At 56.9% G+C, this 57,671-nt stretch carries 48 protein-coding genes (1 of these 48 running past the window's edge); 24 read left to right on the plus strand and 24 right to left on the minus strand.

Translation table 11 applies throughout. From position 1 onward, the window contains the following. The coding region (locus DC28_RS16535) for a hypothetical protein (RefSeq protein WP_037547418.1) at window positions 1-198 on the plus strand (198 nt) is incomplete at its 5' end. A 99-nt stretch (window positions 199-297) separates the two neighbouring features. Here the strand turns inward: DC28_RS16535 and DC28_RS07550 are convergent. The 9 genes from DC28_RS07550 to DC28_RS07590 form a co-directional block, all read right to left on the minus strand. Further along, on the minus strand, window positions 298-1,245 hold the full coding sequence (locus DC28_RS07550; protein WP_037547558.1) for a helix-turn-helix transcriptional regulator: 948 nt from the start codon (window positions 1,243-1,245) through the stop codon (window positions 298-300). Then, a complete protein-coding gene (locus DC28_RS15450; protein WP_081942052.1) occupies window positions 1,235-4,138 on the minus strand; it encodes a glycosyltransferase family 2 protein in 2,904 nt (967 codons plus the stop codon). The genes DC28_RS07550 and DC28_RS15450 overlap by 11 nt, the downstream gene beginning before the upstream one ends. Then, on the minus strand, window positions 4,131-5,912 hold the full coding sequence (locus DC28_RS07560) for a diguanylate cyclase domain-containing protein (RefSeq protein ID WP_037547420.1): 1,782 nt from the start codon (window positions 5,910-5,912) through the stop codon (window positions 4,131-4,133). The genes DC28_RS15450 and DC28_RS07560 overlap by 8 nt, the downstream gene beginning before the upstream one ends. Next, on the minus strand, window positions 5,905-8,094 hold the full coding sequence (locus tag DC28_RS07565) for an ATP-binding SpoIIE family protein phosphatase (protein WP_037547422.1): 2,190 nt from the start codon (window positions 8,092-8,094) through the stop codon (window positions 5,905-5,907). The genes DC28_RS07560 and DC28_RS07565 overlap by 8 nt, the downstream gene beginning before the upstream one ends. Then, window positions 8,078-8,428 (minus strand): STAS domain-containing protein, encoded by a 351-nt coding sequence (locus tag DC28_RS07570; RefSeq protein WP_037547423.1) that lies wholly within the window; start codon window positions 8,426-8,428, stop codon window positions 8,078-8,080. Before DC28_RS07570 ends, DC28_RS07565 begins: the two co-directional genes overlap by 17 nt. Before the next feature lie 4 nt (window positions 8,429-8,432). Continuing rightward, window positions 8,433-9,221 (minus strand): glycoside hydrolase family 16 protein, encoded by a 789-nt coding sequence (locus DC28_RS07575; protein WP_037547426.1) that lies wholly within the window; start codon window positions 9,219-9,221, stop codon window positions 8,433-8,435. Between the two features lie 3 nt (window positions 9,222-9,224). Continuing rightward, entirely contained in the window at window positions 9,225-9,980 is a 756-nt protein-coding gene (locus DC28_RS07580) for a hypothetical protein (protein ID WP_156104622.1), read from the minus strand. 83 nt (window positions 9,981-10,063) lie between these two features. Beyond that, window positions 10,064-11,566, minus strand: coding sequence for a galactokinase (locus DC28_RS07585; RefSeq protein ID WP_052078603.1), 1,503 nt, complete (start codon window positions 11,564-11,566; stop codon window positions 10,064-10,066). A gap of 5 nt (window positions 11,567-11,571) precedes the next feature. Next, window positions 11,572-12,642 (minus strand): UDP-glucose--hexose-1-phosphate uridylyltransferase, encoded by a 1,071-nt coding sequence (locus tag DC28_RS07590; RefSeq protein ID WP_037547430.1) that lies wholly within the window; start codon window positions 12,640-12,642, stop codon window positions 11,572-11,574. A 252-nt stretch (window positions 12,643-12,894) separates the two neighbouring features. Here DC28_RS07590 and DC28_RS07595 point away from each other — a divergent pair, with 252 nt between their 5' ends. Continuing rightward, on the plus strand, window positions 12,895-14,019 hold the full coding sequence (locus tag DC28_RS07595; protein WP_162180210.1) for a LacI family DNA-binding transcriptional regulator: 1,125 nt from the start codon (window positions 12,895-12,897) through the stop codon (window positions 14,017-14,019). Between the two features lie 84 nt (window positions 14,020-14,103). Continuing rightward, window positions 14,104-15,387 carry an MATE family efflux transporter gene (locus DC28_RS07600; RefSeq protein ID WP_238565793.1) on the plus strand — a complete coding sequence of 428 codons (1,284 nt, stop codon included), beginning with the start codon at window positions 14,104-14,106 and terminating at the stop codon, window positions 15,385-15,387. Between the two features lie 35 nt (window positions 15,388-15,422). Here DC28_RS07600 and DC28_RS07605 read toward each other — a convergent pair whose 3' ends face one another. The 4 genes from DC28_RS07605 to DC28_RS07620 all read right to left on the minus strand — a co-directional run bounded on the left by DC28_RS07605 (window position 15,423) and on the right by DC28_RS07620 (window position 18,189). Beyond that, complete coding sequence (locus DC28_RS07605) at window positions 15,423-15,854, minus strand: hypothetical protein (RefSeq protein WP_037547433.1); 432 nt, start codon at window positions 15,852-15,854, stop codon at window positions 15,423-15,425. Between the two features lie 252 nt (window positions 15,855-16,106). Further along, window positions 16,107-16,766 (minus strand): TPM domain-containing protein, encoded by a 660-nt coding sequence (locus tag DC28_RS07610; protein WP_037547435.1) that lies wholly within the window; start codon window positions 16,764-16,766, stop codon window positions 16,107-16,109. Continuing rightward, window positions 16,767-17,594 (minus strand): TPM domain-containing protein, encoded by an 828-nt coding sequence (locus DC28_RS07615; RefSeq protein ID WP_037547437.1) that lies wholly within the window; start codon window positions 17,592-17,594, stop codon window positions 16,767-16,769. It lies immediately after the preceding gene. A 10-nt stretch (window positions 17,595-17,604) separates the two neighbouring features. Further along, a complete protein-coding gene (locus DC28_RS07620) occupies window positions 17,605-18,189 on the minus strand; it encodes a LemA family protein (RefSeq protein WP_037547439.1) in 585 nt (194 codons plus the stop codon). A gap of 246 nt (window positions 18,190-18,435) precedes the next feature. Here DC28_RS07620 and DC28_RS07625 point away from each other — a divergent pair, with 246 nt between their 5' ends. Beyond that, window positions 18,436-18,768 (plus strand): hypothetical protein, encoded by a 333-nt coding sequence (locus tag DC28_RS07625; RefSeq protein ID WP_037547441.1) that lies wholly within the window; start codon window positions 18,436-18,438, stop codon window positions 18,766-18,768. A 141-nt stretch (window positions 18,769-18,909) separates the two neighbouring features. Here the strand turns inward: DC28_RS07625 and DC28_RS07630 are convergent, their stop codons facing one another. Both DC28_RS07630 and DC28_RS07635 read right to left on the minus strand, forming a co-directional pair. After that, the gene (locus DC28_RS07630) at window positions 18,910-20,340 is read right to left on the minus strand and encodes an MFS transporter (protein WP_037547443.1); all 1,431 of its coding nucleotides are present in this window, start codon (window positions 20,338-20,340) and stop codon (window positions 18,910-18,912) included. A gap of 116 nt (window positions 20,341-20,456) precedes the next feature. Continuing rightward, window positions 20,457-21,947: a DUF6937 domain-containing protein gene (locus tag DC28_RS07635; protein ID WP_202962964.1), complete on the minus strand. Its 1,491-nt coding sequence runs from the start codon at window positions 21,945-21,947 to the stop codon at window positions 20,457-20,459. A 144-nt stretch (window positions 21,948-22,091) separates the two neighbouring features. On the opposite strand from DC28_RS07635, the gene DC28_RS07640 reads away from it, so the two are divergent. Beyond that, window positions 22,092-22,763: a TetR/AcrR family transcriptional regulator gene (locus DC28_RS07640; RefSeq protein WP_037547445.1), complete on the plus strand. Its 672-nt coding sequence runs from the start codon at window positions 22,092-22,094 to the stop codon at window positions 22,761-22,763. A 101-nt stretch (window positions 22,764-22,864) separates the two neighbouring features. Here DC28_RS07640 and DC28_RS07645 read toward each other — a convergent pair whose 3' ends face one another. The 3 genes from DC28_RS07645 to DC28_RS07655 form a co-directional block, all read right to left on the minus strand. Beyond that, window positions 22,865-24,853, minus strand: coding sequence for a sensor histidine kinase (locus DC28_RS07645; RefSeq protein ID WP_156104623.1), 1,989 nt, complete (start codon window positions 24,851-24,853; stop codon window positions 22,865-22,867). A gap of 164 nt (window positions 24,854-25,017) precedes the next feature. After that, window positions 25,018-27,114 carry a ribonuclease R gene (gene rnr / locus DC28_RS07650; protein ID WP_052078605.1) on the minus strand — a complete coding sequence of 699 codons (2,097 nt, stop codon included), beginning with the start codon at window positions 27,112-27,114 and terminating at the stop codon, window positions 25,018-25,020. Between the two features lie 32 nt (window positions 27,115-27,146). Continuing rightward, window positions 27,147-27,971, minus strand: a complete 825-nt coding sequence (locus tag DC28_RS07655) for a patatin-like phospholipase family protein (protein ID WP_052078606.1) — start codon at window positions 27,969-27,971, stop codon at window positions 27,147-27,149. 133 nt (window positions 27,972-28,104) lie between these two features. Here DC28_RS07655 and DC28_RS07660 point away from each other — a divergent pair, with 133 nt between their 5' ends. The 4 genes from DC28_RS07660 (at window position 28,105) to DC28_RS15455 (ending at window position 34,128) form a co-directional block, all read left to right on the plus strand. After that, window positions 28,105-28,635 carry a hypothetical protein gene (locus DC28_RS07660; protein ID WP_037547448.1) on the plus strand — a complete coding sequence of 177 codons (531 nt, stop codon included), beginning with the start codon at window positions 28,105-28,107 and terminating at the stop codon, window positions 28,633-28,635. 129 nt (window positions 28,636-28,764) lie between these two features. Then, entirely contained in the window at window positions 28,765-29,706 is a 942-nt protein-coding gene (locus DC28_RS07665) for a metallophosphoesterase (protein WP_052078607.1), read from the plus strand. 3 nt (window positions 29,707-29,709) lie between these two features. Beyond that, on the plus strand, window positions 29,710-31,638 hold the full coding sequence (locus DC28_RS07670) for a serine/threonine-protein kinase (protein ID WP_052078608.1): 1,929 nt from the start codon (window positions 29,710-29,712) through the stop codon (window positions 31,636-31,638). Window positions 31,639-31,683: 45 nt separating this feature from the next. Next, a complete protein-coding gene (locus DC28_RS15455; RefSeq protein WP_052078609.1) occupies window positions 31,684-34,128 on the plus strand; it encodes an FHA domain-containing protein in 2,445 nt (814 codons plus the stop codon). A 55-nt stretch (window positions 34,129-34,183) separates the two neighbouring features. On the opposite strand, the gene DC28_RS07680 is transcribed toward DC28_RS15455, so the two are convergent. Beyond that, complete coding sequence (locus DC28_RS07680) at window positions 34,184-35,095, minus strand: LysR family transcriptional regulator (protein ID WP_037547452.1); 912 nt, start codon at window positions 35,093-35,095, stop codon at window positions 34,184-34,186. 103 nt (window positions 35,096-35,198) lie between these two features. On the opposite strand from DC28_RS07680, the gene leuC reads away from it, so the two are divergent. The 5 genes from leuC to DC28_RS07705 are packed head-to-tail and all read left to right on the plus strand — an operon-like array spanning window position 35,199 to window position 39,782. Further along, window positions 35,199-36,623 (plus strand): 3-isopropylmalate dehydratase large subunit, encoded by a 1,425-nt coding sequence (gene leuC / locus DC28_RS07685; RefSeq protein ID WP_037547454.1) that lies wholly within the window; start codon window positions 35,199-35,201, stop codon window positions 36,621-36,623. Window positions 36,624-36,655: 32 nt separating this feature from the next. Then, a complete protein-coding gene (gene leuD, locus DC28_RS07690; RefSeq protein ID WP_037547456.1) occupies window positions 36,656-37,258 on the plus strand; it encodes a 3-isopropylmalate dehydratase small subunit in 603 nt (200 codons plus the stop codon). A gap of 15 nt (window positions 37,259-37,273) precedes the next feature. Continuing rightward, on the plus strand, window positions 37,274-37,852 hold the full coding sequence (locus DC28_RS07695; protein WP_037547458.1) for a cyclic nucleotide-binding domain-containing protein: 579 nt from the start codon (window positions 37,274-37,276) through the stop codon (window positions 37,850-37,852). Window positions 37,853-37,889: 37 nt separating this feature from the next. Further along, entirely contained in the window at window positions 37,890-38,969 is a 1,080-nt protein-coding gene (locus DC28_RS07700) for a ketopantoate reductase family protein (protein ID WP_162180211.1), read from the plus strand. Window positions 38,970-39,026: 57 nt separating this feature from the next. Continuing rightward, complete coding sequence (locus DC28_RS07705; RefSeq protein WP_037547462.1) at window positions 39,027-39,782, plus strand: DUF2087 domain-containing protein; 756 nt, start codon at window positions 39,027-39,029, stop codon at window positions 39,780-39,782. A gap of 20 nt (window positions 39,783-39,802) precedes the next feature. Here the strand turns inward: DC28_RS07705 and DC28_RS07710 are convergent, their stop codons facing one another. Continuing rightward, window positions 39,803-40,999, minus strand: coding sequence for a PP2C family protein-serine/threonine phosphatase (locus DC28_RS07710; RefSeq protein ID WP_037547463.1), 1,197 nt, complete (start codon window positions 40,997-40,999; stop codon window positions 39,803-39,805). Between the two features lie 32 nt (window positions 41,000-41,031). On the opposite strand from DC28_RS07710, the gene DC28_RS07715 reads away from it, so the two are divergent. Both DC28_RS07715 and DC28_RS07720 read left to right on the plus strand, forming a co-directional pair. Continuing rightward, window positions 41,032-42,786 (plus strand): histidine kinase N-terminal 7TM domain-containing protein, encoded by a 1,755-nt coding sequence (locus DC28_RS07715; protein WP_081942055.1) that lies wholly within the window; start codon window positions 41,032-41,034, stop codon window positions 42,784-42,786. After that, window positions 42,783-43,943 (plus strand): glycerate kinase, encoded by a 1,161-nt coding sequence (locus tag DC28_RS07720; protein ID WP_037547467.1) that lies wholly within the window; start codon window positions 42,783-42,785, stop codon window positions 43,941-43,943. The genes DC28_RS07715 and DC28_RS07720 overlap by 4 nt, the downstream gene beginning before the upstream one ends. 129 nt (window positions 43,944-44,072) lie before the next feature. Here DC28_RS07720 and DC28_RS07725 read toward each other — a convergent pair whose 3' ends face one another. Then, window positions 44,073-44,429 carry an MGMT family protein gene (locus DC28_RS07725; RefSeq protein ID WP_037547469.1) on the minus strand — a complete coding sequence of 119 codons (357 nt, stop codon included), beginning with the start codon at window positions 44,427-44,429 and terminating at the stop codon, window positions 44,073-44,075. Between the two features lie 181 nt (window positions 44,430-44,610). Between DC28_RS07725 and DC28_RS07730 the strand changes: the two genes are divergently transcribed. The 8 genes from DC28_RS07730 to DC28_RS07765 all read left to right on the plus strand — a co-directional run bounded on the left by DC28_RS07730 (window position 44,611) and on the right by DC28_RS07765 (window position 54,431). Further along, on the plus strand, window positions 44,611-46,308 hold the full coding sequence (locus tag DC28_RS07730) for a family 20 glycosylhydrolase (RefSeq protein WP_037547471.1): 1,698 nt from the start codon (window positions 44,611-44,613) through the stop codon (window positions 46,306-46,308). A gap of 183 nt (window positions 46,309-46,491) precedes the next feature. Continuing rightward, window positions 46,492-47,583, plus strand: a complete 1,092-nt coding sequence (locus tag DC28_RS07735; RefSeq protein WP_037547473.1) for a sensor histidine kinase — start codon at window positions 46,492-46,494, stop codon at window positions 47,581-47,583. Then, complete coding sequence (locus DC28_RS15460; RefSeq protein ID WP_052078610.1) at window positions 47,580-48,908, plus strand: ATP-binding response regulator; 1,329 nt, start codon at window positions 47,580-47,582, stop codon at window positions 48,906-48,908. The genes DC28_RS07735 and DC28_RS15460 overlap by 4 nt, the downstream gene beginning before the upstream one ends. Next, window positions 48,905-49,534 carry a response regulator gene (locus DC28_RS07745; RefSeq protein WP_037547475.1) on the plus strand — a complete coding sequence of 210 codons (630 nt, stop codon included), beginning with the start codon at window positions 48,905-48,907 and terminating at the stop codon, window positions 49,532-49,534. The genes DC28_RS15460 and DC28_RS07745 overlap by 4 nt, the downstream gene beginning before the upstream one ends. A 155-nt stretch (window positions 49,535-49,689) precedes the next feature. After that, window positions 49,690-50,094 carry a response regulator gene (locus tag DC28_RS07750; RefSeq protein ID WP_037547477.1) on the plus strand — a complete coding sequence of 135 codons (405 nt, stop codon included), beginning with the start codon at window positions 49,690-49,692 and terminating at the stop codon, window positions 50,092-50,094. Further along, the gene (locus DC28_RS07755; protein ID WP_052078611.1) at window positions 50,078-52,420 is read left to right on the plus strand and encodes a HAMP domain-containing methyl-accepting chemotaxis protein; all 2,343 of its coding nucleotides are present in this window, start codon (window positions 50,078-50,080) and stop codon (window positions 52,418-52,420) included. Before DC28_RS07750 ends, DC28_RS07755 begins: the two co-directional genes overlap by 17 nt. Before the next feature lies 1 nt (window position 52,421). Beyond that, window positions 52,422-52,916 (plus strand): chemotaxis protein CheW, encoded by a 495-nt coding sequence (locus tag DC28_RS07760; RefSeq protein WP_037547479.1) that lies wholly within the window; start codon window positions 52,422-52,424, stop codon window positions 52,914-52,916. Window positions 52,917-53,060: 144 nt separating this feature from the next. After that, window positions 53,061-54,431, plus strand: a complete 1,371-nt coding sequence (locus tag DC28_RS07765) for a serine hydrolase (RefSeq protein WP_037547481.1) — start codon at window positions 53,061-53,063, stop codon at window positions 54,429-54,431. Between the two features lie 12 nt (window positions 54,432-54,443). Here DC28_RS07765 and DC28_RS07770 read toward each other — a convergent pair whose 3' ends face one another. The 3 genes from DC28_RS07770 to DC28_RS07780 all read right to left on the minus strand — a co-directional run. After that, on the minus strand, window positions 54,444-55,472 hold the full coding sequence (locus DC28_RS07770) for a mechanosensitive ion channel family protein (RefSeq protein ID WP_037547586.1): 1,029 nt from the start codon (window positions 55,470-55,472) through the stop codon (window positions 54,444-54,446). Between the two features lie 89 nt (window positions 55,473-55,561). Then, window positions 55,562-56,716 carry a RelA/SpoT domain-containing protein gene (locus DC28_RS15465; RefSeq protein WP_052078613.1) on the minus strand — a complete coding sequence of 385 codons (1,155 nt, stop codon included), beginning with the start codon at window positions 56,714-56,716 and terminating at the stop codon, window positions 55,562-55,564. Window positions 56,717-56,881: 165 nt separating this feature from the next. Further along, a protein-coding gene (locus tag DC28_RS07780) for an ABC-F family ATP-binding cassette domain-containing protein (RefSeq protein WP_037547483.1) crosses the window boundary here: on the minus strand, window positions 56,882-57,671 show its end. The gene runs 830 nt beyond the window's last position; 790 of the gene's 1,620 nt are visible here — the last part of the coding sequence; its start codon lies beyond the right edge, outside the window; its stop codon occupies window positions 56,882-56,884.

The following is a 57,671-nucleotide window of genomic DNA, read 5'->3' on the forward strand; positions in this document are numbered from 1 at the left end:
GGTGATACCCGCACCCGGGCCGAACACATGGGCCTGAGCCGGGAGCGGCTGACAGCAATCATCCGGGAGCTGTGGGGGCGGCGGCCGTTTCGGGGTAAGCTGTCTCTCTGGACGGAGGAATTGAGGACCTGGAATATGAAGTGGCGCAACCCCGGGGTGGACTTCGGGACCTACGTGCCGAAGTACATTTCGGCGTGATGAGGTGGGTGTGCGCTGGGGGTTTCTGAGGCACAAAAAAGTTACAGGCTTTTGCGCACTACATAAAAGTTACAGGCTTTTGAGCGCTAAAGGAGGGCATCAGAGAGGGACTTTGTACCTGGCCGCGATATCTTCTGCGGCCCGGCGGATCGTGTCGCGTAAATGATTGGGCTTCAACACCTCCACGAACTGTCCGAAGGACAGGATGTAGGCATAGAGACTGCCGTCCTCGGGCATTCTGGTGGTTACCACCATGCTGCCGTCGGGTTGGATATTCCGGGTTTCCTCAGGATAGTATTCTTCCACCAGGGGAATCATCTCTGGGAGAAACCGTAGATGGAGGTCGACCATGACACCTGTTCCGGACCATAGGGGATTCTCGGCGATGTAGGCCTCCAGGGGCTTTTCCCGGCGCCGGAACTGTTCGGGAAGCACCATCGGATCCTTTATCCGGGATATCCGGAAGAGCCGGAAGTCCTTACGGAGCCGGCAAAATCCGTAGAGGTACCAGGCCCGCCACCGGAAGGCAATGGTCATGGGTTCGATGATCCGCCGGGTAGTCTCCAGTTTGTTACTGGTGTAGCCGAATTCGATGAGGTGCTGGCGGTCCACGGCGTCCTTCACAATGCGAAAAACCTCCCGGGAACGGGGATCTCCCCCGAGCATGGAGAAATCAATGGAGAGTTTTTCCGTGCGCTGGGATAGGATATCCCCGGTTTGCACGGGCACCAGAGACCGCATCTTCTCCAGAGTGTCGCTAACGGTCTTGTCCGACAGGGTGTCGCTCACCCCCTGCAACGCCGTGAGAATGTTAAAAAAATCATCCGTGGTAAGCAGCTGGCGGTCCATTTTATACGAGTTCATAATACCGTAACCCCCGGCTGATCCCTGGAGGGCGTAAATCGGAATGCCCGCAAGGTCGATGGTCTCCAGGTCACGCTGAATGGTTCTGACAGATACACCGTAGCGTTTGGCCAGGGTATTGGCGCTTACCAGTTCATGGTTGAGCAGGTACACGATGATGGATAACAGGCGGTCAATCTTCATGGGGTGTTGTTTCTCCCGGGCCATCAGTTTGGGATTGGAATCCCTTACGTGGAGGCTGTTTCCACCCTTGTTCTTTGAAGATGTAACGGATGAAACTCCAGACACGGTGCATCCCGAACAGTTGTCGGTACCCGAAATTCTCTATAATGGAAGCGCCGAGTACCCTGCGGAAGTCTCGGCCTCGAAAATAGAGTACATTCTTATCGGCTACCAGTAGACTCATCATGGAGATGAAGGTACCCAGTCCAACGGACACCGCGAACAACAAGGCTAGGGTTGGTAGGTTGGCAATACCGAGTAGAACCGCTAAAAATGCAGCCAGATATCCCCCGGTTTCCAGAAAGGGACCAAGAAGCTCAAAAATAAAGAAGTAGGGCAGGGAAATCAAACCCGGTACGCCCTGGGGCCGGCGGAGGAGCATATCCTTATGGATCATTAATACCTCCATGAGTCCCCGGTTCCAGCGGTCGCGCTGAATGAGCAGGGAGGGTAGATGTTCCGGCACCTCTGTCCAGCAGTTAGCGGTGTGGACGTATTGCACACGGTGCTTTATTCCCTTTGAGTACAGGTGTTTGCGCAATCGAACCACTATTTCCATATCTTCTCCGACAGTGTCTAAATGCCGGGGACCAGAGCCGGTCAGGTATCCGCCGATTTCTAAGACTGCTTGGCGCTGGAACGCTCCGAAGGCACCGGAAATTATCAGGAGACCGTTTATCCCTGCCCAACCCATCCTGCCGATAATAAAGGCTCGTAGGTACTCCATGGTTTGGATGAGAGCCAGGGGATTCCTTGGAGGGTGGATTTCCCGAATGGATCCTTTGGAAACCAGACAGCCGTTCACCGGGACAATATTGCCTCCAATAGCCAGGGTTATTTCGTCCGTATCTAGGGTGGAACGCATGAGGTGCAACAGGGATTTCGGTTCCAGGAGAGAATCCGAGTCTATGCATACCACGTAATCTCCCTGAGCCTGAAGAATGCCTGCATTCAGGGAATCTGCCTTGCCGCCGTTGACCTTGTCCACAACCGTAAGATCCTTGGATACCCTGCTTTTGTACACCCCCATGATGGGTGCAGTAAGTATGGGAATTGATCCCTGGGAAGACCGATCATCCCTGGGTTCCAGGTCAAATTCCTGCTGGAGTACCCCGAGTGTTCTGTCCTTTGAACCGTCGTTCACTACAATTACTTCAAAATCTGGGTACTCCAGGTTCAACAAGGATTGTACACTCTGTACAATGGTGGTTTCTTCATTGTAACCCGGAGCTATGATGCTTACCTTGGGCAGGACACCGGGCTTGGCAAAGAAACCAGACTCCTGCCAGTGGTGAACCCGGTTCTTTTTTGATGCGCTAACCATGGAAATCACCAAAAAAACCAAATAGCTACCATTTATGGCGAGACTGTACCCGATAAAGGACCGTTGATAGAACACAAGAAAGGCCTCAATACCCCCGGTAATGGCCCCCAGGGAAACCAGTAGGGCGAACAGAGCCGGTAGTAAACTCAGTGTCCCCAGTGCCAGTAGTGAGAGAAGAATTCTGTCGGACCAACCCAGCCGCTTACGGGAAAGGACCGGTGGTTCGGGATTCCCTGTGATTCCGAGGCTTTCTTTTGCCTTTGGCCTAAGTAGGCGGCGGCAGTCTTGCGCGAAATCGGGGTCTTCGATCATAGCTTGGGTAATTACATCCTTTAGGCTGAGAACATCCTCTTGGGAAGACAGGCTGTTTATCAGCCGAATGACTGCACTACGGCGTTGTCCAGCGATGAGCACCCGAATCAGAAGCGCCAGGTCGGTTTGCTGGTATCCCTGGATTCGTTGGCGTCCATGGAGGAGGATATAGGAGAGTGAGGGCTCAAGAATTCGGGCGATTCCTATCGCCCGGCGAAATCCTACGTGGCTGGCGTCCCTTGAGGTTTCGGGGATGGGCGCTATAGCCTGGCGGAGCCGGACTATAAGCTCAGTAAGCAGGCTTGGATCTCGACGAATATAAGCGGTAAAGGATCCTGCAAGCAGATCGCTAAGCTCTGGAAAACTCAGCCAGCCTTCCAGGGTCTGCCAAGAGGGTCTGCCTTGGCTCCTCAGCAGGGCCTTGACCCCGATACGCCGCACCTCGGCAGAAAATAACGCCTGGTTGGGTGTTTCTGAAAAGATCCAGGGATGAAACTGCCCGCACATGAGTGCCGCATTTCGGTGTACCTCACGCGCCGGGTACAGCAGCAGGGGAATGAGATAACTTCGGGCCTCTTCGGGGGTACAACAGGGTATTCCCACCACCCCTATCCGTTTTGCCAAGGGGGTGGGGGGGATCTGCTGGCGGCGATACCACCGGTAGGCGGTTTGGGGGCAACCTTCTAAGAGTCGGGCCAGCCGGGTCTGCCACCGTTCCGGGGCTTGGGAAAACCGCTGGTGAAGGCGATCAATGTCAATACTCTGCATATCTCCTGAATCAACCAAAACGCTCGTAATCCGTATAAGTAATGACCACGGTCCTTGAGTTTGTTCTACTACCTGTCGAGCTATCCGGACCCGGTCTTGCCGCGGTAGGAGCACTAGGAGGGCAGCGGCTTCCCGTGGTCTTGTGTAGCCTCTGGAGTAAAAGAGTTTTTCTATTCTCTGGGTGAATGTGTCGCCCAGGGTTGAAACAGGCAGCCTGATGTGGTCTCGTATCCGGCTGAGAAATCGATTCCTCCCTTGTTGTGATGGAGAGTATTTGGGCAGGCTACCCAAGTCACGGTTCGCCATAGCCTGAGCGATCTGGGAAAGTATCCTACTCTGTCGAAGGTAGAGCCCCCGGGATGTTGATTTCGAGATGATTAGTCCTACAAAACCGGCAACATTTAGTACTATGAAGGAGGCTGTCAGGATGTATTCCAGGGTACTAAACATGGCTGACGCCTCCGGTCAGGTGGGTAATCAGGCCTGGCAACTCCTCGAGAATCAACGGCTTTCGGAGGATGGAAAAGATTCCCCGGCGGTGAAGCTCTACAACCACATTCTCTGAAAGTTCGTGGCTCATAAGAATAACCGGTATTCCTGAAGTCTCCGGGCGGCTCTCTAGGCTGTCATAGAGGGTTATGATGTCAGTACCCGAATGGTACAGCTCGCTGAGAATTATATCGGGTTTAAAGGTCTCAATTTCAGGAATAATGGTTTCGGCCCGGAACTCGGTACGGCACTGAAACCCCCGGTTAGTTAGATAGGTGGTGAGCATTCGTGCTACTAGGGATTCTGATTCCAGGATTAATACCCGGATGGTAACCTCCGACGCCGCAATATCCGCGGTTTCCAGGTCGCCGGTACTGGTTTTGTCCCCACCCTGGCGGATGGCGGATTCGAGTCTGGCAGCTCCCAGGGTTCGGAGGCTTTGTACCGGATCTCCAGCCCGATGCTGGACCTGAGATGTCTGGATCACCCCGGCTGAACACGTAACTGGCCTGATGAATGCTCCGGATTCCCTAACCTCCCGCCGGATGGTATCCGCCAACCCTGCAGCCTCAGCCACACCGCAATGGGGAACAAGTAGTCCGCAAACCGGTCCGGCAAGGCGAAAGACCATGGCCGTTTCGGGTTTCTCGCTCCGTATAATGTGGGCGAAGGACCGAATAGCAGCATTACCTTCCTCATACCCAAGTTGGGAATTAATAGCTGTGAGATTATCCAGGTGCAACAATATGACTGTACCCTCCTGGGGATGTTCCTCAACAAAGAGGGGAAGGTACTCATTAAAAAATTCCTCATTATACAGCCCTGTTGCCTCGTCCCGGATTCCCTCGTCCTGGAGTAGGATGAGATCCTCCTGTAATTCAAAATTCTGTTGCTGGAGGATCTGTAACTCCTGAATTACCCGGTTGAGGTTTTGGCCCTCTCCCACTGCAACCTCCCTGAGTTTGTCAGGCAGGGTTACAGTTTTGACCGTCAGGGTTTCTCGAATTGTAAGGGGATTCGAATGCCAGATGCTCCCATAGCGCGGGCACACCCGGTTGATGGTCTGGGGCTCATAATCCCCGGCAGGGGATAGCTGGCACAGGGTATCCACCCAGGATGGATCGGAAAACTGCTGGGTGTAGGAAGCCAAGCCCGCCTCCGCCCGGGGAACTTTCTGGTTCCTGAGATCCACATCAAAGGGCAGATCCCTGCCCATAGAACCCATTGCAGGACCTGAGAACAGGGTGCCCGTGGTTATATCCACCAGGGCTATCAATCCCTGGGAATAGCTGCGGGACAGGAGTATGTGGATTAATCTTCGACCCTCGGGAAGTACTATATTCTGGTTGACCCTGCTCAAGTGTCGATATTCTAAAGCCGGTTCATGGAGTAGTACGGAGGTCCGCCAGTGGCAGTACACCTCTGGCTTTTCCGAACCTCCTCTCAGACGGATCAGCTCATTCAGCCCGCCGGCCGCCCCGGGATCTTGTCCTGTCAGAGCTACCTGCCATTGCCTGATTTTCTCTGGAATCTCCAGGTGTTCAAAAAGCCGATCCATAGCCTGGGCGATGTCTGGGATCCCGGGGGTTGGGCCCGGATCTATCACCAGGATGGTGGAGCCGTCTACTACGGCATAGGTATTCACGGGGAGAAAGTCTTCTCTGCTCCATCTTCCAAGCCAAAACACATCATCGGTTATCATCTGAGGGCCGGTTCCTGGTCTCGAATTATTCATGCAATTCCTTTCCCGTAGGGTATCTACGGTTAACCTGGGTGAGTTGCTTTGTCAGTACCAGGCGTTTTTGGGTTGTACCGGATTCCAAAACTGCGAAGGAACTCGCAAGCTCCTGGATTATGAAGCGTCCGTACCCCCGTTCGTGGTAATGTTCCAGAGGATTTTCCGGTACATCCTGCCAATCGTAGCTGTCGCCATGATAATCAATACAAATCCACAGGTTGTAATCGTCCCATGCTAAGATCAGGGGTACCTCCTGGGAATCCGGGGACACCGTTTCGTTGTGGTCGGCAATATTCGTTAACCCCTCATGAGCGGCTAACACAAGTTCTTGAATCGGTTCCTCCTCATCCGGATGGGCTGCTAAAAAAACGGACGCGATGCCTTGGCGGATATCTGCCAAAGCTGGGAGGGTTCGATCCCATTGAAGGATGGTTTGATCTCTACCCCGGCACTTCTGATCCAATTGAATACAGATCACCGTCACATCATCGGTGAATCTTCCGCCGCTGTGCAATAGGGCTTGGTTAGATAGGCCGTGGATTAATTCACGGGGTGTCGGGGGCTGGTGTGTGACGACATCCATACGGCTGTGAAGGTACTCCTGGATTCCTCGGGTATCAAAGGGGACGTCAGCCTCGTCATCAGCTTCGGTCAACCCGTCAGAATAGAATACGAGCAGGTCGCCCGGATTTAGCGGCAGGCTATGATGCCGGTATTCTTGGCTGCCCGAGAAACCGATGGGCATATTTGATCCCTTAATTTGCCAACAGGTAGCCTTCCGGGAATCCCAGTAAATGACGGGGGGGTGACCACAATCTACAAAATCTAGGTGGTGGGGGTCTTGATAGAACCGAGCATAGTTTAGGGTTATGAATTGGTTTATTGCGATTAAATCTGGGGATATGCGGTCATTCAGGGAGTCAATGATCCGCGTAATTCCCGGTAGCATGGAGCTGACGTTCTCCGGGAGTAGGGTAGTACCGCTCCCTCCCTCCTGGTCAGTCTGAATGAGACCGAGGATGACCCGGTACACCTGGGACCGTGTTGCAGCTCCTAACAGGGACGCGGCAACACCCTTGCCCATAACATCTCCGATCATAAGATCCAAGGTTCCTTTCTGACCGGGGATGGCATCATAAAAGTCTCCGTCCACCTCTTTACTCGGGAGGGTCATACCCGCAAGGGTCAGGTTGCCGTACGTGATATCTTCAAAACCCGATAGAAGCGCCTTTTGAATCCGGGCGCTCAGAAGAATCTCCATATCCCGGGCCTCAACCAACTCTGTCTCTCTGGCCTTTTCAGCTGTTATATCCTCTACAATGCCGAGGTAGGTGTGTATGTTACCCTGGGAGTCCCGTCTTGGTAAGGTTCGTATCTGAACCCAACCCGATTCCTGGGTACGGACCTGGAGGTTCAGGGATATGTCTGTCCCGGCAGATTCGCTGCAGGTTTTTATAAAATCTTGCCGGTCATCGGGATGGATCCAACCTACCCAGCTCCAGGGGCTTGGATCGGTTATCTGAGGATGAGTTTTTAGAATTCCGGAGGTATAGGATAGAGGATGGGTAAGATCTCGAGAGAGTATTATATAATCCTGGCCGAGCTGAGAACTTACCAGTTCCGCGTCCTCGGCCGACAGGATTAGTCCAAGATCCTTCCAGAATTCCTGTATATAGCCGAGCACCGTATCCAAGATTACCCCGAATACTGCAGCAACCCCATCCCTATGCCCATAGGAATTTTGCCAGTACCCTAAGATTCCCCCTGTACTACCACCCCGAGTGTGGTGGAGTAAGATCCACTCCCCATCCTCTTCCGGCACCTGCCATCCCAAGCCGTGAGCGAGTTCCTGAAACATTCCTGGGACGGGTGAATCAGTGGAATTGCGTTCTTCTTCTGATGGAGAGCAGATGATCACCTCACCGGAAAGAACAATGCGCGAAAGAAAGTGGTCCGTTCCCTGAAATCCTATCAGGGGTCTACCATTGCCCGGTAGTACGAGGCCCCACTGGGGATTATTCTCTGGATAGGCATAAAGCCCGAGTTGCACACATTGGAGAGCGTTTCCCATCTCCCGTATGAGCTGATCCATGATCTGAAGGGTTTCCCGCTCCGCTTGGCGGCCCATGATGCTACTGAGTTTCGAGATATTCTGCCAAATCCTACCCGGTGATACCATCCAGGGCGCTCCTGCGGTCAGTATAGACCGGTGCCATTTGATTCAGCCGGACGATCTTAAAGAGTGTGGCTACTGCACTGCTTTGTGCGGTTACCGCCATACTTCCCCCAGACTGCTTAACCTGGCGTATGCCCCCGAGAATTTTTCCCAGACCTGAACTGTCAATGAACTGAACCTTTTCCAGATCCAGAAGAAAGGGTTTTCCGGGGTAGGTTTTTAATGCCTCGGTTATCCCGGCTGTGAGGGTTTGTTGAAACTGAAGAGCGACCGAGGCGTCGATCTGGGATAGTTGTGGTTCTAAAACTACAACACCGTTTTGGATTACAATGTTCATACACCTAGTATAGGGGGGTATACCGGATATCTTCAATGATAATCCCTAGGGCCCCGTCATTCTCAGGGGGCTGACCCTGGAAGAACCAAAGATTGGTGTGCAGATGAGGGGTTGCGGGAACGGGGACAGGATTTCCAGTGATGGTTTTTTTCCAAATCCAGGATTCGCTGTCCTGAGTTTCTTCAAGATGTACTGAAAAATCCACCTTACCCGGGTGCCATTGAAACTCTAGGACGAAGGTTCCCCACTGGCGTGGAGGTAATGTTGAGATGGAATTACCTTCCTTGGAGCTTGGCTGGATCGAAACGTGCACCCAGGGAGTTCCTGGGGAGCCAAAGTAGCCCAGTTCAATATCGATTTCTGAATGGTACTGGGATGGGTTTTGGTCATAGGTAAAAAAGCCGAAAATCAACCGACTATCCAGCCCCGGTTCGTCAATCCGGAGGCGGATCCGATAGGAACCATAGCCCACGGGCTCTTGGCTGATTATCTCGGTGGAGAACCATCGGTTCCGGGAGGGGTGTTTTACCGCGGATAGCTGCAACTCATTTCGTTGAGATTGCTGGATACCCTCTATTTCTTGAGGCATTAACAAGGCCACACCGTCCCCATCCATAAAATAATTGGGTCCTGGACCCTCCTTCCCCTGGGATCGTCGAACCGTCCATTGAGTACCTGCAAAGCTGATTGTACGTTCCTGGGTATACGCCGGTTCCACGGTACCTCCAAGAAGACCAACAACTGCCAGAACGAAAGTGATAAGTCTAACCTTCTGGTTCCCCTGTACATCCATGGGTTATGACTCCCCGGTTAGGCTTATCTGGTGTGTTTGGAAGTGTACTCTGCCCTGGCGATACTCCCGAGTGTACTGGTACCCCAGGCGCCACCCGTCCCAAGGCTTGATGCCGAAGCCGCCGAATACCGATACCTTGGTTTGAGGACCCTCCGCTCGGGGCAAAATTGATCCGAAATTTCCTCCGGCTGTTATATCAAGCCAAGAAACGGGAGCGAGTCGTACCCAACCGGCAACAGTGAGGTCTGTGGGCTCCAAGGCTGAGAATCCGGCGTATCCGCGTAGGGTCGCATTCAACCAAGATAATCCCGTAAGGGTGGCCCCACCGCTTACCAGGAGGCTTCTGTTGCCTTGGGGAATAAAGTCCCAGCTCCCGGAAAGGGATGCCATGAGGTAATACGTAGCTTGTTCAAAGAAGAGATCCATGTACAACTGGTTGTGTACAATCCTTTCGGAACTCAAGCCGATTCCCCAACGGGCGGTAGAATAAAATGGTCCGCCCCACACCCACAGAGCCCCCATTTCCACGGTATGGCGGTACCAATTCCCCCGGTCCGCTCTAGCTAGGGATGTGTAGAGCTTCAGGCTGTTCACTGGAATGTATACATATGCCAGATTGTCGCTGAATACTATTCCATCGTCCTTGGGCATTAAGTCCTGGGTTATGCCGAACTGTACCTGCCCGATAACCGGACTGGTTCCCAGAGCTATGCATGCGGTCAGAACCAATACATACATCCGGGATCGATACCTATTCAAAAGTGACCCCCTGTGTGTTCTTCTCGTATCCTTGTTCAAGTATGGGGCATGACTCTGGGATTCGCAACGTCCTGGGTGAAACCTCAGACCTCGTCTAATTCCAGGCTGGGCAGATTCCGGATGGTCAGGGGGTGCACCGCCCCGGGGCCGATCCCCGCCTCCATTCGGATCTGGAAGTCGGGCCACAGATCTCGGGGCACATAGGCCTGGATGGTACCCCCGAAACCCCCGCCGTGCACCCGGCTGACCACCCTGTTCTCCCAGGGCGGCTGGCTTGTAAGGAGTAGCGCCAGGGCGTAGTCCTGGTTTTCCCTCTGGTCTACCACGTTCTGCAGGTACTCGAAGGAGCTATGGCCTGATTCCCGGACCAGGGCCAAAAATGCCTCTATATTCGGTTTCCTAACGTGGGTTGATTCTCCAAGGCCGGTTTCTTGACCCTCCTTGGATGGGGGGGGCGCCATTGGGAATTCCGGTTCTTCCGCGGCTCCCCTTGGAGTAGCGCTTGTTCCTCCTGAAATACCGTCAGCACCCGCTGCGGCGTCCGTGCCTCCGCGAAAAACGGTCCCGGTCCCAGGTCGATTGATCCCCGGGGCATCCCCCGCGAGGCTCTGGAACATCCGGGTAACCCGCTGGTTCTCCTGGAAAAAATGTCCGGCCCGGCAGAGGGCCCTTCCGGGCAGCCGGGTGCGCAGGTCAGGTAGAGCCGTCCAGAAATCCCGGGGATCTATCTGCCCCAGTACCTCCCGCCCCAGGGCCTGAGCCACCAGTTTCATCTCCCGGGGAATGGCAGCGTAGTCGGCTGTCCCGGCGCTGTGGTCGCTTTGGGTGTCAACAATGCAGAGTTGGTACCCCAGGGCGTTAAAATCCACCTCCAGCCCCTGGATGCCCGGATTCTGGGGATCGGCGAAATCCAGCATAGCCAGGCCTCCCAGGCTGCAGGCAAGCTGGTCCATGAGCCCGCTGGGTTTACCGAAAAACCGGTTTTCGGCGAACCTTCCGCACAGCGCCCGCCCCACGGCTCCGAGCTTGCCGGCGTTGTAAAGTCTATCGAGGATGGTAGCCAAGAGTACCTCGATGCAGGCTGAGCTGGATAATCCCGATCCGGGCAGGACGCGGCTGTCCACCGTGGCATAGAATCCCCCCAGATTCAGGTTCTGATTGCTAAACCAGGCAGCAGTACCGCGGATCAGGGCTTCGGTGGTTCCCTCCTCTGCCCTTTGGGGATCAAGATTCCCCAGATCGAGATGGTATTCCCGGTTCAGGGTGGTGCTCGTCAGGATGCAGCGCAGATCACCCGTGCCCAGGGGGGTAACGGCGGCCACGGCGTCCAGGGTTACCGAACCGGCCAGCACCCGGCCGTGGTTGTGGTCGGTATGGTTTCCCCCGATTTCCGTGCGCCCCGGGGTGGAAAAGAGGCGGATCTCCCCCGCGGCGCCGAAGCGGTCCCGGTGGCGGGAAACAAGGTCCGCATACCGCCTGCGCTGCCCGGCCGTCTCATCGTCTGGGTAGAGCCGTTGCAGGCTTTGATCCAGGGTGCCCCGGGTTATGTAGGTTTCCAGGTCCTGGGGGGTTCGGGGAATCGACATGGTGGTTATCCTTTCGGGGTGGAATTGTTAGGGTGATTCGAATGCTCCCGGTAGTGCACCTCCTCCTGGGACCGGAGAATTTCAGCACTCTGCTCCGGGGTTATATCCCGTTGGGGCATCGCCAAAAGCTCATACCCCACCATAAACTTTTTCACATCAGCACTGCGCAGCAAGGGCGGCAGGTAGTGCATATGAAATGTCCAATGGTCCATATTCCCCGAGTTTACCGGGGCCTGATGCAGACCCATGGAGTAGGGGAAGTCGGTTTGAAAGAGGTTGTCATACCGGATACCCAGGCGGCGGATAAGGTCAGCCAGGGCGGTAATCTGGGATTCGGTACATTCCCGGATGTCCCGGATCTGGGTTTTCGGCAGCACCATGGTTTCGTAGGGCCAGACAGCCCAGTAGGGAACCAGGGCTGCAAACTCATCGTTCTGGCAGACAATCCGTTCCCCGGTTTCCAGCTCCCGGGCCAGGTAATCCATGAGCAGATTGCTGCCGTGTTCTCCGCGGTAGGCCCGCTGTCTACTGTCCTCCCTGGCCGGGATGTCCGGCAGGCAATCCTCTGCCCATATCTGGCCGTGGGGATGGGGATTTGAGCATCCCATGGTACTGCCGTGGTTTTCGAAGATTTGAATGTGGCGGATCCACCGGTGGCCTGCCAGTTCCTCGTATTCATCCCGCCAGAGCCCCACAACCCCTTCAACCTCTCCCTGACTCATCCGCGGCAGGGTTAGGTCGTGGCGGGGACTAAAGCAGATAACCTTGCAGATTCCCCGTTCTGCCTGGGCCTGAAACAACCCGGCTTGGATATTACCCAGGGGGGTATCGGCCAGAAGAGCCGAATAGTCGTTTACAAAGCTGTAGGTTTCGGTATACCGGGGATTCTCAGCTCCCCCGGCCCGGGTGTTCCCCGGACATAGGTAACAGCCCGGGTCGTAGGAGGGGCGGTTCTCCGGGACGGCGGATTCCCTGCTTCCCTGCCAGGGGCGTTTGGTCCGGTGGGGGCTGACCTTCACCCATTCTCCGCTTAGGGGGTTAAATCGCCGGTGGGGCTGGCTGTAAAGCTTCTCCATGCAAACTCCTTGTTCATGGGTGATCATAGTGCGCAAACGATTGTAACTTTTCATGCCCTAGACACCATCCCTGGGCCTGGTTCCCGGGATGAGCCGCTATATCTGGTGTAGGTTACAACCTTTTGCGCACTATAAATACGTATGCCAATGTACGCGTGTACATTATAGGGGCCTTTGGGAAATTCTGCAAGCCCGCTGGGACAGCCGGAAAAACCCGGGGACTTTTTTATGCATTTGAGCTACCATAGGCGGATGAAACCGGACCGCGATGCCGTGGCCCGGCGGGCCGGGGTCAGTTCTGCCACGGTGAGCCGGGTGTTCAACAATCCAGATTCTGTAAGTCCCGAACGCAGAAGCCGGGTATTAGCTGCGGCCCGTGCCCTGGGCTACCGGCCGAACAAGTACGCCTCTGCCCTGGCTCGGAGCGGATCCGGGCAGATTCTGTTTTTAGACGGCAATAAGCTTGCCGCCCACGACCGTCCCAACGCGGCGTTTTACGCTTCCATGTACCGTCAGAGTCTCCTGGCGGTTCTCGAGGTCCTTCAGGACAGCCCCTACCATCTGGTCATAGACGGAGAGTGTTCCGGGGTGCAGGGGGCGGAATATGAGGGCATTATCGTGTACGATGCGGATACCCCGGAGCAAATAGAAGCTCTCTCCGCTCCGGGATTGCCCTTGGTGTTCGGCCACCACCTTCGGGGACTGCCCGGGGGGCGTGCCTGGGGGTACGGGGTGGACAATGAGGCGGGAGGATTTCTGGCGGCCCGGAAGCTCTTGGATCTGGGCCATAGGCGGATAGCCTATATCACCGGCGGATTATCGGAGATTAGCAGTCATAGAGACCGGCTCCGGGGCTTTTATTCTGCCATGGAACAAGCGCCCCCGGATGCCACTCCGGGGTTGTTTCCCGGGAACCCGGGCAATCAGGCCCTACCCGATCCTCGGAAGACCCAATGCAGCCTTCTTGAAGTAGAGGTGGGACCCCGGGGAGGAAGACAGGCGGCTAGGGATCTCCGATCCCGTATTCAGCGGGGGCAGATAACCGCCCTGGGGGTGGTTAACGATGTAACCGCTTTCGGACTGGTTCAGGAGTTGCTGACCCTGGGGATCCGGATACCCCGAGATGTATCAGTTATCGCCTTTGATAATCTGCCCATTTTGGATCTGCTGCCCCTGCGGCTGGCGACCTTGGATCTCTGTCTGGCCGAGGTCTACCGTAAGGCCGGCCAGGGGCTGAGGGACCGAATTCGCCGGACTGTCCCGGGAGGTTCCGAACCCGATGGCCCCGGGCGGGGCGCCGCAGATTTGATTCGCCCGGTGTACATTCCCGGGGATAGTCTGGCACCTCCGGCATCCGGGGGTGGGAGAGATGAGTAAGCGATGAGTGGGCATTCGAATCACCCCAAACAAAAACGGCTGGCCTCCCTCACCCAGGACCCCGTTGGACCTACTCTGTTAAAAATGGTGGTCCCCCAGATGGTTGGGGTGTTCGGGCTGGTGGTCTACCATTTGGTGGATACCTACTATGTGGGACAGCTGGGGACCCTGGAGCTGGCAGGGGTGAGTTTTACCTTCCCAGTGGTTATGGTGGCCGGATCTTTGGCCCAGGGGATTGCCCAGGGGGCATCGGCTTGGATCAGCCGGGCTATCGGGGCCCAGAACGGGGAGCGGGTTAAACAGCTAGCTCTCCACGCCCTGGTCCTGGCCTTTGTGCTCAGTTGTGTGGTGAGTATAGCCGGTATTCTGACTATCGACCCGCTGTTCCGCCTTCTGGGGGCGGATGATGAAACCCTGCCCTTTGTCCGCCAATACATGACGATCTGGTATTCCGGGGTCGGGTTCATCCTCATGACCATCGTCGGAAACAATATTATCCGCTCCACTGGAGATACCCGGACTCCGGCTGGGATTATGGTGGCGGCGGCGGTACTGAACGCGGTGCTCGATCCCATCCTTATCTTTGGTCTGGGGCCCGTGCCGGCCCTGGGAGTGGCCGGGGCGTCCCTGGCTACTGTCGCAGCCAGGAGCCTGACCCTCCTGGGTGCTCTGTGGATTATCATTTCCAGGCTCGGGCTTGTGCAGATCCGGCGGGGGATGTGGTTGGGTATCAAAGGCTCCTGGAAGGATATTCTATCCATCGGTGTGCCGGTGAGTGGAACCCGGCTCATTGTTCCCCTGGGGGCGGGGCTAATCACCCGGGTGGTTTCCCAGTTCGGGCCGGCCGCTGTGGCAGGCTACGGGGTTGGTAACCGGATGGAGGTCTTTGCCCTGGCCTTCGGAAATGCCTTGGCCATTGTTATGGGGCCCTTTATCGGGCAGAACCTGGGGGCGGGGAAGAAACAGCGGATAGGCCAGGGCTTTTGGACGGCCCGGTGGTTCTGCCTCGGGGTGGGCTTGGTGAGTTTCGGGGTGCTGCTGGCGGTGCCCGAACCCTTGGCCGCCTTCTTTAACGACGATCCCGGGGTGGTCCGGGCAGCAAGTTTGTATATGCGGCTGGTATCCTGGAGTTACGCCTTCCAGAGCTTCTTCATGGTGACCGCAGCTGGTTTGAACGTTATGGGCAAGCCTGTTGCTGCTGCGGCCCTGGGAATTCTCCAGATGTTCGGTCTCATGGTTCCCTTGGGATTGCTTGGCTCCCACCTCTTTGCCCTGCCTGGGCTCTTCACAGCCATCGGCCTATCCTATTTCCTTACCGGAATCGCCGGCCACTGGCTCATTGCAAGGGTGGTACGGGCTGAGTTCTAACCTCAGCGGGGGTATGGAACCCTCGGGTTCCAATCCTACCACATGCTGCCACCCAGCTGTTCCTGAAATTCTGGATCTGACAATGCGTTCAGGAAGGATCCCATCATCTCCCCTGACTGCTCAATTGCCTTTTGTAGTTCCTCTTGGGAAACTGTGCCATCCATGGATTGGGCCTGACCGAGCTTGAATAACTCGTCAAGCTGGGCAGGGGCAATGCCCGTTTCTTGGGAAAGCTCCCTCAGGGTCTGATTCAAATCCCCGGCAGCCCCGGGGTTGGTCGGGGAGCTCTGGGGTACGCCCCGGGAATCGGGCCAGCCGGCCGCTCCCATGGCCTTCATACCGTCAAAGAATGCCTGGGTATCCAGGATTTTTACGGATTGGGTCGGGGTACCGTCCTGGGAACAGGATACCAATAGGATGATCGTCAAGAGGGTGCATAGATGGATGAACCGGGTTTTAGAGATCATGGTTGCTCCTTGTTTATGGGGAAAATGCGTAATCTAATGATAGAAGGTGAATAGTTCTAATACAATAGTTTTTTTTTCGGTGCTTGTGTTCAAAATGGTTTATAGTGCGCAAAGGATTGTCGCGTTCTCCCGGGCGGCACTACTCCTGGGGCTGGACCCCAGGTAGCTTCACTCTATTCGAGGTGAATATGGACAAGAAAAATCCCCGGAACTCTGGGGGTTCCGGGGAAGATATCCCCAAGGGCTGAAGAACTATTTGATGATCAGGTCATCAAGCTCATTGGTGTCGTCCGGACGCGGGGGACAGTGCTCTGCGAGTACCGACCCGCAGTACTCCAGAGCCTGGATGAGGGCATCGGTGAACCGGCGTTCCTTGATACCCGAGACGATCATCTGGACCGGTTTTTCCCAGGTACCCTGGGGTACCTTGGTATTGATGCCAGAGTCGGCATAGATTTGAACCCGTTTTTCCATGAGGCTTATGTAGATAATAATGCCGGTGCGGTCTCGGGTATTCCCCAGCCCGTTGGTCATAAATTCGGTTAAGGTTGCCTTGGCGATGGCATCATTCTTTTCCGACGTCAGTATCCAGGGGCGCCGGAATGCCGGGATGAGCTCAAATAACCCCGTCAGTAGGGCAAAACTGCCCAGGTACACCAGGGGGAAGGCCCATAGATCCAACAGTCCCAAGCCCCCCCACAGGCGGGTTGGTCCCCAGATCAGGAGAAATACCAGGGAAGCCGCCGTTGCGAGGATGAACACCCCCCGCCATTTTGCGGCTGCATAGCTGTCGCTCTGTTCCACTACCATGGGAACAATCTCGCCGGAAGTAGTATTCTCCATCCGGGCAACGCAGTCCCTGATCCGCTGCTGATCCTGTTCTGTAACTATCTTGCTAACCTGAGATGCCATTTACCAACCTCCTGATGCGCCGCCGCCACCGAATCCGCCGCCGCCGCCGCTGAATCCGCCAAATCCGCCGCCTCCGGAACCGAATCCGCCTCCGGAACCAAAGCCGCCGAAGCCGCTGGAGCGGTGTCTGCGGTTACTTGCCGCCATACCCAGGGCCATCCAGAGCAGACCGCTGTTGCCCCGGTGTCCCCGGTGGCGTGATCCGCCCCGGGCGATTCCGCTGATAATGCTGAATACGGCAAAGAGAATAAAAATTCCGAACTCAAAGGGGAGCCCGATGGAGCTGCCCCGGCTTGCCCGAGTTTCCTCCCCGGGTAAGGTTCCGTCCCCGGTATACTCACCCTGGACGATTCCTGCCATAGCCTGAACCGCATTAAGGAAGCCCTCATCAAAGTTGCCCGATTTGAACGCCGGAGAAATAATGTTATCGATAATCCGGCCTGCCATGAGGTCAGTAAGGCTGCCCTCTAATCCGTATCCTACCTCGATGCGGATCTTTTTATCTGCCTTGCTTACCACGAGGATGGCGCCGTTGTCCTGGTCGGCCGTTCCGATCTGCCAGGCCTCGGCCACCCGGATTCCGAAACCTTCGATGCTCTCTCCCTCCAGAGAGTTAACCGTGAGTACGGCAATCTGGGTGGAATCCGAGCGTTCCAGAGCCTCCAAGGCCTTGGTTATCTCCCGTTCCGTTGAAGAGCTGATCATCCCGGCCTGATCCACCACCCTGCCGGTAAGCTGGGGGATGGGGCCGCCGGTCTGGGCAGACAATCCCAGAACCGGCAATAGCGCCAGGGCGATGACCAGTACTCCTGTACCTAACCGTTTCATGCCTGCCTCCTTAGAACTGTACCGTGGGTGCTACATCGGATCCCGGTGCGGCCTCGAAATACTCTTTCCGTTCCAATTTGAGTAGGATGGAATTTGTCAGGGAATTGGGAAAACTCCGGATGGTGGAGTTGAATTTCTGAACCTGCTCATTGTACCGCTGCCGGGCTACGCTAATCCGGTTTTCCGTTCCCTCTAGTTGATTTTGCAGATCCCGGAAGGATTGATCCGCTTTCAGGTTCGGATAGTTTTCGGTTACCACCATCAACCGCGAGAGCGCTGAGCTCAATTCACCCTGGGCAGCCCGGAAGTTTTCCATGGCCTGGGGATCGTTAAGGGTTTCGGGAGTCAGTTGAATGGAACCCACCCGGCTCCTGGCATCCGTTACGGCTTGCAGGGTTTCTTGTTCGTGATCCGCATATCCGCGTACCGTGGCTACCAGATTCGGAATAAGATCCGCCCTTCGTTGAAGCTGGGCTTCCAAATCGCCCCAGGCACGGAATACCTGTTCCTCCATGGTCTGCATGGTATTGTAGCCGCATCCGGACAGCCCTAATACAACCGCCACCAGAATAAGGCCCCTCACTATTCGTTTCATTCTTCACTCCTTGTATTTCTTATGTAGTGCGCAAAAGGTTGTAACTTTTTACCCCGGTGGCACCATCCCTGGGTTGGTTCCCGAACTGCGCCACCATATATGGCGTAGTTTACAACCTTTTGCGCACTACATATTTCTTCTCTGCCGGGGATGATTGTAACACATCCCCCTGGATAGAAAATATACACTCGGGGATTACAAATATTCAGTTCAATGAATTATAGTAGGTACCAAAAGGAGGAATGCATGAAAAAACGGTTATTTTCTATGGTGATTTTACTCGTCGTAGTACTTTCTTCTGCCTTTGCCTTCAAAGGCTATGTAGATATTACCAACGATACGGGATACACCATCTTCTACATCTACGTCAGCCATCACACCTCGGACAGCTGGGAAGAAGATGTATTGGACGATGATGTACTCATGGACGGCGATACCTTCCGCCTCATACTCCGGGACTATCCGGATTCCGTCTTTGACATCAAGGTGGAGGATGAGGATGGCGATACCTACGTATTCTGGGAGGTCGATATCGCCGAGGAGGATATTACCGTAACCCTGGCCGATCTGGAGATGTAATCCCCGGTCTTTCTCGGGAGGGCGGCCGAACCGGCATCCACGCCGATGTGGCCGCTCCTCCGATCCCTTTCTTCCGACCGATTCGACGCAGTCCGGGTCGGTAGGGAATTCCCTAGTTCTTATCTCCTGCCCAAGGGGTTCTTACACCTCAGCCTGGGCCGGGGCTTCCTGGTTTTTTGCCAATACCGCGTTGATCTTCTTTTCGTCATACCATAGTAACAGCAGCATGCCCCCAAGACAGAACACCAGGGCAAGGACGGCCAGGAGCCGAACCCCCAGTACGCCGGTGAGGGAACCCTCCGGGGCTCCGATCTTTATAAGGGAGGGAAGAAGCAGGGCAGCGACGCTCTGACCCATCTTTTGCATGAAGGTCCGGAACCCGAAGAAAACCCCGGCCTTGTACTCCCCGGTTTCTATGGCGAAGGCCTCCGCCATATCGCTGACCATGGCATTGGGTAAAATACCGAAGGTGGCAATGGATACCGAGGCGAAAATGACCACTAGGAAGCCCTGTACCTGGGCGGGTAGGGGCCAGAGTCCGAGGAAAAAGGCGAAACCGTAGGTAATGCCGAAGATGATGAAGGCAATGATGAGCAGGTTTTTCTTACCCGCCCGTTTGGCCAGGAGATTTACCGGCCCGTAGAAGGCAAAGCTGAGAAGGAACAATACGAGGATCAGGGTGGAGTAAAACTCCTTGGGCAGTTCCAGGAGTACGGTGACAAAGTACACCATTCCGGAGTTGATGAAGGTCAGGGCTACCCAGTAGGCAAAATCGCTCAGGGTAAACCGGAGAAAGTTCTCTATCTTGATGACGGACTTGAGGGAGGTCCAGATCCCCTGGCTGCTGGGGACGGCGTTGCAGTACCGGCGTTCATCGATGAGTAACACGGGCAGAAGCATGCAAATCAAACTAACCACAGCAAAGAGTATGATTACCCCGCGGAAGGCGGCTACCGCCTCGAAGCCGAATCCCTCTAAAACCCCCTGCAAGGCCACAGACTGGCTACCCACCATGAACCCCAGGGCCCAGGTTACGGAGATCCGGGTAGAGAGCCCCAACCGCTCGTCCGATGTATGGCCAAGCTCGCTGAGCCAGGCGAAGTACGGCGTAACGTACATGGTCATGGATAGGTAGAACAACACCACCGTGATAAACACCCACAGGGAGTTAGCCCAAACGTTAGCCCCGGCTCCGGTACCGAAGGGGGGCATGAAAATCAGAATGGACAAGAGGGCGAAGGGCACCGAGGATATGAGCAGGAAAAACCTGCGCCGTCCGATTTTCGCATTGTTCCGGTCTGAGAGAACAGCGATAATCGGATCGGTGACCGCGTCAAATACCCGTCCGAACCAGAAAATGAGTCCGATGATGGTGAGAACCCCCAGAACGAAGCCTTGGACGATCATAACCGGGAAGACAGCCTGTCCGGCCTCCTCGGGGGGGAAATAGAAATACACCAGCAGGTTGCCTGCGGCATAGCTTGCCAATGACCAGCCGAACTGGCCGAGGGCGTAGATCCACTTCTTCCATCCCGGCAGGGTTTCTACCTGGGGCAGCGCTTGACTACTCATGGTTGGTTCTCCTCTTTTCGTATGAATAATATAGTGTGCAAAAGGTTGTAACTTTGCACCCCGGCGACACCACCCATGGGTGGAATCATTGATTGCTCCGCTATATTTGGTGTGGTTTACAACCTTTTGCGCACTAGGTATGAACTATGACTTACTTCTGCCGGACCGGCCGCGGCTCCGGCACGCGCCAGTGCCGCCTGGACAACCCGGTAGGCTCCATTATAGATCCCCTGGGTATGGGCAGCCAGAATGCTCCGGTTCATGAGCTCCAGAGCCCTGCCGTCCTCCAGCATCAGCCCCAGGAACTGGGCAGCATCCTGGGGACGCCGGCATTCCGGAGTGCTGTCTCCCAATTCCGCTCCATGGATGGCTCCCCAAGCCTCGTGCCCCCCGATTCTCCGGATCATGAGCTTGGGAATGGGGTAGAAGGACAGCTCGCTGGGTTTGGTAACCAGGACATCGCAGTGGGGCATGAGGCTGTTGGTGAGGTACACCCCGGAATAGATCTCCGGGCTGTAGTATACCCTGTGGATGCCCGATCCTGGGGGCGTTTCGGAAGAACGGCCCTCCATCAGCTCGGCGGATATGTTCATGTCTGCCAGTCCTGCCGCTACCTGGTCCCGGACTCCCCGGTGATCCCCCACATTGATATGCAGCTCGATCCGCCGCGATCGTACCGCTTCGGCTACCCGGTCGATAAGCTGTAAATAAAAATCCGCCTGGGCTCCGGCCCCGCCCACGGTCATGAGAAGCCGCAGGGGTTCATGGTTCTTCAGCCGCTCCAGCCGTCGAGCTGTGGAGTCTTCCAGGGTGGAGACCAGTTCATTATCGATATAATGGCCGGTATATAGGACATCATCCCCCGGCATGGGATGCAGAAGCTGCCCGGGACGGGGGCCCATACCCCGGAGGCTCCGGTACCCCCAATAGGCATGGGGGGTCTGGACGGTGTGCAGGCTGCCCTGGGCCAGGTGCAGCGCCATAGGCCAGTTATCGGGAACAACATTGACCACCCCGGTCATACCGGCGTGAATCGCTGCCTGGGCGGGCCACACATGGGTAGCCACCACCGGCACATCCTTGGGCAAACCCTCCCACACCGGTGCATAGAGTCGGGCGGTTTCCTGATCGATGGCATTGTAACTGAGTTTTCGAAACGCCTTGCTGTTCAAGGGCTCCCAATACAGCCGGTTGAACAGGGCCGAGCGCTGGGAAAGCCTGCTTCCCAAGGAATACAGACTGTTCAGATGGCCGATAACCTTCCCAGCGGTGGTCTGGGTCTGGGCATGAAGGTCGAACCAGTAGGGCACCAGCCCCTGGGAAGCCGCAGCCGAGGCTATGGCCATAGAAATCCGGAAGTGACCGTAGCCCATCCGGATGGTTCCGATAATGATAGGATGAGGTTTCAAGGTGATTCGACTGTCTCCGGGTTCTGCAGCAATTCCTGTGCATCCCCATAGCTCCCCTAAAACCGGCAGGGGAGTGCAGCGTAACCCCAGGGGACCGTCCTGACCGAATTTCCGGGCAAAGCGCCGCCGGGTATTCCGTGCCCGGCGTGTTACTCGGTGAGAGACAGGGTTTCCGAAAATATGGGTTGGGTTTTCCATGGGATCCTCCTGGCCCGGATGCTCTATTGACGGGTGATATTAATGGAGTTAATATTATTAACGCCATTAATACTTTAGGGCCGGTTTGCTGGGTTGTCAAGCTGATTTGATCGGCCCCTGCCCCAGGGCAGAGGAGGAGCCGCTATGGACCATTGGAAACGAGGCGCCCCGGGAGAGGCTGGGGCATTCAAATCATCCCATCCACCCAAACCCTCTGCAAAGGAACTGAAACGGCTGCGGGTGCGCCGGCATTTTCTGGATGCTGCCAAAACCCTTATCCTAACCGACGGCTTGGACCAGCTCAGTACCAAGCGAATCGGGGAGATGGCCGGCTACTCCTACGCGACGATTTACAACTACTTCGAAAACTACAATGAGCTTGTCTGTGAAGCGGTGGAGGAATTGGCTCTAGAGTGTGGTGAGTTTGTGACTGAAAGCCTCGCGGACTTCCCCCAGGCGGGAGTGAAGGACCGGGTACTGGAGCTGGCCCGGCTCATGGTTCTCTGGAATACCGAAAACGTTAACCGCTACTATCCCTTTCTCTCAACCCAGGTGGATTTTTCGTACTTTTTTGCCCGGGACGGAGAGCATTTTTTTCATCCGGCCTATCGGCTCTTATTGGAGGAGCTATCTCGTCTGGATTTGGAGACTTTGGAAATGTCCCAGGAGGACCTTGCAACCCTGACGGACATTCTGGCCTATGTGTTTCATTCCAAGCTGCATTTTTTCATCCGCTACGGGGTGCCCCGCACCCAGGTAGAGCTCCTGGATGAGGTGTGCCGGGAGGTAAGCTTCCTCTTAGGCCGGTTGGGTTAGATGGGGGGTGAACCTTCGTAACCTACGCCGGATATGGTGGGGCAATCCATGAAACGGTGCAGCCTTTTGCGCTCTACCGAAGCCTTACAAAAAGGGTGATCTCAGGCGCGATCGGCCCGGGATTCTCCGGTATTTCTGCCGCTCCTCGGGAACACCACCGCAGCTGCAAATCCTGGTCCCCCTAGGAGGGTGAAGCTGCCTCCTAATTGGCTCTCAGCCAGGTTCCGGATAATCTGAAGCCCCATTCCCTCGGGATGGTAGGGTGGATGATCGGGAGTATTCGAGGGGGCCTCTTGGCTATCCGGGGGGTGGGACAGACCCGGTCCGCTGTCCCGGTAGAAAAGGGTGTAATGGGTGGGTGAGGCCTCGATGGCGATGGATATGGTGCCCCGGCTATGCTGGGGAAATGCGTATTTATAGGAGTTGGTAACCAGTTCGCTGATGATAAGACCACAGGGTAGAGCCTGGTCCAGGGGGAGGAATATCCCCGTGCTGCGTACCTGAAAACCGATCTGCTCCGGGGTAGCCTGGAATCCCCGGACGGTTAGGCGGCAGAATTCCTGGATGTAGGTTTGCATATCTACCTGGTTTAGGTTGCCTGAGCGGTAGAGAAGCTGGTGGATCTCCGACATGGCGGTTATTTTTCCATGGATGTCAGAGACCAGGGCTTGAACCTCCGGCTGGTCCGAGGCTGCAGCTTTGAGGTATAGCATGGAAATGATGGTCTGCATGTTGTTTTTGGTCCGGTGGTAGAGTTCCCTGAGCAGGACCTCTTTCTCCTGGAGGGCTTGAGTAATGGTTCGCTGGTCCTTCTTCCACTGGGTGATGTCCCGGCTGATGACCAGAATTCGTTTGCCCTGGAGGGAATCGCCGGGCACGGCTTGGGGCACCGATTCCAGCCAGATCCAAACACCGTCTTTCCGTCTTGTCCGGTAATCGAAGTGGGGAATTCCCGGGTCCGCCCCCTCCTGAATCATCCGGTAATAGTCCCGGATCATAGGCTGGTCTTCCGGATGGATGGTTTCCACGGGGTGTGAACCCAGAACCTCCTGGGGATCATAGCCGAGAATCCGCTGGACCGAGGGCGAGACATACACACATCTGCCGTCGTAGTCGGTAATGGAAATGAGGTCGTTTGCCCGTTCACCGATAATCCGGAATTGTCCCTCGGTGCGTTCCAGCTGCACCTGGGCCCAGATTGCGTTTTCCACATACGTAATTACGACCCGCAGGGCGATGATCCAGCCGATGAAAAAGGTTATGAGGGTGAGTTTATAAAAGTCCTGGGCTTGGATAGGGTCCAGAGGCAGAAAAATCCCCTGAAACACAAGCAAAATGCCCCATATGCCCAGGGCAATTCCCAGGGTAAACCAGAGGATGAAGGTATTGCGCTTCATTTTGTACTGGGTTTCGATCCCTAATACCTTCCGCAAGGGATTCAAACGCAGCATGATGCCGGCGGTGAGTACCTGGACACAGGTGGTCACGGCGTGTTTAACGATGATGTTCAGTACGGTAGTGTCCGGAAGGGGCCTGTCCCAGACAGATAGCCAGAAGGGCGGATTGAGGGACAACAAGGGATTAAAGAGCAGCCAGAACAGTACCCCCCTCAGGGGAAGATACACGCTAATGAAGAGGATGATCTGCCGCGGGGGAGAGAAGTGGCGGCCTTGACCGTTAATGGAATGAGTTCCGGTTTGCGGTTCAGCCCCCCCGGCGCCTCCTATGCCGGAGCCGCGATGGCCTTCGGTCATGAGCAAACCGGCAAATCGGGGGAACACGGCCCGGCGGGAAACTAATCCGAGAAGCGCGTAAAAGGCGAGGGAGTCCAGGCTGGTAAAAAGGTTTGCATAGCCGTTACCGGGCCAGAGCAGGAAGGGAAACCATGAGCCGCCAGCGATGCCCGAAATCAGTCCCCCGGCTGGTCCGTAGGCGAGGGCTGAAACGATGGGAAAGAGCTGAGCCCAGACAAATCCGATAGATACATCGCTGACACGGAAGGATAGGGTGAGGGGTGTGCAGACAAGGCTGGCGATACCCAGCAACCAGGGAAATATTCGCGGTGCTTTGTTCCATCGGAGCTGTTCCATATTCCAAGTGTAGCCCCACTGGGGAGCTACGACCAGCTTTTTTCGGGTGCACCCCCGGGGTGCTCCCCCGGGATGCACCCCCGGGATGCTCCCCCGGGGCGCTGCCCGGGTGCGCTGCCAAACGGTCCCTACCCCAAGGCCGGGTATCAGCCCTGAGTCGGGTATCAGCCGCCGGTCTTCCTCCGGCGCCGAGGGCGTTTCTTCGGGCTCTCGGGGGTTCCGGCAGGGGTGGCTTGGTTCTTCTTCCCGGTACCCCCCTTGCCGGAGGAGCGCTGTGGTGTGGCGGGTGTTCTGCCCGGTGCCCGGGAGGATTTCCTCCCTTCCCGGCGGGGTACGGCGGAGACCTTGGAAGGTGTTTGAGCGGGGTCTACCAGCCTGAAATCTGCCTTCTGGTCCTCCACGGAAACCTGAGCGATGGTTACCTGTACTGGATCGCCCAGGCGTAACACCTTCCCGGTGCTTTGGCCGGTAAGCTGATACTGCTCCTTGTCCAATTCGTACCGGTCGTCTTTCATCTCGGATACGTGAACCAGACCGTCGATCAAAAAGTCCTTGAGCTGCACAAAGATCCCGAAGGATGTTACCCCGGAGATAATACCCTCGTAGCTTTCTCCCACCCGGGAGCTGAGAAATTGCATGGACTTGATACGGGTGTATTCCCTCTCGGCCTCAGTGGCGCGGATTTCCATGGCCGTGGAGTTTTCACAGATCTGCTGGAGCTCGGCTTCGGCCTTTTTATCTGCCCTGGGTTTTTCAACCAGGGCATACTTCTTCAGGAGGCGGTGGATCACTAGGTCGGGGTAGCGTCGGATCGGCGAGGTAAAGTGGGTGTAGGCATCGAAGGCCAGACCGAAGTGTCCGGTGTTTTCGGTGCTGTAAACCGCCTTGGTCATGGACCGGAGGGCGACCTTTTCAATGAGATCTTTAAAATCCAGGTTTTCGATAATGCCCAGCAGTTTCCGGTAATCCTCGCTTTCCAGCTCGCCGCCCGGAGTCCGGTAGGCAATACCCTGGGCCTTAAGCAGGTCCAGGAAGGCCTTGGCATCCTCGGGAGTGGGGCGCTGGTGAACCCGGTAAACGAAGGGCGGATTTCCCAGGGCCTGGACGTGCCGGGCGACAGTCCGGTTGGCCACCAGCATACACTCTTCCACTAACCGGTGGGCATCCAGCCGCTGGCTGGGACGTACCTCCGAGGGAATACCGTTGGCGTCCAGGGTGATTACCGGCACAGTGGCATCGAAGTCGATGCTGCCGTCCTCCTCCCGCCGGCGGCGGAGCAGAAGACTGATCATTTGCAGCAGGTGGATGGTCTTTCCCAGGGGATTGTGGGCGCCGTCCAGGATGTCTTCCACCTCCTGGTAGGTGAACCGCCGTTTGCTCCGGATTATGGTTTCTCTGATGCTGTAGTCCACCACATCGCCCCGGCTGTTGATCGTCATAAGGACGCTGTAGGCCGGTTTGTCCTCATCGGGCCGGAGGCTGCATAATTCATTCGCCAGGCGCTCGGGCAGCATCGGAATGACGTGATCTACAAAATACACGCTGGTGGCTCGGCGGCGCGCCTCGGCATCCAGGGGACTGCCCTCGCCCACGTAGTAACTCACGTCAGCAATATGAACCCCCAGCTCGAACATGCCGCTGGGCAGCTGCCGGAGAGAAATCGCATCATCAAAATCCTTTGCGCTCACCGGGTCGATGGTAAAACATAGTTCTTTTCGCAGATCAAGGCGGTGTTTTTTGAGCTTCCGGAAATTCGGCTCGGAAATACCCCGGGTGTAGGCCAGTACCTCCGGCGGGAACTCCTTGGGCAGACCCTTGGACCGGGCCACCATCTGTAAATCCACCCCGGTCTCATCGGGGTATCCGATCACGTCGGTTATCTCTCCGGACCGGCTGACCACTACCACCTGGCCGTTTTTCGCCCTGCCGGGCTTGGTTACCCGAATCGGCCGGGTAAGGGAATCCTCCTCGGGAAGGACCTCCTGGCGGCCTCCGGCGTTCTTATAAATCCCGACAAACTCGTTTCTGCCTTGGGAGACCACGGAAATAATACGGCCGATGGGATTCTTGCTCTTCGGCCGGGCAGTTACCTCGGCCTCCACGGTATCGCCGTCCAGGGCTCCGCCGATATTGTCCAGGGGAATAAATACATCCTGCCCGCCCGGGACAAGGAGAAAGCCGAATCCCCGGTTGTGCAGGGACAGGACCCCGCGGATCCTTGTTTTTGCGCCACTCTGGTGGCTCTGTTTGTTTTCACTCATGTGTTATCTCGTTTCTTCGTTGTTTCAACCGCCTAGGCGGTGTACGCCCGGGGAAGCTTTGCCTTTGTTAGTGCGTCCCGAGCGGCTGTGTATCCACGGTCTACCATCTCGTCGATGGGACTCAGATCGTGGTAGGTAAATCTCCGCAGATCGGGCTGAATGACCAGATCACTGGCGGCAATGCCTGCTGCAGAGGTTCCGGCCATGAGCAGCATGGTGCTGCGCAGCATGACCTCCAATACATTTCTGGGGGGTCTGCCGGTGTTCTCTGCCTCCCGGTTCAAATCCACCCCAATGACAAAATCTGCTCCCATTTCCACCGTTTGGTCTGCAGGAAGATTATTTAGTACCCCGCCGTCCACCAGCATACGGCCGTTGGATTCCAGGGGCACGAAAATTCCGGGAATTGAGCAGCTGGCCCGTACCGCCTCGCTGAGACTCCCCGAAGAGAACACCACCTCCTGGCCATTCACCAGATCCACTGCCACAGCCCGGAAGGGAATCTTCAGATCTTCTATTTTTTTGTCTCCGGTGAGTTGGTGCACCAGTTCCCGGATTCCTTCTGGTTTTACTAATCCCTTCTGGGGTAGGGTTAAATCCACCAGTTTCCGCCACTCCAGCTCCTTAGCGATGTGCAGAATCCGTTTCCAGTCCAGACCGGCACAGTAGAGGGCTCCCACCAGGCTCCCAGCGCTGGTACCCGCCACCACATCCGGAACAATCCCCGCCTCATCCAAGGCCTTGAGCACCCCGATATGGGCAAATCCCCTGGCAGCCCCGCCGCTTAACGCTAAACCGACCTTGCCCCGAATCGGCAGGCCGGATCGTCTGATGAGGGAAAAGAGTGTTTTATTCATACCTGGTCCTTGGTCTGGTCTCGGTTCTGGTTATGCAGGGCCCACCCGGGATCGGAGGAGCCCCGGCGGGTCCTAGGGCATTGTATCATGGAGTAACTGGGGTTACACTACAGGAAAACCCACGGAGGATCAAATGGCAGCATTTTTTGACCAGGTGCCCGAGGCGGTACAGCAGCATTTACGGGGGATTATAAGGACTTCCGGCTTGTCGGCTACCGACGAGTCACTTGAGCAGCTCGCCCAGGGATGGGTCGAGAAGATGGAGCTTTTTACCGCCCAGACCCTGGATCGCGACATGGAAGAGGTCGATGTTCTGCCCCAGGATGATGCCCGGGGTGCCCTAGTTCTGACCTATTCGGGATCTCTTATTACCCTGGGTCCTCTGGACGGTCAATCCAGGAGTGCGGAATATACCAGCATCGGTCTTCGCCGGGATGTACCCGATAAGGCATCCAAGGAGGATTCTCGGCTGGAACAGGATGTCACCATGGATGAACCGGTGGTCTTTACCTCCGGCCCCATCCAGAGGAGCTCGGCGGTGTATAAAATTGCCGTACCCCGAGGCGATTTGTCTCCCGAGGAGCAGTCATTACTCCTAGGGGATGCAACCCAGATCCTTACCGAAGGGTTTGTCGAGGTCAATAAGACCATCATTCTGGAGTAACCCATCAATCCTTCCCTCGATCCCCTACCGAATTGGAACCCGCCTCCCCCCTGGCCTGAGATTCTGAATCGTGTTCAGAGCCTTACCGACGGGAAGCAGCTTCCCGAGGAGGGAGCGTATCTGGCGCTCTTGCAGCAGGCCGAGGCTCTGCTCTACCACGAGGCTGAAGACTACCGGCCCCGGGATTCCCGGGGAGAGTCCGGGGGTCTGGTGGAGTTGGACCGGGAGCTTCCGACCCTGATTGTTCCGGATATTCACGGCCGTTACGGTTTGGTGTTGGCCCTGTTGGGTCTGGAACTGGACGGCAGGGGGCCGGTCTTGGAGCAGATTCATGCGGGGCAATTGCAGCTGGTATGCCTGGGTGATTATGTCCATGCCGAGGGACGGGCTTCCCGGCGGTGGCAGCTGGCCTTGGATGAGTTTATAGGGGGATTCAAACGCCATGCTAACATGGATGCCGAGATGCGGGAGAACCTGGTGACCGTAGCAGTCCTGCTCACCCTGAAAATCGCCTTTCCCCGGAGCGTTCACCTACTCAAGGGAAACCATGAGAACATCCTGAATGAGAACGGCAGGGGAAACCTGCCCTTCGGAAAATACGCCTATGAGGGCGCCATGGTGCTGGAATGGATGCAGCAGTTCTATGCTCCGGAGGTTCTGGCATCCTTCGCCAGGGTGGAGCACGGATATCCCCTTCTGGCCCGGGGCAGGGGGTTCCTTATCAGCCATGCCGAACCCAGGGAGTTCTTTTCGCCCCGGGAGGTAATCGATTACCGGGATAACCACTCCCTGATTTTAGGTCTGACCTGGACCGACAACGGGAGGGCCCGGGAGGACAGTGTTTCCCGGATGCTGGAGGAGTATCTGCCCAGTGATGAGCTGCCGGGTTGGTATTTCGGGGGCCACCGTCCTGTAGCCGAGGATTTCGCCCTCCGGGCCGGGGGACGCTTTGTTCAATTTCATAACCCCGGCCGCCGGCAGATTATCCGGGTACATGCCGGGGGTGTTTTTGATGCCCACAAGGATATAATCACCCTAGATAACCAGAACGAAGAAACCGCAGAAGGATAGGATATGGCTCAGATTCCCGAATCGATAGGCAAATACAAGGTACAATCCCTGATCGCCCGGGGCGGCATGGGGGAGGTGTTTAAGGCGGAGCATCCTACCCTGGGACGGCCGGTGGTCATCAAGCGCCTGACCATGCGGGGGAATCCCGGGGTCGTGGAACGCTTCCGCCGGGAAGCCCAGATTATGATCGACTTTAAAAGCGAGTACATCGTGGATGTCTTCGATCATTTCCGGGAGGGAAGCTGGTACCACATCGTGCAGGAGTACATCGACGGTATTTCCCTGGACGCCCTGATTGAGCGGGAACGCTACCTGCCCGAGCACATTGCCCTGCCCATTTTTCTGGCGGCCTGCCGGGCCCTGGACTACGCCCATGCCCGGGGGGTGGTGCACCGGGATATTAAGCCGGGAAATATTCTCATTTCCCGCTCCGGCCAGGTGAAGCTGGTGGATTTTGGCATTGCCTCGGTCCGGGGAGGGGAGGGCGAGGCGGCCCTGACCCAGGACGGCATGACCCTGGGTACTCCTTCCTACATGGCCCCGGAACAGTTCCACAGCTCCCGGACGGTGGATGCCCGGGCGGATATCTACAGCCTCGGGGTGCTGCTGTACGAGGCGGTTACCGGTAAAAAGCCCTTTCCCGGCAGCTTCACCCCCGAAACCCTGCAGCTCATCCAGCGGGGCCGGTACAGGGCCCCTGCCCGGGTAAACCCCCGGGTCAGCCCCTTCGTAAACCGCCTGATCAAAAAAGCCATGCATGCCCGGAAAAACCGGCGGTTCTCCACCCTCCGGGGCATGATGAACCGGGTAGAGCAGTACCTGGGCACCCGGGAATCCCATAAGCGGCCCCAGGAGTACGCCCCCCTCATTGCATCCTATCTGGCGGATGAGAATCCGCCGCCTCCCCGGCGGCCGGCGAGCATCACAAAGCTGGTTACGGTTTCTCTTTTGGTGGTGGGAGTTCTCGGTTTGGTATCCATGCTGTTCTACCGGGGGTACCACCGGGGGCTGTTGTTTCCCTCCCGGTACGGCGGGGTATCCATGGTCATCCAGGTGCCCCGGCAGTACGAGCTGCCAGGGTCCCTGCCCGGAACCATTCAGGGGCAACTCATCCCCCTTGGCCTGAATGAATTGGGATCCTACCAGCCGGAAACTGCCGGGGATCCCGGGGTCGGAACCCCGCCGGAAGCTTCGGCTGCCGGTCCAGACTCCGGAGCGGGGGCTGAGGACCTCCAGGAAGGCCGGGCTCGGGCGATCCCCGTCCATCTCGGCGGGCGGCCCGGGGCGGACGGCGGTTTGGAGTTCGTTTCCGCCCTCAGCTTTGTGCCCGCCGGGGATTACACCCTCCAGGTGGGGGTGGGCGAGGGGCTGGTGGTCCGCTCCCTAAGGATTCTGCCCCGGCGGGAGGCCGGCTGGAATCAGCGGGTCCGGTTCCAACTGCCCGAGCCTGAACCCGCCGTCTTGGAGATCGTTCCCCGGGTCAGGGACGGCCGGACGGGGATAATCCTGAGCCGGGACGCCAGGATAACCCTCCTGAAGGGGGGGATGAGTGGGGAGGATCTGGAGTTGCTCATACAAATGGCGGGGTACTTTAGTTCCCGGGTAGAGCTCTCCACCCTGGTAGGCCAGCGAAGGGTCATCATTGATGCATCCCTGGAACCCCGGCCGGGTACGGTGCGGGTTTCATGGCCCGGGGCCGGGAACGGCCGGCGCCAGCTGGTGTTAAACGGCAGCAGCCGGTACCTGGAGGGTGGACGGGATCCGGAGTTCCGCAGAATCCCCGCCTTGGAAGCCGGGGGTGAACTAACCCTGGTCCTTGCCCCGGGGACCTACACCCTGGGGTACCAGGAGGACGGGGGGTTTTGGGAGCAGGTGTTTACCCTGGAACCAACCCAGAGAATTGATGTGGTGTTAGCTGCCGGCCGGAACTAGGTACTAGTCCGAGGATTGACGGCGGAATATGGGAGGATGAACGGTATGTCATTGGTAAAACGGCGATTGATGATCCTGGCCCTGGGGATCTTGGCGGGGACGGCGGCTTGGCCGCTCATGGAGTTTCTCCTGGGGGTTCAGGAGCGCTTTCCCGGGTATCTGCTCTTCAGTCTGGTGAGCGGCGCCGCCCTGGGGCTCACCTACGGAACCTTTTTCGGCACCGCCGATGGTATAATTGCCGGGCGCTGGTTCCGGATCGCCCAGGGAGCCGGGGCCGGTGCGGTCCTCGGACTGGTGGGAGGCGCCCTAGGGTTTCTCTCAGCCCAGGGGCTGTTTATGGTTCTGGGTGAATTAATCTTCACCGGCAGTTCCCAGATCCGGGGCTGGGCCCTGACCCTTTCCCGGGCTTTGGGCTGGAGTATTTTGGGGCTCTTCGTGGGAGCCGTGGAGGGGGTCCGTGCCAGGAGTCTGAGGAAGTCCGGAATCGGTATGCTGGGCGGGTTCACCGGCGGACTCTTCGGGGGGGTGGTATTGGAGGCCCTGAGTATCTTGCTTCCCGGAGCTGCCCTGGGAACCCTGGTGGGCTTGACGGTGTTCGGGGGATGTATCGGTCTGTCCTACGGGCTTGTGGAGCGTAGTTTATCCTACGGGGCCCTGCGGGTGCTGAACGGTCCCTTTAAGGGGAAGGAATTTATCCTGAATCAACGCTTGATCCGTATCGGCAGCGATGCACGCTGCGATGTGTTATTAGAGGGGTACCGGGATGTGGAGGCTGTGCATGCCCTCATCCATCTACGCCGGGGTGAGCTGTATCTGGAGCCGGCGGAAGCCGGGGGCACTGTGGTGGTTAACGATGATCTGACGGATCAGCGGCTATTGAAGTTCGATGATGTACTGAAGATCGGAAGAGCCAAGCTGTTTTTTAAACAGGTCCTGGTTATCCTGGCGGTGATTCTGCCCTTGGGCATTGGAATCCCCCTGAACCTTCATGCCCAGGAAGTTACCATCGGCCAAGTGGACACCTCCCGGCTTTTGACCCGCCAGGAGGTGGGGCTGTTTTTGAGTATCCGGGATGACCAGGGGTTTCCGGTAAACCGGCTGAGCACCCAGGATCTGCGGGTGTACGAGTCCGGGGATGGTGAGAACTTCATTCCCGTACCCCTGACGGGGTTTAACACCTATTCATCCGGGGAACAGGGAATTGATTTTTACCTTTTGGTGGATAATTCGGGGAGCATGTACGAAACCATCGACGGAGAGACCACCCAGGATCCGGCTGCCATGCGGATGGCTCAGGTCCGCAGCGCTCTGATCCGGTTTTTGGATAACCTCGCGTTGCCCAGGGACCGGGCGGGTATCTACACCTTTAATACCTACATCGATACCCTGACTCCTCCGACGGATGACCCCGGGCTTCTTCGCCGGGCCTTGGGGGAGATCCAGCGGCCGGCCAGGGCGGATGGATACACGGAATTGTATGCGGCGATAAGCCGTCTTTCCGGTGCCCTGGAGAGCGGTCCCCGACGGAAGGTGATTATTGTGCTCTCCGACGGGGAGAATCTTCCCTACCGGTACGGTGAGGGGCAGCCCCATCCCCTCTTCGGCGACCGAATTTTTACCATGGATGACGGGGTGCAGGAGCTTCAACGCGCCGGGGTTTCCCTCTTCGCCGTGGGATACGGCCCTGTGTGGGAACAGAGTCTGGTTCCCCTGACTGCTCAGGCTGGGGGTGAGGTCTACAACGCCTCGGATTCCGCCGAGCTTGCCGGGGTGTACCGGGATATCCGGGAGCAGGTGCTGCGGGAATACTCCTTGAGCTACCGGGCGGCCATGATTCCTTCCCCCAGGCGTACTATCCGGGTTGAGTACCTGCCCGGGAGCGGGGCGCCCGGTGGTGCGGAGACAGGCTCCGGGTCTGCTGCGGCGGACGGAGCGGCCGGGCAGGGAACCGGCAGCGGTGCCGTGGCCGGGGGCGCGGATGCGGCCCGGAACGCGGATGCGGCCTGGGCCCAGCGGGAGTACTTCTCCGGGACTCTTCTGGGAATTCCCGGGGGCCTAAGTCCCTGGGTGGGGCTCGGGGCGGTGCTGGTCAGCTTGGCGGTGTGGCTGGTATTGACCCGGCTGCGGTTTTTAAACCGCTGGAAGTCTCCAAACCTTGAAATCTTGGGGAAGGGTAGTACGAGGATGTTCGCCCTGGGACCCGAGGAAACCATTATCGGCTCCAGTGATGCCGACGATGTAACCCTGGTCGGTTCACCGAACACCAAACCCCATCACGCTACAGTAGTCTACGATCCGGGTAAGCACCAATACACCGTGGTCAGTGAGGACGGCATCCGGGTGAACAATAAGAAAACCAGCCGGCGACCCCTGGAATCCGGGGATGTCATCGATCTGGGGGGTACCCTGGTTGTTTTTGACGAACCGGAGCACCCGGGACCTGAGGGCGACGACGCCTCGAAACAGACGCCCCGGAAACCCGCCACCTAGGAAACGAGCAACCATCCGAGCCGTCTGACACCCTTCCGGGGGATGGCTGGGCGGGTTATCCCCGGCTCTGGGAAGGCCAGTTGCGCAGAACCCTTAGGGCGGTCTGGCGAAGTGCCCGGGCCGCGGGGCTCAGGGAATCCAGGGCACGGTACAGAAGAAAGAGGGTACGGGAAGGGCTGTTCGGTCCGGAAATAGACCGATATGCCAGGCCGGTATCCCGGCGAATCATCCGGGGAACCAAGCCGATCCCCAGCCCGGCGGCAACCAGACCCTGGATTGTCTCGATTTCCCCGCTCTCCAGCACTACCCGGGGCTGAACGCCCGCACCCTCTAGGCTCTCCCGGATAATCTTTTGGAATCCGTGACTCTGTTTCATCATGATGAAGGAATCGTCTTTAAGTTCCTCCAGGGAAACCCCGGGGCCGGCAAGTCCGGGCCCGGCAAGATGGTGCCCCAGGGGCAGGGCAAGAATAACCGGCTCGGTAAAGAGGGTGTCCGCCTCAAGGCCCGGCCCCAGTCCCGCCTCATCGGTAATAGCCATCTCCACCTCGAAGTTCCGAAGCGCCCCCGCAAGGCCAGGAGAGCTTGCCTCGGTCAGTTCTACCTCCAGCCCCGGATGGGTATTGGTAAAGGATTGGAGCAGGGGCGGGAGCAGATATGTGCCTGTTGCCGGTAGGCAGCCCAGATGGATTCCGCCACGCCGCAGACCCTCCAGCTCCTCCATTTCCAATTGAACCCGCTCAAGCTGGTGGATGATTTCACCTGCCCTGGTGTGAAGCAGTCTTCCCCGGGCGGTCAGCCGGGCACCCTGGCGTCCGCGTTCGAACAGGACCCCGCCGAGCTCATCCTCCAGCTTGGCAATCTGGGCCGATAAGGAGGGTTGGCTTACATTTGCCCGTTCGGCACCCCTGGTGAAGGAGCCGGTTTGTACCACCGCTAAAAAGTACCTGAGTTGATGTATTTCCATAGGCAAATCCTATATATAATATAGAAACAATATCTTTTACAAATATAACCCGGGGGAGTACACTCTGTCCAACCATCAGCCAATGAATTGCAGGAGGTACGCAATGGCAACAGGAACATTGTACAACAAGGTATGGAATGCCCATGCCGTAACAACATTGCCCACTGGGCAGACTCAGCTCTTTATCGGGCTGCACATGATTCATGAGGTAACCAGTCCCCAAGCATTTGATATGCTCAGAGAACGGGGCCTGAAGGTAGCCTACCCCCAGCGGACCTTTGCGACCATGGACCATATCGTGCCTACCCTCAGCCAGTCCCGGCCCTTCGGAGATTCCCAGGCGGAACTGATGATGCAGGCCATTGAAAAAAATACCAAGGAATTCGGAGTACCCTTCTTCAACTTTGAAACCGGCAAGCAAGGCGTAGTTCACATCATCGGACCCGAGCTCGGGCTCACCCAGCCGGGCATGACCATTGCCTGCGGAGATTCCCATACCTCGACCCATGGAGCCTTCGGAACCCTTGCCTTCGGCATCGGAACCAGCCAGGTGCGGGACGTCTTAGCAACCCAATGCCTGGCTATGGATCCCCTCAAGGTGCGGCGGATCGAGATAAACGGCCAGCTCCGGCCCGGGGTTACCCCTAAGGATGTGGCCCTGTTTATTATCAACCGTCTTGGGGTTAAGGGCGGCATCGGGTTTGCCTACGAATACGCCGGAGAGGTTTTCGACTCCATGACCATGGAAGGCCGGATGACGGTTTGTAATATGTCCATTGAGGGCGGCGCCAGGGCCGGGTATGTGAATCCCGACCAAACCACCTTCGATTACCTGAAGGGCAGGGAGTACAGCCCCAAGGGCGCGGAATGGGATGCAGCAGTGGAAACCTGGAAGGGTTTTGCCAGCGATTCAGATGCCCAATACGACGAGGTGGTGGTTTTCGACGCCCAGGATATAGAACCCATGGTAACCTGGGGCATCACCCCGGGGCAGAGTGTGGGAATCAGCCAGGCCCTGCCCGATCCGGCAGCCATGCCCCAAGGAGGCGAGCGCACCAGTACCGAGCTGGCCTACCAGCATATGAAGCTCAAGCCCGGGCAGAAGACCACCGATATCGCCATTGATGTGGCTTTCATCGGGAGCTGTACCAACGGCCGGATTGAGGACTTGCGGGCGGCGGCAGAGGTCGTAAAGGGCCGGAAGGTCGCCGAGGGTGTTCATGCCTTTGTAGTCCCGGGGTCCATGCAGGTCCGTAAGCAGGCTATGGAAGAAGGTCTGCATCGGGTGTTTCAGGAGGCGGGATTCGAATGGCGGGCGGCAGGATGTTCCATGTGTCTGGCCATGAACCCCGATCAGCTCAAGGGCGATCAGATCAGCGCAAGCTCCAGTAACCGGAACTTTATCGGACGCCAGGGCAGCCCCTCGGGACGGACCCTGCTCATGTCCCCGGCCATGGTGGCAGCGGCAGCAGTTACCGGAAAGGTAACGGATGTCAGGGATCTGGATCCCGTCCAGGGCGTAGCCTGATCGCGGAAGATACAAAACACAAGGAGTAACACATGTCCAAGGTAACAGAAATAACCGGCCGCGCGGTGCCGGTGGTGGGCGATGATATAGATACGGACCGGATTATTCCGGCGCGGTTTCTCAAGGAAATAACCTTCAGCAGGATGGGGGAGTATCCCTTCTACGATGAACGCTTTACCCCGGAGGGGCAGAAGAAGGATCACCCCTTCAACCAGGAACAGTACCAGGGTGCCTCCATCCTGATAAGCAATGTCAACTTCGGCTGCGGTAGCTCCCGGGAGCACGCCCCCCAATCCCTGGTTCGCTGGGGCATCAAGGCGGTGGTTGCCGAGAGCTTCGCGGAGATTTTTGCCGGGAACTGCATCATGCTTGGGACCCCGGCGGTTACTGCTTCCCCCGAGGATGTGGCGGCCTTGCAGAAAAAAGTGCAGGATGACCCGGGCATTGAAATCACTCTGGACCTAAAAACCCTGGAAATCCGGGGGGCGGACATGATCGTAAAGGTCAGTATGCCCGAGAGCCGGCGGCAGGCCCTCCTGGAGGGTACCTGGGACAGCACCTCCTTGCTCATGTCCAACGCTGACCGGGTAAAGAAAATTGCTGCGAAACTTCCGTACATGAATTGGGCTTCTTGATATATACTGGAAGTTATGAATGTTATATCCAAAGATATTGATACCATAATTCCAACTCTGGAAAACTCTCGGCTTGGGGCCCACCTGAGCCGGGAGGAGTTGGAGATGCTGACGGGGTTCTGCGAGCTGCGCCACTACGAGCCCGGCGAGACGGTGATCGTGGAGGGCTCCATGGGCCATGAGATGTTCATCGTGGTGGATCAGACCGTAGTGGTGGAGATCAGTGCTGCCAGTACGGGAAAAAACGCCTATGTGGACACCCTCTGCGAGGGAGAGATCATTGGAGAGACCGCCCTGTTCGTGAATGCTAAACGCACTGCCCATGTGAAGGCCCCCGACGGCGCCAAACTTCTGGTGCTTTCCCGGCCGGGCTTTTTTTCGTTGCTCAAGGAGCGGGGAAAGCTGGGCATCAAGTTCCTGTTCATGATTATCTACGGACTAATCGGACGGTTGCGGGCTGCCAATGAAGAACTGGCTTTCGAGCGCCGCTCGGACAGCAGTCAGGGCGACATTGACGACCTCATTGCCGGAATGGTTCCGGATGATGCCCTGCGGGCTCTGGAAAACCTGAAAGGGAATGGTGACGGCTGTTGATAGACAGCTGCCACACTTGCCCCTAAACTATCTGCATATGCAAGCGGAATCTTCCCAAAACCCTGGGGATCCTGGTCAAAAACCCTCAGGCAGTAGAAAAGACCGACCGTCCATCTGGATAAAAACCGACCACACCAAGGGCCACGACCAGGTGCGCGATCCCATGGAGTCCCGCGTCCGGGATCAAACCCCTTTTGTTGATAGCAAAAAGCGGCCGTGGACCATCACCGTCCTTGGTGCAGGTGTGGTGGGCAGCCTGATTACAGCGGTGCTGCTGAACTCGGGATGCGATGTGATCCTGGTCGCCCGGCCGGACCGTAAGGCGGAGCTGGATCAGTGGGGTCTCATTGTCCACCATATGGATGCCGAGGCGCCCACCCGGTGGAAACCCGAGGTGCGTGATACCCTGGTCGGATCGCCTGTCACCGATTGGCTGATAGTAGCTCTGCCTAACCAGCAGCTGGATGGGATAATTCCCGACTTGGTTCGGACCCGGTATCCGAATATCCTTATTTTTGGAAATAATGGAGGGGGATTTGAACGCTTCCGTCAGGCCATGGGCCGGCGGGTTGCCTTCGGATATCCCGGTTGTGCAGGATACAAGAAGGGAGCGGTCATATATTTCCGATTTTATCGAGGATGGGCCTGCACGCTCTTAACCACCACCCTTGGGGAGATGGGAGGGCGTCTCACCAACCGGTTGATTTTTCTGACCAGCCAAATTCGCCAGGGAGGTTGGTACGCCATCATGCATAGCGAGATGGAGTCGTGGCAAATCAGCCACACCAGCGTCATGCGTCCCATCGTGCTGGCTCTTGACCGCTGCGGCGGTTCCTTGGAAACCCTGAGCACATCCTCTAATGAACTAAAACGGGTGGTTAAGGAGATTCGTAGGAATTTTTTCCAGCAGCTACGGGCGCGGTTTATTATAGCACCCGTCAAGATGACTGCCTTCTTTCTTCCCATGGGGATAATCACGCGTCTATTGTCCTGGTATTTTTCCACCCCCCTGGGGCAGGAATCGGTGGGGGGGTACCTGATCCGAAATCGAGCCGAGCTGGAGTTTGTATTTGCCGAATACAGTAGAATAACAAGACAAAAACAAAAAACGTCTTAAAAATAGTAGACAAAGTGTAAAAACATTTGATACTCTTTGAAAATAAGGAGTATTCGTATGTCCAACACAGCTGCAGGTATAAACGCTGCCTCTTCCCAAGAGGTTCTCCAGGGATACCGCTACAACAGTGAGACCGGGAACTACCAATGTCTATTTTGTCAGGCGGGGTTTACTGCCGGGCTTGTGTATCCCTTGGAAGATGGGGCTTTTGCCCAGGCGGTGTACGCCATGAACCGCCACATCCAAAAGCAACACGGATCGGCTCTGGAGGCGTTGTTATCCCTTGACCCGGCCATATCCGGTTTGAGTGAGGTTCAGCGCCAGGTCTATGGTTTGCTTGCCCAGGGTAGGAGCGATCAGGAGGTGGCGAAAATAACCGGTAAGGCCGCCTCAACCATTCGGAACCACCGGTTTTCCCTCCGAGAGCGGGGTAGGGAAGCAAAAATCCTCGCTGCAGTGGCCCAACTCCTGCTTCCCCGGGATAAGGAGAGCTTTGTTCAGTATCCCGACACCCTCAAGGTCCGGGACGATAGAACTATAATTACCACGGCAGAGCATGACCAGTTGATTGCTAAATATTTCGGAGGGAAGGACGGAAGCAAGCTGCTGAAGTTTCCAAAGAAGGAGAAGCACAAGGTGGTAATCCTTGATGCCTTACAGCGGCGCTTCGAGCAAGGAGTAGATTACAAGGAATCTGAGGTGGATGATATCCTCCAAGAGGCCTTCGATGACTATGTGACCCTCCGCCGATACCTCATCGAGTACGGTTTTCTGAACCGGGACCCCGGTGGCAAGCGGTACTGGCGGCCATAACCCCCGGGTAAAAACAGACCCTAGGAGGTTACCGCTACAGGAAGAACCTCCAGGGCGATGAGGGTGGAATCATCCTTAAAGTCCGGACTGCCCAAACTCATAAGAAATCCCTTGGCGAGGGCCTTGGCTGAAAGGGGACCGGCGGAGTTACGCAATAGGGTTGTCATCATCTGTTCCCTGCTCAGGCGTTTCTGTTGGCTCTCGTCCTCAATTAACCCGTCGGTCAGGAGGACAACCCGGTCGCCGGTCAGCAGGGGATAGTCAATATCTCGGTAGCGGCTGGACAGCATAATTCCCGGTGCAGGATCCTTACTGACCAGAGGAATGGCCGAATCGTCCCGGAGGACAAACACTGGAGGCTGCCCGGCGCTGCATACCGTAAGGGTATTGGTGCCGGGATCGATGACCATGGCTGTAAAGGCTACCAGGATGTCCCGGTTATCTCCCATGAGGGAACAGACTCCGCGGTTTAGGTGACTAACCAGGGCTGCGGGGCTGGGGGCATCCTCGGCGGGTTGGCCTGAATGATCCAGGAGGAAGCCCTGGTACAGGGTCTTTACCATCGCTCCCACCAAGGCAGGCTTTATGCCGTGACCCGATACATCGCCCAGAAGGATGAGCATACGGCCGTTGTCCAGGGGAACGATCTCATAGAGGTCGCCGCCAACCTGGTATTGATCCACCGGACGGTACCAGATATCGAAGCGGTACCGGCTGTCTTCGGGAATCTGTGCGGAGAATAGCTGCTGCTGGAACTGGGCGGCGTCCAGGAGCTGCTGTTTGAGCTGGGTTTCCATCCTGCGGTGTTCCCGCCGGAACCGGTACATATCCCAGGCCTTGATGATCTCCGCCTGGAGTTGATCCGATGTCCATGGTTTGAAAATGAGTCCATGGATGGATGCAGACACTGCTTTTTGCAGATCTGGAAGGTCGGCATACGCGGTTAAGAGGATGGTAAGAATCTCAGGAAAATCACGGTGAACCCTCTCCAAGAGGTCGCTACCCCGCATGCGGGGCATACGTAAATCACTGATAAGCAGGAATACCCGGTAGGATTCAGCCTCAAGGAAGTCCAGGCAGTTCAGGGAGTCGTCAAAGCCCAGGACGGCAAAGCCGAGATGGTCTAAAGATAGACGAATCTCCCGCTCCAGGGCTCGGAGCACCTGGATATCATCATCCACTAATACCAGAAGTGGCTTGGATTGGCTCTGTACCATTAAAGTCCTCCGCACTATAATTTTTACCTAAGATGGAGTATATAACATTTCTAATCTTAGCGCCATTCTCAGCTTTAATATTGCTACTGACCTTCGGTGTGGTTTTTCCTTACCGGAAGGAAGCCGTAGGCGAGGCTTTGCTCTGGTTTCTCGGGATCGTGCTCTTCCAGTTGGTGTCCAATATAACCGAGCTCGTGCTGCCGAGCCCTGAGGGAACCCTGCTGTTTGCCAAGCTTCAGCATCTCTCCCAGCTCAGCATGCCTATTGCCTGGCTCATTTTCGCCGCCACCTATTCAGGATACGAGGCTGTGGTGCTGAGGAAGCGGAACCTGGTATTCCTGGTGTTACCCCTGGCAGGGGTCATCGGGGCATTTACCAACGAGCTGCACCACTGGTTCTGGGCGACGGTGGATTTTCCTCAGATTGCCGGGTTTACAACCATGAAACCTACCTACGGTCCCCTTTTTTGGGTAACCGGGGTCTACTCCTACATCCTCATGCTCGGGGGCAGCGGCATTGTACTCTGGACGTTTTTTCGGGGACCCGGGCTCTACCGGAAACAGAGTATTTTGGTGGTTCTGGGTGTGGTGGTGCCCCTGATATTTAACCTGCTCTACGTCTTTCGGGTGCTTGATTTTCTCAGGAAGGATTTTACCTCCGTCAGCTTCGCTGCAGCGGGTATTTTCTTTTACATGGGCATCTATTGGCACCGGTTATTCAATATTATGCCTGTTGCCCGGGGACGGGTTCTCCAGGCCCTCAATGAGGGAGTGCTTGTGTTTGACCGGGATTGGCGTTTGGTGGATTTTAATGCTGCTGCAGAGAATTTAGTCGGTATTTCCGCCGGGAGCCTGGGCCGAAGTATTTCCGAGCTGGGGTTGAATGAACTGCTCCAAAACTCTGCTGCAGATCCATCGGATCAGCAGGTGGGCGAGGCCTTTCTCCGTGTCCGGGGGACCACCATCACTCCCAGTTCCGGAGGGGATTTGGGGTTCATTATTACCGTTGAGGATGTAACCCAGCAGCATAGTCTCCAGAGCCAGCTAGAGCAGGTAAGGGTTTCCATGTTCCACCAGGATAAACTGGCAAGTATCGGTCAGCTCGCAGCGGGGATTGCCCACGAGATCAACAACCCTCTGGGCAGTCTTGCCAGCGGGCTGCGGAGTCTTGAGATCCTTATCAATCGATCCCGGGCACATCTAGACAGTACTGCAGCTGGGGACATTCAGGAAATACTCCATGAAAGTGAAGAAAGTCTCGATCGAATTCAGGGTACTATCAGCAGTATGCTCAATTTTGCGCGAAAAACGTCGGCGCCGGTGGAGTTCTTTTCCCCGATGGCGTGTATTCATCAGACCCTTCAACTCCTTGGGACAGAACTGAACCAGGGGGTACGGGTAGATCTTCAATTGGGCAGTATCCCGGATATTCAGGGCGCTGCCTCCCGGTTAAATCAAATCATCCTTAACCTTATTCTCAATGCCCTGTATGCCCTCCGAGAAGGTAGGGTACAGGAACCCCAGATTTTTATCCGCAGCTACGCGGACGACCTGTTTGGATACATTGAGTTTGAGAACAATGGCCCACCGGTTCCTGAGGAGTTGTCGGATCAGATTTTTGAGCCCTTTGTGACCACCAAGCCGGAGGGGGAGGGCACCGGATTGGGATTATCGGTAGCCCGGGAGCTTGCAGGATCCTTTCCCGGGGGTGAACTTCGCCTATCCTCCTGCCAACCAGTGGTATTTCGTCTGCGGTTTTCCCTGGGAAGAGGTAATAATCAGTCATGACCATACTTATTGCACCGGACTCATTCAAACACGCCCTCTCCGCCGCCGAGGTTTCCGAAGCCCTCGCCCGGGGCCTGAACCGGGAAGCAGAGGCGGCAGGAGTACAGTTTTCTATTCAGGGGTTTCCCATGGCGGACGGGGGAGAGGGAACCAGCGGAATCCTGGCCCGGGGAATGAATGCCCGGGCAGTGGAGGTTCAGGTTCTGGATCCCCTGGAGCGGCCCATTTTGGCTTCCTACTATGTGAGCCCCGACAACCGGACTGCTATTATGGAGATGGCAGCATCCAGCGGAATCGAGCTGCTTTCTCCCGGGGAATATAACCCCATGAAAGCCACCACCTTCGGAACCGGGCAGATGATTCTCCATGCCCTGGAGCGGGGTGTGCAGCGGATCATCATCGGGATCGGAGGCAGTGCCACCGTAGACGGCGGTATCGGCATGGCGGCGGCCCTGGGCTACCGGTTTCTCGATGCCCGGGGTACTCCATTGCAGCCCTACGCAGCGAACCTCTCCCGGATTGCCCGGATTGAAGAGCCCGGAAACGCGTCTGCCCTCAGGGGGCTGAGGGTGGATATAGCCTCGGATGTACAGAGTCCGCTTTTAGGCCCCCGGGGCGCCGCCCCGGTCTTCGGTCCCCAGAAGGGTGCGGATCCGGAGATGGTGGAACGCTTGGAGGAGGGGTTGGGAACACTGTTTCAAGTATGGAAGAACCAGGGCATGGTGGCGTCGGAGCTGCCGGGGGACGGCGCTGCGGGAGGTCTTGGCGCGGGGCTTCGGGCCTTTGTAGGGGCGCGGAGTTCCTCCGGGGCCGAGCTGGTCGGAGGCCTTTCAGGGTTTGAGCGGGCCCTGGCCGGGGCACAGGCGGTGATTACCGGGGAGGGTAGGACGGACGCCCAGACGGCTTCTGGTAAGGTCTGCGCCTATGTCGCCCGTCAGGCACGAAGCCGGGGCATACCGGTGTTTCTTGTTTCCGGAAGCATAGAAGGCAGCCAGGACAGTCTGCTTGAGGAATTCGATCTTGCCATGAGTATCAGCCCCGGTGCGGTGAGTTTAGACCAGGCCTTGGCGGAAACCGGCAGGAACCTTGAGTACTACGGGCGGCTTTTGGGCCGGATCATCTTGGGGCTTCCCCATTACCGGGGGGGAGAATCCTAGGAGCGCCGGTGATATCTGATTTTTATGTGGAAGGATTGTAACGGTACCCCATCCGCGACCTTGCCCCTGGGGCCGGCGTACATTGAGCCCCGCCATATGGGGTGTATGGTATAAGCTATTCCGCACTACCTATCGGTTTTGTATCCCCTGTGACCGGATCTGTACCTCTTCCATGTCGGCCCGAAATCGAACCAGGTCTACCTTCCCCTCAGCCACCTCCACTCCCTCGGATCGGAGTTCAGCTTCTTGTTCCTCATACCCGCCCCCCCGGGGCAGGCGGATGGCGCCATCTTTCCCGATGACCCTATGCCAGGGGAGATTATACCGGGTGCTCATGGTGGATAGAATCCTGACCACCTGGCGGGCTGCCCGGGGGCTTCCGGATAATGCAGCAACATCGCCGTAACTCAAAACCCGTCCCCGGGGTATGGACCGGAGGACGGCAAGAACCTGAGCGGTGAAGGGTGAATGGTCGCCGGTGGTCATCTCTGAAGTATACGCCATTTGCCGGGGCAAACATAGCCGGGTGGAAAGTTCTTGCCAAAAACCAGGGAGAGGCCGTAGACTGTAGTGGCAAGGATGGTGGGAAAACCCAACAAACTAAAAATAGTATCCCCCCAGGGAGCGAAACCATCAGATAAGACAGGTAATGAGAGAGGACGATTATATGAAGAGCACCACCGAGGCGACTCTGCCTTTTTTACCCAAGCCGAAGACGGTATCCCAGACCAGTCTCGATCTTGCCCCCGAGATAATTCTCCTAGGAGAACAACCCGATTCTGAGGGGTTGACTGCCCTGGCTGAGGGCTTTCAGGTACAGGACTACCTTACTCCCCTTCGGCATCTTCCCTTGGATTCCCAAGAGGCCAAGGACCTGCTGAGGCTCGTTCCAGCAGGACCAGTCGCCGGGGGAGGAGGGGCGGAAGACTGTCGGTTGCTGCTCCAGCCGGGAACCGGGGATCAAGGTCCCAGGGTTCGGGCTGTTCTGCATCCCGGCAGCACCGGCGCTCTGAACCGGGGATTTGCCCTCATTGTACAGGCTGCGCTGTTTCTGAAGCACAAGATCTGGACGGTAGGGAACCAAGCCGGGTCCCCGGGACTCATGATTCAGGATGCTCCACGGTTTGAGCTCAGGGGATTGCATCTGGATGTTTCCCGGCACTTTTTCTCCCGGGAGGTGGTACTGGAGCTCCTGTATCACATGGCCCTGGTGGGGCTCAACCGGTTCCACTGGCACCTGACGGACGATCAGGGCTGGCGCGTACCCGTTGAGGGTTTTCCTGAGTTGACCGTTGCCGGGGCATCCCGGGGGCTTGCCTACGATCAGGCAAATCCCATAAGCCCCGCCGGAGAGGACGATCCTTCCCGGGCCTATACCCGGGAGGATATCCAGGCGGTGTTACACCGCAGCAGGGATCTGGGAATTACCGTGGTACCGGAAATTGATCTGCCCGGCCATATTCAGGCGGCGGCAGCGGTGGTACCCGGATTGGCCTGCGGCCATCTGGAAGGGAAAACACCCCAGGGGCCCTGGCAGGATGTGGGTATCAATCCCTGGGCCATCTGTCCCACCGGTGAACGGAGCTACCAATTCATCGAGAAGGTGATGGACAGCGTTTCGAAGACCTTCGGAAGCACCCGGATCCATCTTGGCGGAGACGAATGTCTGGGGCTGAACTGGCAGAACTGCCCTGATTGCCGAGGGTGGGTAGAGTCCCAGGGCATTCAGCCCCCGAACCGGGAGATTCTGGATATCCATCAATGGGAACAGCATCCCGCCCGGCGGGCGCTATACGGTGAGTTCGTACGGCGAATCATCGACCTAGCCGAACAGAAGGGCTTTGACCTGGAACTCTGGGACGATGTCCTGGAGGTAATTCCGAAGAACCATGGGGCCAAGCAGCCCGCCGGGGGGCAACCCGAGGCCGGTCAACCGAAGGTGCCGACCCTGTTCTGCTGGCATGCCGATGCGGTGGACCGGGCCCGGGGCCGGGGGTACCCCCTGGTTTCCTGCCCGGAGACCCTGATTTATTTTGACCATCCCCAGTCTCCGGCCCCCGAGGAACCCGGGCCCAAACACTTCGACCCGAACGTGAGTACCCTGGGGGACATCCTGGCATGGCAGCCCCCCAAGGATGTTGTTGGCCTGCAGGGATGTATCTGGACGGAGGTCATGGTAACCAGAGAGCGCCTGGAGTATATGCTGTTTCCCCGGCTCTGGGGCTTAGCCCAGCAGGCATGGAACCCCGGGGCTTCCGATGAATCGTCGAGGGGCGGGGAAAAACGGCCCCAATGGACTGAAGCCTGGGCCGATCTTTACGATGCCCTGGGGGTTCGGGGAAACTGGGATCGGGAGAAGTGGTAAGGGCTTCTCTAATAATCTGGTAGTGCGCAAAAGGTTGTACCATTGCACCCCGGCGACACCACCCATGAGTAGAAATATTGGTTGTTCCGCTATGGCTGGTGTCTTTTACAATCTTTTGCGCACTACATAATAATCTGGATATTTTATTGGCATGTTGCCAAATAGATAGACTACACTGGGAATATGGACTACCAATCGAACCAGMCCGGCAGMCCGGATGAAGGCTACCGGGCGCTTTTTGATGCCATGATCCACCCCGTTCTGCTTTTCTCCCCTTGGGGGCAGGTACGATATCAAAACCAGGCAGCCCGGAGGGTCTTTGGATCGGATGCGGATCTGTTTGTAAACGATTCTGGCCAGATTGGCGGCTGGATGGATGATCAGGGTAGACTTCTGGAGCCCGAACGGATGCCCCACCTCCGGGCGGCTCGGGATGGAAATCCGGTGACCAATCAACTCCTAGGTATTCGGCTTGCCGGGGAGCGGGAACCGCGCTGGTTTTCCATGGATGCGGCTCCCGAAGGAAGCACCGGCAGCGGGGTGTTAGCCGTGCTGATGGATGTTACCGAGAGCATTCGAATCACCCAAACCATGAAAGAAACCCTCCGGGAAAAAGACCTGCTCATCCGGGAGGTCCACCATCGGGTTAAAAACAATCTGACAATAATTTCGAGTCTGCTAAACCTTCAGCGGGATCGCTTTGATTCTGAAGATGTTGAGGGGATTCTCACGGCCCTGGATAAGGCGCGCACCCAGGTAACCTGTATTGCCATGGCACATCAGAGCGCCTTGGAGCCGAAGACCCATGACATGGTGCGGATGCAGGAATTCCTGGAAGGGGTGGTGGCTCAGAATATCGGCGACTACGGGTACACCGGGAGCTGGCGGGTGGATACTGGGGGGCATAGTATTTCCCTGGATCAGGCGGTCCCCTGCGGGTTAATAGTCAACGAGTTGGTATCGAATATCTGTAGGCATAGTGGGGCCGACTCACTCCAGGTGACGGTAGGGAGCTGCCATGCCCATAGGCTCTGCCTTTCGGTCCGGGATAACCGGGGATCCCTGGATGTTCGGGTGCTGGATACCCTCACCCGAGGGACTGAAGGCCGGGGGTCCTCCGCCGCTGATGGGAGCGCTACCGGTCCCCTGGGTCTGGGGTTGACTGTGGTGGCTCTTCTGGCAGGACAGCTCCAGGGCACCATGGTCTGGGATGTACGACCGGACTCCTATACCGAATGCCGGATTGAGTTTCCCTGCGGGAGTGAACAGGAATGAGACAATCCACGGTTTTAATTGTGGAGGATGATGCAATTTCCTCCTTTGCCCTAGAGCAAACCCTGGAGAAAGCGGGGTTTTCGGCCTCCTCGGTACTCAGTGGCGAGGCTTGTCTGGATCTATTGCGCCGGGGTGTCATTCCCGATGTGATTCTCATGGACATACATCTCGGAACCGGCCGTATGGACGGTCTTGAAACCACCCGGCAGCTCCACGACATTGTAGACGTCCCGGTGGTACTGCATACAGCCTATGCCGATCCGGAAACCCTGCGCAGATCCCGGGATATGACAAAATACGGGTATGTGCATAAGATTCCCGGAAACGGCGCCATGGTTGTGGCCGGCATCGAACTGGCACTGAAGCTCTTTCGGGCGGAGCGGGAGCTCCTCCGGCGGGAACAGATGTACCGGGAGCTTTCCGGGCATATTCAACAGCTCCGGGAAGACCAGGAGCAGAAGATCGCCCGGGAGATCCACGACGATCTCGGACAGTCTCTGACGGCCCTGAAAATGAACCTCACCATGCTGGACCAGGAGATTCTGCCCCGGGGCGCCCGGGAGATTCTGGATGAGATGGCCCTGGTACTGGACGGTACGATCCGAAAGGTTCGATCCATTATCGAGATTCTGCGTCCTCCTCTTTTGGATTCCGGATCGCTCTGCGAGGCCCTGGAATGGTACTGCAGGCAGTTTTCCGACACCTTCCGGGTGAGGGTACGGTGGATCTGCGATACCTTCCAGGAATCTCCCCAGCCCCCCCGGGACACAGCCCTGGCATTGTTCCGGATTGCCCAGGAATCCATGACCAATGGGGTAACCCACGGGAAGGCGAAATCCATTGAGGTAGAAATGGCCTACAGTCCCCTGCCTGAACCCATGCTTCTGCTCCAGGTTCAGGATGACGGAAGGGGCTTCTCCTTGGCTGAGGGGGGCTGGCAGGCCAAGCGTCCCGGACCACTCTACGAGCTTCGGCCGAAACCCCGGAAATACCATCCGCCCCAGGAGCATTTCCGGGGAGCGGGACCGCATTCAGCCAGGCCAGGGGGCTCGGCTCCAGGCGGCGCGGCTGGTCGGGGCTCGGGGTTCGGGGAGGAAGCCGTTGCTTCCGAAATCCCGGGGTCTTCATCCAGGGGGCGGCGGAGCAACGAAGGGACAGTATCAGAACCGAGGTCATCCCGGCGGTCCTTCGGCATCATCGGGATGGAAGAGCGCGCCTTACAGCTGGGCGGCTGGTTTATCCTGGATACCGCCCCCCGGGTGGGAACCCGGGTTGTAGCAGGAATTCCCTGGAGCCCTGCCGGGGACCGAAGGAGCAGTACATGATCCGGGTATGTATCGGAGACGACCACGAACTTATCCGGGAAGGATTCAAGCGCCTGATCGACCGGGAACCGGATATGGAGTGCTGCGCCGAAGCGGCGGATGGAGCATCCGTACTCCGACTGCTGAGCCGAATTGAAGCGGATGTTCTGGTTCTGGATCTAAACCTGCCGGATCGGCCGGGTTTGGAGGTGCTGAAGGATATTCAAGTTCAGGATCCGGCCCTGGGGGTACTGGTTCTGAGTTTTCATCCTGAGGAACAGTATGCCCGGCGATGTATGAAGGCCGGAGCCCGGGGATATTTGTCTAAGGACCGTGCCGGGGGGGAGCTGATCCAGGCTATCCGGTGTCTTGCCCGGGGAGAACGCTATCTCAGTCCTGAAGCGGCCCGCAGCCTGGCGTATGAAGACCTGGGAGGCGCTGAGGGTCCCCCCCATACCCGGCTCAGCGACCGGGAGTTTGAGCTCATGGTATTGTTCGCCGGAGGCCAAAATCTGCGTCAGGCATCGGAATCCCTTGGTTTAAGCATCAACACCGTCAGTTCCTACAAAAGCAGGCTCTGGAAGAAGATGGGTTTCACCAGTAACGCTGAGCTGATCCGCTACGTGGTTTCCCAGGGGCTGCTGTAGAACCATTCCGTGGAGTGGACAGGGGCTGTTTGGGAGAAGCGGTTCAGCTGGTGCCGTCAGTTCAGCGGGGCACCTACCAATGCCGCGAAAATTGCGGCACGTTTTTGCAAGGTTTCGCGGCAGCAAAATTCCTCTGAAGACATAACACTTGGATTATGAAGGTACTCATTGCCGACGATTCAGGAATGCTCCGCCACCATTTGTCGAAGCTTATCAGCCCCATCCCGGGGATATCTCGGATTGATGAGTCCCACAGCCTGTTCAGTACCCTCCAGCAGCTCCAGGTTGAGCAGCCCCAGGTCCTGATACTGGACCTTCAGTTGGGTGACGGTTCGGGTTTCCAGGTGTTGGAATTTTTGAAGAGTCGGGAAAACCGGCCCAAGGTGATCGTCTTTACTAATTTCCCCAGCGACCATAACCGGGCCCGGTGTCTAAAACTCGGGGCGGATATGCTCCTGGATAAATCCTTCGACCATAAGAGACTGGTTCAGGTTCTGCGGGAATACGCGCAGTCCCCTGAATCTCAAAATAAAGGAGTTGACCATGTTCAAGAATCTTAAACTCGGCGCCAAGATGGCCCTCGGCTTTGGGTTAGTAATCCTTCTGGTAATTGTTGTAGGAGGTTTAGCCATCATCAACATGCTGCAAATTCAGGGTGATTCCATTGCCTTGGACGAACAGTACATTCCCGAGGTGGACCTGGCGTCAGCCATACAGCGGGACGCCTTGCAGACCATGTACGCCATGCGGGGTTACTCATACAGCTTCGATTCCAGTTTCTATGATGATAATCTGACCTATTCAGCCCAGTTGAAATCTGGGATTGACCAAGCGGCGGCCCTGGTGGCAGCCTTCCCCAACCTGAAGCAGTTGGAGGCGGGCATCTCTACATTGCGCAGTAATACCTCTGCCTATGAGGGGTATGCCGTTCAGACGAAGACGGCAGTAGAGAACATACTATCGGCTCGTGAGAGGACCGATGTAGCTGCAAAGAATTTTCTGGATGCGGCCCAGGAATATTTAACCTCCCAAAGTACGGCCATGGATCAAGATATCCGTGGAAACACCAGTGAAGCTGATTTAAACGAGCGGCTTAATAAGATTGTGTGGATGAGTAGCATTATCGATACCACGAATAATATTCGGGTAGCGAACTTCAGGGCCCAGGTCACAAGTGAATTTTCCATTATGGAGGATGCGATTGGGGAGTTTCCGGGTATTTATGCTCAACTTGAAACAATCCGTGGTATCACACGACAGCAGATTGATTTGGATCGTCTCACAACCGTGCGAAGCGCCACCCAAAACTACGAACAGGCCATGCGAGACATTCTGGCTGCCTCGAGAAATCTAGAAAATCTCAATACTCTGCGTATTGACACCGGTAATACCGTGGTCGATGCAGCACAGGAGGTAGCGGAGGCGGGATTAAGCCGTACTGTCGAAGTAGCCCAAATTGCAGTTGACCGCGTGACCACCAGCATTACTGCCATCATCATCGGTCTTGTGATCGCCCTGGTCCTCGCCTTGGTTATCGCCGTGGGGTTAACCAGGATGATAACCCGTGCATTGGGCAAGGGGGTTACCTACGCCCTGGCGATCGCCGAGGGCGATATGACCAGGAACTTGGATGTGTATCAGAAGGATGAGATCGGTCAGCTGGCGGAGGCCCTGCGCACCATGACCGAACGGATTACCGGGGTTGTCCGGGATGTTCAGGGATCGGCGAATACCGTGAGCCAGAGCAGCCAGGAAATGAGCTATTCGGCTCAGCAGGTTGCTTCCGGTGCAACAGAGCAGGCCTCATCCACCGAGGAGGTGAGCGCCTCCATGGAAGAGATGGGGGCAAATATCGCCCAGAACGCCGAGAATGCCCAGCAAACCGATGTCATGTCCCGCCAGGTGGCGGTAAACGCTGAAAAGGGCGGCCAGGCAGTGGAAGAAACGGTGATTGCTATGCGTCAGATCGCAGAAAAGATCGTCATCATCGAGGATATTGCCCGGAATACCAATCTCCTGGCATTGAATGCCGCCATTGAGGCCGCCCGGGCGGGGGAACAGGGCAAGGGGTTTGCCGTAGTTGCCAGCGAGGTCAGAAAGCTGGCTGAGCGGAGTCAGAAGGCAGCCGGCGAGATTTCCGAGCTTTCGAAGAAAAGCGTGGATGTGGCCGAGCAAGCCGGCCAGATGATCTCCGGGATCGTTCCGGATATCAGGAAAACCGCAGAGCTCATTCAGGAGATCTCCGCCGCCAGCAAGGAACAGAATTCCGGGGTTACCCAAATAAACTCTGCCCTGAGCCAGCTGGACCAGGTTATCCAGCAGAATGCCTCCTTCTCGGAAGAGATGGCAGCCACCGCCGAGGGCTTGGCGGGCCAGGCGGAACAGCTCCAGGATGTGATCTCCTTCTTCAAGATAACTCGTGCTCAAAGCGGATCAACCCGGCTGCTCACCGACGCCAGGACCCAGAACCAGGCCGGCACATCGAGGACCCCAGCCTACGCCCTCTCCGACGATCATGGAATCCAGAGGGCAGTCGGATCGGGGAAAACCGGCGGGTCTAAAACCCAGGCCTCGGGAGGCTCCAAGGCCAAACCGCCTGCCGGAGAATCCCAGCCTCAGAACCCAGCAGCCCTGGGCCGGGAGGAGCATCAATCCTCCGATGCTGAACAGAAACGGGCCGACAGGCCCCGGACCAAATCGGAATCCCGGCCGGTCCAGGGGACCAAGAACCAGTCCAAGGCTCAGGGCAGCCAGGACAGCCCCCGGAAGGGGGCCTCACCGGCGCCAGCCCCGAAAAAACAGGTACCCGATAGGGGAACAGGCATCCACCTAGACCTGCCCAGCGGCCAGACCGAAGAGTATGATCTGGACATAGAGGAGTTTTAGAATGAACGACCAAAGCCAATACCTGACCTTTACCCTGGATGGAGATGAATACGCGGTGGAGGTTACCCAGGTGCGAGAAGTCCTGGAGATGACAGAGCTCACAAAGATTCCCCGGATGCCTGGATGGATGAAGGGGGTAATCAATATCCGGGGAAGCGTTGTGCCGGTAGTGGACCTGCGAACCCGGTTCGGCATGCCCGAGATTCAGCTGACCATGGACTCCCGGATTGTTGTCATGGACATCCAGGCGGGGGAAGACCAGCTGGTGCTGGGGTGCCTGGCGGACTCCGTTCAGGAGGTGATAACCCTGCCCGGGGAGCAGATTGACCCGCCTCCCCGGATGGGAACCCGGTTGGACAGCGATTTCATTACCGGAGTTGGTAAGAGGGATGATCAGTTTATCATACTTCTCAATATGAGCCGGGTTTTTACCCAGGATGATTACCTGGAGCTGGGGCAGACCAAGGCCGGTTCCCAGACTGTACCTGCCTCCTAGACCCCACCCGGGTACGGCCATTATGGATGTGCATCAACACCCGAGGCTGCTGGTTGCAAGACCAGGGTTGGGGTGGCCGCCGCCCTCCTCCGCATTGAATAATGGCCCTGCCCGGGGGTACACTAGTTCCGACAGGAGTAGCGGATGAATACACGGATTTGGTTAGTCGGACTGGTGGCGCTCGGTCTGAGCGCGGGGCTTGCCCACCCTGTTTCGGGGCAAACTGATGATAGCCGGGAGGTTCCCATGGTAGAGCAGATGGCTCGCAGGGTTGCAGCTTCGTTTCTGGGACAGGGTGATTCCGATACCCCCGCCCCATCAAGCGGCGGGGATGGAAGGGTTGAAGCACCGGAACCGGTGAACCCCGGGGACTTTCATCCCGATTTTCTAGTCCAAGTTCCCTTTACCCAAATTCAAGCAATCTTCGGTCAGTACGGAAGTCAACTCGGCCGGGTGGACCGTCTGGAGGTAACCCGGCTGCGGAACACAGAATTGGGGGATTTCGCCCTGTTCTTCAGCCAGGGATTCAAGGTTCCCATGGTTCTGGGTATCGCGGCCCCGGAGGATCCCCGCATCACAACCCTGTGGCTGGGTAATCCCGCTCCGGTAGCCAGCGGAATACAGGAGATTGTAGATGATGTCGCCGCCCTGGAGGGAAATACGAGCCTGATAGTGACCGCCCACCCCGGAGGAGAACCGGTGACCGCCCTGAATGCCGGGGAGGTATTGAATATCGGGTCCACCATGAAGCTCTTTATCCTCAGCGCCCTGGCCGACCGAATACACCGGGGCCAGGCCTCATGGGAAGACATTGTGGAACTCCGGCCCAAGCACCGCTCCCTTCCCTCGGGGTTTCTGCACACATGGTCCGAAGGAGCCCCCTTCACCCTCTACAGCCTGGCCGGGCTGATGATCAGTCAAAGCGATAACACCGCCACGGATATCCTCCTGGATTACCTTGGCCCCGAGGCTGTAGAAGAATACGCCATGACTCACTACGGAGTAACCGAAGCCAGCCTACCCATCCTGAGCACCCGGCAGCTATTCCAGCTAAAGGCGGATCACCGGGCCAGGGAGCGCTTCAAGGCAGCACCGACGGCAGCCCAGCGGAGACAGATAGCATCCCAGCTTGGGGGAGAGCTGCCTGATGCGTCGTCCATCTTTCCCGGGGGACGTCCCGTGGATGTGGGCTCTACGGGGTACCTGGGTACTACCGCATCCCTCCAGGCGGTTATGACTGATCTCTGGCTGGAGAATGAGGATGAACGGGTCCGGGAGATTTTATCTATCAACCCCGGGATCGCCTTGGATGAGCAGCGGGTTGCCCGGATAGGGTATAAGGGGGGATCCGAGCCCGGGGCAATAAACATGACCCTGGGGGTGGAAGCCAAGAATGGCCGCACCTACATCATCAGTGCGACCTGGAACAATCCCTCCCAGGGGCTCAATGAAAGCCGGTTCGTGGGACTGATCCAGGGCCTGGTGGATGTGCTTAGCGCAGTTGAATCACCCTAACAACACCTGCTCCTATTGCTGCAGGTGAACCGTTCTGGTGGGGAAGGCGAACTCCACGTTCAGGGTCCGGCAGGCCTCCAGAAGTTTTAGATTGATCTCCTGCTGGATGTCCATGTACTGGGCGTAGTCCGGAACCTCGACGTAGTACACGGTTTCGAAGTCCAGGGATGAACCGGCGAACCGGGCGAAGTGGCAGCGGTCGAAGCTGGCCTGGGGAATATCGTCGATAATGCTCTTGAGGGTTTTAGGGAGCTGCTCCAGGCGGTCCTTCGGGGTGCTGTACTCAACCCCGAAGGTGAAAACGATCCTCCGGCGTTTCATCTTCTTGAAGTTATGCACCTGGGTCTTGGTCAGGTCGGAGTTGGAAACCACCAATTCTTCCCCGGCCAGGGTGAGGATCCTGGTGGTTTTGATGCCCACCTTTTGCACGGTTCCCATTTTATCCCCGAACAGAATGAAATCTCCCACCTCGAAGGGGCGGTCGATGAGGATGACAAAGTAGTTAAACAGGTCTCCCAGAATACCCTGGGCAGCGATGGCTACGGCGATTCCCGAAACACCCAGTCCGGCAACGATGGCTGAGATGTTGAATCCCAGATTATCCAGAACAAAGATGAACCCCAGGCTCCAGATGAGCAGGGACAGGATTGCCCTGAGGGGCTTTAACCGGTTCGCTTCCTCCGGACCCCGGCGTTCCAGATACCGGCTCAGGACATTGCCCGCAGCAGCTACCAGGAGTCGCAGAACCAGAAATGCCGCAAGGAGGCCCAGACCAACCCGGATTCCCCCTTCAAGATCCTGGGGCAGGGTCAGCCTGGTGAGGGCGGCATAGATCAGACCGATGACAGCCAGGGGCCGGATGAGCCCCAGGGCTATCCCGGCCATGGAACCCAGCCCACTGTCATGGTTTTTTGGGGACTGTTTTATTGCCCATGAGAGCGCCCAAAGCACCAAGAGGCCGCCTAAAACCAGGCCGGCGGAAAGCAGATAGTCTAAAACGCTGTTATTAAAGAATTCCCGGGTGAGTACTGTGTTATCCATGGTAGTAGAAATACTGTTGCTGCTGGAAAAAGTCAAATCTTCCCGGGAAGCCGTAGAGAGTTCTTGGATCGTGCGCACTAAGATAGTTGTTAATCCCCGTCGGAATTCTGGTCCCGATCCTGGTCCGGGTCTTGGGGGTGGTACTGTTCGATGAGGGAACGGGTCTGGGGGTTTTCCAGCAGGCGTTTGACTGTTTGGGGATCACCCAGGATTTTGAACAGCTCGCTGCCTGCGTTCTCCACGAGTTGTTGTTCTTCCGGGGAGATTTCGATGGGGGGGAACTGTTCCGACCGGACGATTTGATCGATCCGGGATGAGAGGGTCCGGAACAGGGGTGAATCAATGAAGCTATCCAGCCAGGGGTGGTCGGAGCTGCGGGGCGGCTCGGGGGGACGGTGCTGTTCCAATTCGTCCAGGCTGCCGGTGATCCGGGTTTTTTCCTTGGTGTCGATGGAGAGCTCATTGATCTGGCGGCGCAGGGTGTCGATAATGCGGTTTTTATCCGCCAGTTCCCTGGAGTGAAGCCGTTCGGTGGTTTCGGTTTGATTCTTTAAGTAACGCATGTAGGTTCCCAACTCGTCTGCATCCGCCGAGAGCCGGTTCAGAATGGACGAGAGCCGTACAAGCATATCGTTGTCGGTGTAGTAGGGGTAGCGCACAACGTGATCGATTTCGCCCCATGCTTCCTCAAAGATGGTCCGGACCTGAATCTCTGCGATGTAGCGGCCTTTACCGGGATTGGATTCCACCAGGTAATGCACTGAGCGGTAGCCGTGGGGATGTTCCTGAATGCGGCACTGTTTTTCGGTGTAGTAGTCCAAGATCCGGGGGGAATCGCCGTGACGGTAGTAGGCCGTAGGGGCCTCGGCGAAGTTCCAGTGTTTCTGCAGGTATTCATGGATATTGATCCAATCCTCCTTAAACAGATGCAGGGCCCGGATACCGATAAGGTCTGTAACCTCCTGGGTGACATTTTCCGGGGTTATGTTCCGGGATGGATCCGCGATGGTCTTCCGGATGATTTTTTCGAGGAGATGGTCGGTTTCCTTGATTCGGTAGTTCAGGGAGTGAACCTTGGTGCACTTCAGCAGGCTGTCAACCACATACCGTCCCAGGGTGTGCAGCTCGGGTTTGATGGTTTCGTAGCTGCGGGCAATATCTTCCAGGGTCGACCAGCGTAGTCCGCTCCGGTCGAAGGCCAAGGGATCGATGTTGAATCGGCTGAAAAAATCTTCTTGGGCCACAATTTACTCCTTTATCTTCGGGGTGGGCGGGTATTACCCGGGCAGCCTTCACCGGACTGCCGAGTGCTGAGTGTTGAGTAGCAAAGGATTCTCAGGCTGTCCTCCCATTTTAAGATACAGCGATGCCGGGGAAAATGTTACAGTTCGGGGGAAATCTCGGGTCGGTTACCGAGATAACGCGGCTGTTTTTTCCTGGTAGTACGGGTAGTCGCCCTCAAAAACGGACATAGTGCCGCGGTCGATTTCGAAGACCCGGTTTGCAATCCGGGTTAAGAAGTAGCGGTCGTGGCTGACTAGGATTAGGGTGCCGTCAAATTCCTGGAGAGCCTCGAGCAGAACCTCGCGGCTTTCGATATCCAGGTGATTGGTGGGCTCATCCAATACCAAGAAGTTTACCGGTCTGGCGAGCATACAGGCAAGCATGACCCGGCTTTTTTCTCCCCCCGAGAGGACGCTGATCTTTTTCTCCGAATCGTCTCCGGAAAACTGAAAGGCCCCGAGGATGCTTTTGATGCTACCGATGGTTGCCAGGGGAAGGCGGTGCTGCACCTCTTCGAGGATAGTGTTTCCCGGCTCTAGTAGATCGCTGCTGTATTGGCTGAAATAGCCCATTTCCACGCTGCCGCCCAGGGTTACTACTCCGGAACTCGGCTCGGTTTGTCCCGAGATGACCTTCAGAAGGGTGGATTTTCCGGCACCGTTGATACCGGTCAGGGCGATTTTATCGCCCCGGGCTATAGTGGCCGAAATTCCGCCGAAGACCTGGAGCCGGCTGCCGTCCTCTTGGGGCCAGGATTTTTCCAGGTTCTCCAATACGACCACCTGGTCGCCGCTACGCTGTACCGGGGCAAAGCGGATTTTCATGGTTTTGGGATCCGGGGGGAGTTCTACCCGGTCGATTTTTTCGATGGTTTTAATGCGGCTCTGTACCTGGGCCGCATGGCTGGCCCTGGCG

This window comes from Spirochaeta lutea (assembly GCF_000758165.1).
GTDB classification, from domain to species: Bacteria; Spirochaetota; Spirochaetia; order DSM-27196; family Salinispiraceae; genus Spirochaeta_D; species Spirochaeta_D lutea.

Coding starts and splice junctions, on each gene's coding strand:
- DC28_RS07550 (WP_037547558.1), bottom strand. CDS start 1,245: ATGAAGATTGACCGCCTGTTATCCATCATCGTGTACCTGCTCAACCAT.
- DC28_RS15450 (WP_081942052.1), bottom strand. CDS start 4,138: ATGTTTAGTACCCTGGAATACATCCTGACAGCCTCCTTCATAGTACTA.
- DC28_RS07560 (WP_037547420.1), bottom strand. CDS start 5,912: ATGAATAATTCGAGACCAGGAACCGGCCCTCAGATGATAACCGATGAT.
- DC28_RS07565 (WP_037547422.1), bottom strand. CDS start 8,094: ATGGTATCACCGGGTAGGATTTGGCAGAATATCTCGAAACTCAGTAGC.
- DC28_RS07570 (WP_037547423.1), bottom strand. CDS start 8,428: ATGAACATTGTAATCCAAAACGGTGTTGTAGTTTTAGAACCACAACTA.
- DC28_RS07575 (WP_037547426.1), bottom strand. CDS start 9,221: ATGGATGTACAGGGGAACCAGAAGGTTAGACTTATCACTTTCGTTCTG.
- DC28_RS07585 (WP_052078603.1), bottom strand. CDS start 11,566: ATGTCGATTCCCCGAACCCCCCAGGACCTGGAAACCTACATAACCCGG.
- DC28_RS07590 (WP_037547430.1), bottom strand. CDS start 12,642: ATGGAGAAGCTTTACAGCCAGCCCCACCGGCGATTTAACCCCCTAAGC.
- DC28_RS07595 (WP_162180210.1), top strand. CDS start 12,895: ATGAAACCGGACCGCGATGCCGTGGCCCGGCGGGCCGGGGTCAGTTCT.
- DC28_RS07600 (WP_238565793.1), top strand. CDS start 14,104: ATGGTGGTCCCCCAGATGGTTGGGGTGTTCGGGCTGGTGGTCTACCAT.
- DC28_RS07605 (WP_037547433.1), bottom strand. CDS start 15,854: ATGATCTCTAAAACCCGGTTCATCCATCTATGCACCCTCTTGACGATC.
- DC28_RS07610 (WP_037547435.1), bottom strand. CDS start 16,766: ATGGCATCTCAGGTTAGCAAGATAGTTACAGAACAGGATCAGCAGCGG.
- DC28_RS07615 (WP_037547437.1), bottom strand. CDS start 17,594: ATGAAACGGTTAGGTACAGGAGTACTGGTCATCGCCCTGGCGCTATTG.
- DC28_RS07620 (WP_037547439.1), bottom strand. CDS start 18,189: ATGAAACGAATAGTGAGGGGCCTTATTCTGGTGGCGGTTGTATTAGGG.
- DC28_RS07625 (WP_037547441.1), top strand. CDS start 18,436: ATGAAAAAACGGTTATTTTCTATGGTGATTTTACTCGTCGTAGTACTT.
- DC28_RS07630 (WP_037547443.1), bottom strand. CDS start 20,340: ATGAGTAGTCAAGCGCTGCCCCAGGTAGAAACCCTGCCGGGATGGAAG.
- DC28_RS07635 (WP_202962964.1), bottom strand. CDS start 21,947: ATGGAAAACCCAACCCATATTTTCGGAAACCCTGTCTCTCACCGAGTA.
- DC28_RS07640 (WP_037547445.1), top strand. CDS start 22,092: ATGGACCATTGGAAACGAGGCGCCCCGGGAGAGGCTGGGGCATTCAAA.
- DC28_RS07645 (WP_156104623.1), bottom strand. CDS start 24,853: ATGGAACAGCTCCGATGGAACAAAGCACCGCGAATATTTCCCTGGTTG.
- rnr (WP_052078605.1), bottom strand. CDS start 27,114: ATGAGTGAAAACAAACAGAGCCACCAGAGTGGCGCAAAAACAAGGATC.
- DC28_RS07655 (WP_052078606.1), bottom strand. CDS start 27,971: ATGAATAAAACACTCTTTTCCCTCATCAGACGATCCGGCCTGCCGATT.
- DC28_RS07660 (WP_037547448.1), top strand. CDS start 28,105: ATGGCAGCATTTTTTGACCAGGTGCCCGAGGCGGTACAGCAGCATTTA.
- DC28_RS07670 (WP_052078608.1), top strand. CDS start 29,710: ATGGCTCAGATTCCCGAATCGATAGGCAAATACAAGGTACAATCCCTG.
- DC28_RS15455 (WP_052078609.1), top strand. CDS start 31,684: ATGTCATTGGTAAAACGGCGATTGATGATCCTGGCCCTGGGGATCTTG.
- DC28_RS07680 (WP_037547452.1), bottom strand. CDS start 35,095: ATGGAAATACATCAACTCAGGTACTTTTTAGCGGTGGTACAAACCGGC.
- leuC (WP_037547454.1), top strand. CDS start 35,199: ATGGCAACAGGAACATTGTACAACAAGGTATGGAATGCCCATGCCGTA.
- leuD (WP_037547456.1), top strand. CDS start 36,656: ATGTCCAAGGTAACAGAAATAACCGGCCGCGCGGTGCCGGTGGTGGGC.
- DC28_RS07695 (WP_037547458.1), top strand. CDS start 37,274: ATGAATGTTATATCCAAAGATATTGATACCATAATTCCAACTCTGGAA.
- DC28_RS07700 (WP_162180211.1), top strand. CDS start 37,890: ATGCAAGCGGAATCTTCCCAAAACCCTGGGGATCCTGGTCAAAAACCC.
- DC28_RS07705 (WP_037547462.1), top strand. CDS start 39,027: ATGTCCAACACAGCTGCAGGTATAAACGCTGCCTCTTCCCAAGAGGTT.
- DC28_RS07710 (WP_037547463.1), bottom strand. CDS start 40,999: ATGGTACAGAGCCAATCCAAGCCACTTCTGGTATTAGTGGATGATGAT.
- DC28_RS07715 (WP_081942055.1), top strand. CDS start 41,032: ATGGAGTATATAACATTTCTAATCTTAGCGCCATTCTCAGCTTTAATA.
- DC28_RS07720 (WP_037547467.1), top strand. CDS start 42,783: ATGACCATACTTATTGCACCGGACTCATTCAAACACGCCCTCTCCGCC.
- DC28_RS07725 (WP_037547469.1), bottom strand. CDS start 44,429: ATGACCACCGGCGACCATTCACCCTTCACCGCTCAGGTTCTTGCCGTC.
- DC28_RS07730 (WP_037547471.1), top strand. CDS start 44,611: ATGAAGAGCACCACCGAGGCGACTCTGCCTTTTTTACCCAAGCCGAAG.
- DC28_RS15460 (WP_052078610.1), top strand. CDS start 47,580: ATGAGACAATCCACGGTTTTAATTGTGGAGGATGATGCAATTTCCTCC.
- DC28_RS07745 (WP_037547475.1), top strand. CDS start 48,905: ATGATCCGGGTATGTATCGGAGACGACCACGAACTTATCCGGGAAGGA.
- DC28_RS07750 (WP_037547477.1), top strand. CDS start 49,690: ATGAAGGTACTCATTGCCGACGATTCAGGAATGCTCCGCCACCATTTG.
- DC28_RS07755 (WP_052078611.1), top strand. CDS start 50,078: ATGTTCAAGAATCTTAAACTCGGCGCCAAGATGGCCCTCGGCTTTGGG.
- DC28_RS07760 (WP_037547479.1), top strand. CDS start 52,422: ATGAACGACCAAAGCCAATACCTGACCTTTACCCTGGATGGAGATGAA.
- DC28_RS07765 (WP_037547481.1), top strand. CDS start 53,061: ATGAATACACGGATTTGGTTAGTCGGACTGGTGGCGCTCGGTCTGAGC.
- DC28_RS07770 (WP_037547586.1), bottom strand. CDS start 55,472: ATGGATAACACAGTACTCACCCGGGAATTCTTTAATAACAGCGTTTTA.